The organism is Micromonospora sp. DT62, from assembly GCF_049847285.1.
Lineage (GTDB): Bacteria > Actinomycetota > Actinomycetes > Mycobacteriales > Micromonosporaceae > Micromonospora > Micromonospora reichwaldensis.
Map to the genome: position 1 here is coordinate 56,578 of NZ_JBNCOB010000004.1, position 55,851 is coordinate 112,428.

A 55,851-nucleotide genomic window follows, 5' to 3' on the forward strand; every position below is an offset into this window, starting at 1 on the left:
CGGGTTCATCGGCTCCCACCTCACCGAGCGGCTGGTACGCGCTGGCGCCGAGGTCCGCGCGATGGTCCGTTACACCGGTCGCTCCGACCTCGGCATGCTCGCCGACGTCGACCCGGAGGTGCGTCGGATGGTCGAGGTGGTGCACTCGGACGTCACCGACCCGTTCGCGGTGCGTCGAAGCGTCGAGGGGTGCGACACGGTCTTCCACCTGGCCGCCCTGATCGCCATTCCCTACAGCTACGTCGCCCCGGCGTCCTACGTGGCGACGAACGTCACCGGTACCCTCAACGTGCTGGAGGCGGCACGTGACCTGGCCGTTCGGAGGGTGGTGCACACCTCCACCTCGGAGACCTACGGCACGGCCCGTTACACGCCCATTGACGAGCAGCACCCGCTCCAGCCGCAATCGCCCTACTCGGCGTCGAAGATGGGTGCGGACGCGATGGCCGAGTCGTTCCACCGCTCGTTCGGCCTACCGGTCGCCATCATCCGTCCGTTCAACACCTACGGGCCACGCCAGAGCGCCCGCGCCGTCATCCCCACCGTCACCGCGCAGGTGGTGGCGGGGCGGGACAGGATCGCGCTCGGCGACCTCCGTCCGATCCGGGACCTGACCCACGTCGCGGACACGGTGGCCGGGTTCCTGGCGGTCGGCTCGGCCGACGCCTGTGTCGGGCAGGTGACCAACATCGGCAACGGGCGCGGAATCGCCATCGGCGACCTCGCCCGGCTCATCGCCGAAGTAGCCGGCCGCCCGGACGTCGCCATCGTCGAGGACGCCCAGCGCCTCCGGCCTTCGGACAGCGAGGTGTTCGAGCTGGTCGCCGCCACCGACCGGGCCCGGGAGCGGTGCGGTTGGCGGCCCACGGTCTCCCTGCGCGATGGATTGGCCGACGTCGTCGAGTACGTCCGGGCGCACCTCGGCCGCTTCGACGTGGATCGGTACGCGGTATGAGGGCAGTCATCCTGGCGGGCGGTCGGGGCACCAGGTTGCGCCCCTTCACCACCAGCTTCCCCAAGCCGCTGATGCCGGTCGGCGACATGCCCATCCTCGAGATTCTGCTGCGTCAGTTGAGGTCGCACGGGGTGACCGACGTGACGCTGTTGACCGGCCACCTGGCATACCTGCTGGAGGGCTATTTCGAGGATGGCCGCCGATGGGGCCTGAACATCGACTACGTCCGCGAGGAGCGCCCGCTCGGCACCGCGGGCCCGCTGCGTCAGCTCGCCGGAACGCTCGTTGACGACTTCTTCGTGATGAACGGCGACCTGCTCACCGATCTCGACTTCGCCGGCCTGATGGCGCAGCACCGCAAGGCCGGCGCACCGGTGACGGTGAGCGTCTACGCCCGGCCGGAGAAGATCGAACTTGGCATCCTGCAACTGGACGCCGACGGGGAGGTGGTCGGCTACGACGAGAAGCCGACCCTCAAGCTGGATGTCTCCATGGGTGCCTACGCCATGTCACCCTCGGCGCTGACCGAGATTCCCGAAGGCCCGTACGACATGCCCCAGCTCATTCTCGACCTGCTCGGCGCGGGGCGACGGGTGACCAGCCGGCGGCACGAGGGTTTCTGGCTCGACATCGGCCGGGTTGACGACTACAGCCTCGCGAACAGGATGTTCGCCGAGAACCCCGCCGGTTTCCTGCCCCCGACGTGATCCGAAGCAGGGTGGCCGGGCCGGGCACCGCCGACGCCTAGCGCCCGAGGGAGGCGACCAGCCATTTGCCGATCTCGCTCGCTGCACGGACGGTCTTGACGCCAAGCGCCACGCCCGGCACACGGGGTCGGCGATATTCGTCTATGAGCTGGAACCAGACCGTCAGCCCGGCGAAGCGCTGCCGGCTGATGCTGCCGCCGTGACGGTGGAACCGGACGACCGGATGGGCGAGGTGCTCCAGCCGGATCCCGGTGGCGAGCGCGCGCAGGACGAGCTCGACGTCCACCTTGATGGGGATCTGATCGTCGTAGCCGCCGAGTTTGGCGAGCAGCTCCCGGTCGATCGACATGCCGGAGTGCTTGAACGGCAACCGTGGCCGGGTCATGACCGACCAGAGCATCCGACGCGGCGTCGCGTACGACGGCAACCTGATCGGCCTGGCGACGTCTCCGACGATCTCCTCGTAGTCGGTGTAGATCCAAGAGGCGCCGGTGGTGGCGAGAAAGTCCCTGATCCGGGCCAGGCCGTCCTCGGTCAGCTCGTCGTCGGAGTCGAGCACCGTGATCCACCGACCCCGGGCGATCTTCAACGCGGTGTTCCGCGCGGCGCTGATGCCGGACGGCTTCTGACGTACCAGCCGGATCCGCTCGTCAGCCAACAGGCCCGCTTCGGCCAGGCAGTCCTGGGTCGGCACGCGCGAACCGTCGTCGACCACGACGACCTCGAAGTCGTCGAAACTGCTGGCCAGCACGCTCCGGATGGACTTGACCAGGAGGGCCGGACGGTCTCGGACGGCGATGCAGACGGAGATCGTGGGTGCGACCTCACGCACGGGTTCGAGGAAGGCCACTGTCGGTGCGTCGACGCTCGGCGTGGTCGGGAACCGTGGATGGATCGCCGACCGGGCCTCGCGCCCCCGGTGGACAGTTGCGGAACCCGGCGACGGGCGATCGGTCATGAGGTGCAGAGGCCGCCTGTCGGAGCGCCGCCGGTGCCCGTGCCTCGCACGTCGAACAGCGCCCGCAGGCACCTGCTCGGGTCACCCATGTCGCTCCACCCCCGTGGTACCGCATTCGACGGTCGACGGCGACGTGTCGAAGACCGCCACGTCGACAGCCGCCGACAGCGGTCGATCCGGCGGCAGATGGATTCTAACTGCGGCCTTTGGGCCACACCACCACCTAAAGTGCGACGCCCTGCTACCGCAAAGACCAGTTTGCGCAGGTCATCCTGGTCCGCCCGGGCGCCGGGCACGACGGGCCTGGGCGAGGATCTCGTCCCTCGTCAGAACCTGGGTGTCCGCCTCGCGGCGGGCGAGTCGGGCCTGGGCGAGGATCTCGTCCGTCGACAGGATCCGGGTGTCCGCCTCAGCGCCGTACCGGTCGACCGGATCACGTGACGGCCCGGCCGGCAGGGACGCGGCCGGCCCGGGTCGGCTCGCCGCCCACCACGCCACGCCGACGATCGTCCACAGCAGCGGCGGGAGCAGCGGATCTTCCATCGATGGCGAGAGGAACCCGACGAGGCAGGCGAACACCATCGCCGCGACGCCCCACACCGTCGCCTCGCTCGGAGCCCTGGTAAGTCGCCTGTCCCGCCGAATCCGCGCCACGAGCGGCCAGGTGACCATCGCCAGCCACACCAGGTAGACCGCAAGGCCGAGGAGACCGACCTCCATGACCAGGTGCAGCCAGAACGAATCGACCTGCACGGCGTGAAACCCGTAGCGGTTGAACCCCTCGGGGCCGAACTTCGGATTCTTGTGCCAGTTGGGGTTGGCCTTCTCGGCCACGACGCCACCGAACTGGCCGATACCGAAGCCGAGCACCGGCTGCCGGGGCAGGATCCGTGCGGCCTGCTGGAGGTAGAGCACCCGGATCTCGCGGACCGGCGCGGCTGGTCGGGCAGCCGCCGGGGCCGGGGCGGTCGTGGCGACCGGGCCGGAGGGCCGGGTGGACGGCGCCGGCCTGCCGGGGCCGGCCGGTCGGCTGGAGCCGCTCGGTCGGGGCGAGGTCGACGGCCGTGCCGAGGCGGCGGACGACGCGGTCGGGGCGGGTACGACGGACGGTCGCCCGCCCGCTGACGCCGTGGGCCTCGGCGACGCGCTCGGGGATCCGGTGGAGCGGCCCGGTTCGCTTCCCGCCGGGTTGTGCAGGCCGGAGAAGGCATTGCCGATTCGCCGCTCCCACTCGGCACGGTTGTCCGGCCGTACCGCGATCTGGCCGGCGGTGCAGAGCACCACGATCAGGCAGACGGTGAGAACGCGGCGGGCGCCACGGCGGACGAGCACCGCCACCACCACACCGGCGGCGAGGACGCCGATCAGCGACTCCCGGGACTGGGTCGCCGACATGGCGACGGCCACCACGGTGGCGAGGACCCACCAGAGCGGACGGACGCGGTCGCGCACCGCGACCCAGGCGACGAACCCCAGCAGGGCGAGCCCGAGCAGGTGACCGAGATGGTTGGGGTGCGGTTGGAGTCCCTGCGCCCGGCTCTGGTCGGCCCAGGTGAGATCCGCCCAGCCGAGCGCGCTGTGTGCGGGCCGCCCGGCGACCATCTGTACCAGGGCGAGCGCCACGTTGACACCCACGACGACGGTCACCGGGACGAGCATCCGCCGTACCAGCGTGCGGTCGAGGTCGGCCGCACGCAACGCGTAGAAGACGATGGCTCCCCGGAAGTAGACGAAGAGCGCCTCGCCCATCAGGGTCACCGACGAGTCGTTGACGACGCCGGCGAGCACCATCACCAGACCCAGGACGAGCAGGGCGAGGTCGGCGGCGGTCCGGTATCTCCGCCATTGCCGGTCGAGGACGACCTTGACGACGGTGAGCAGTGCCAGACCGAGGTAGAGGGCGGTCTTCAACTGCTTCGGCCACTGTGCCGCGTTCTCCAGGTTGACCCTGGGATCCTTGCTGGTCGGCCCGCTGAGAACCTGCACCCACGTCTCGAAGAGCACGTGCACCAGGAGAATGCCCACCAGCAGCACCAGCGCGACGGAGAGCAGCCGCGACACCTGCCGGACCGGCACGTCGGCCGAGTTCGAGCGTGCTGCGGGAGGCGCCGACGACATGCTGGCCATCACGCCCTCCTGCGGCGCGTCAGCCCCACCACGAGAACGATCAGGCCGGCGAGCAGTGCCGCACCGAGGCTGGCGAGCAGCACCACCGGCCAGACCGAGCGGCTGGGCCGTACACCCTCGTTCTGCTGCCGTTCGACCGCGTTCTGCCGGTATGCCTGGGCAAGCAGGTTGGCGGGCGCGTTCTGGGCCACCGTCTCGAGTCGGCTGATCGCCGCCGCATGCTCACCGGCGAAGTACGCGTCAAGGCCGCTGCGGTAGAGCTTGTCCTGCTCGCCGAGGGCGTTGCCGGCGCCGGCCTCGCCCAACAGGCCGGCGAGTGTCGACGTCGGCAGCACCACGCGGTTGGCCCGGTCCGGCCGCGCCTGATCCTGGTCGATCATGCCTGCGACACGACCGCTGGGATCCAGGGCGATGCCGCCGTGGGAGGCGGTGCCGATGTCCTCGTTGATCCGGTAGATCGACACCGACCCGCGGCGGCCGGTCCCGGTGACGGTGACCAGTTTGGACTGTGGGCGGTAGGTGGCGGTGCGGAAGTCGGTGTCGGTGGTGGCGAAGCCCAGCACCAGCAGGGACGAGCCCTCCGCGAGGGCAGCCGACGGATTGAGTTCCACGACCGGCAGGTTCTCGCGCGCGAACTTGATCAACGCGGTGTTGCCCGCCTCGGTGGGCAGCGCCCGGACGACCTGGGCCGGAATGGCCGGTTCGGTCGTCAGGTTGCCCTTGGCGTCGTTGAGTTGGCCGTACACCTCGCTGGCCGGCTCGGTACCCACGTCGACACCGGTGAACCGCACCTTGCTCAGGTTGGTCCGGACGTAGTCAGCGACCTCGCCGTCGCCCAGCGTCTTCTCCCGGACGAGCATCCGGGCCACCGCGTCGAGCGCGATCTGACGAGCGTTCTCCTCGCTGGGCTTGACGCAGGAGCTGCTGGTGAGTGCGTGCCCGTTCGGGGTCACCACAAAGGCGCTGCAACGGCGGGTGAACGTGATCGGCGACGTCCGTAGCAGGGCGTTCGTCCGCGCGTTCCGGACGTAGCCGGTGAAGACCGCCTCCACGAACACCAACGACGGCGCCGCGACCGCCAGCGCTCGCTCCTCGGGACTGTACGGTGCGGCCTGTGCCCACGGCTTGAAGCTGGGGTCGACGGCTGCGGCCGTCGGAAAGGTCGTGGAAGCGGACGTGGGGGTGGCCTGCGGCGCCTCTGCCTCACCGTCGGAGAGCACCCAGGCCGTGGCGCCGCCGGCGAGGGCCGCGACCAGGATCAGAGCGGTGGCGAAGATCCAGAATCGGGTACGCCGTTTCGGCGGCTCGGAGGGCTGGATCCGGCGTGCCTGGTCGCCGAAGGGGCTGTGCACCACCGCCCCGGCCGATGACGGAACGGTCTGGGCCGGCGAGTGGGGCCCGGCGGCGGCTGGCTCGGCTGACACGGGTTGCCCCGAGACCGGGACCCCCGAAACCGGGCCGGCCTGCACCGCCCACGGCATGACCGGCGGCCCGGACGTCGGCTGGGGTATGCCTGAGACCGGCTGCGGCGGTGTGGCGCCCGCCTGCGGAACCCCGGAGACGGGCGGTTCGGTCCTGGTGTCGGTGGCGATCGGATGGTATTCCGCGCCGAGCGCGCGCAGCAGTGTCTCCGCACCCGGCCCGGCTTCGGCCGAGTAGGCGACCCAGGGCGCGGTGGCCGAGAAGTCCGCGTACACGTAGGCCTGCGCCCCTGGCTGCATGCTGAGCGAATCCGCGATGGCGGCGAAGGCCTCCCGCCAGCGCGGGTCGGCGGCGACCGCGCTCTCCAGAACGGCGATCGTGGCGAACCGGCCCTGCGAGTCGATGGCGGCCCACGCCTTCCCGACGACCGACCCGCCAAGCATGTGGGTGAACCTGTACGGGCCAACCGGTTGCATGCCAACTCCTCTGCTCAACCGCCGTGCGGATCCTACAGAGCCGACGCTCAGCGATCCGTCCACCGTCACCGGCCGGGCACCCGTCGGGCGGTGACGGCCGCAAGGGGACGGTTGCCACTGAAAGTTTTCATGCATAGAGTCGCGGCATGAATGAGGGAGCTGTCGTGGCGCCCACCGAGCGGGTGCTGGACCTGTTCCGGGGGGTCCGGCTCACCCCCACCCAGCGCCGCATCGCGCACTGCCTCGTGCAGCACGCGCCGGCCGCCGCGTACCTGTCGGCGGCCGAGGTCGCCGAGCTGGCGGGGGTCAGCCAGCCGTCGGTCACCCGGTTCGCGGTCGCGCTCGGCCACGACGGTTACCCCGCCCTGCGCCGCCGGCTGCGCGAGCTGTCCGCCGGCGCCCCGGGCGACGCCACCGACGCCGGCAACGAGCTCCAGCAGGCGGTACGCGCCGAGATCGGCAACCTCGACCGCCTCGCCGGGCAGCTCGCCGACCGGGACCGGATCGCCGAGACCGGGAGGCTGCTGGCCGCCAGCCGCCCCCTGCCGGTGCTGGGCCTGCGCGCCGCCGCCCCGCTGGCCGCCTACTTCGCCTACTTCGCCGCCAAGGTGCACCCCGACGTGCGGGTGCTCGACGACGGCGGCAGCCTGCTCACCGACCGCCTCGAACAGGCCGCCGAGGCCGGGGCGGGCGCCCTGCTCGCCTTCGTCCTGCCCCGCTATCCCCGGGAGACCCTGGACGCGCTGCGCGAGGCGCGGGCCGCCGGCCTCACCGTGGTGGCCATCACCGACTCGCCGGTCAGCCCGGCCACCGAGCACGCCGACGTGGTGCTGCCCGCCGCCGTCGGCGCGCAGCTCGTCTTCGACCTGCACACCGCGCCGATGACCCTGGCCATGGTGCTGCTCCAGGCCATCTGCGACGCCACCCCGACCGACACCCAGCGCCGGCTGGAGGCCTTCGAAGCCTCCGCCGCCCGCCGCCAGTTGTTCCTCGGATGACCCGGAGGAGAGCCGAGATGACCCAGCCCGTCCGCGCCGCACGCGGCACCGAACGCACCGCCCGTGGGTGGCCCCAGGAGGCCGCGCTGCGGATGCTGATGAACAACCTCGACCCGCAGGTGGCCGAGCGCCCCGACGACCTGGTGGTCTACGGCGGCACCGGGAAGGCGGCGCGGGACTGGCCGTCGTACCACGCGCTGGTGCGCACCCTGACCGACCTGCGCGACGACGAGACCATGCTGGTGCAGTCGGGCCGGCCGGTGGGCGTCATGCGTACGCACGAGTGGGCGCCACGGGTGCTGCTGGCCAACTCGAACCTGGTGGGCGACTGGGCCACCTGGCCGGAGTTCCGCCGCCTCGAACAGCTCGGCCTCACCATGTACGGGCAGATGACCGCCGGCTCGTGGATCTACATCGGCACCCAGGGCATCCTCCAGGGCACCTACGAGACGTTCGCCGCGGTCGCCGCGAAGCTCGCCGGCGCCCGTGGCGACGGGCAGGAGCCGAGCGGTGGCACCCTGGCGGGCACGCTGACGCTGACCGCCGGCTGCGGCGGGATGGGCGGGGCGCAGCCCCTCGCGGTCACCATGAACGGCGGCGTCTGCCTGATCGTCGACGTGGACCGGACCCGACTGGACCGCCGGGTGCACGACCGCTACCTCGACGAGGTCGCCGACTCCCTGGACGACGCCGTCGAGCGGGTGCTCGCCGCGAAGCGGGACCGGCGGGCGCTGAGCGTCGGCGTGGTCGGCAACGCGGCCACGGTCTTCCCGGAGCTGCTGCGCCGGGGCGTCGACATCGACGTCGTCACCGACCAGACCAGCGCGCACGACCCGCTGTCGTACGTGCCGGAGGGGGTGGAGCCGGCCGACGCCCGGGACTACGCGGCGGCGAAGCCGGCCGAGTTCACCGACCGGGCTCGGGCGTCGATGGCGAAGCACGTCGAGGCGATGGTCGGTTTCCTCGACGCCGGCGCGGAGGTCTTCGACTACGGCAACTCGATCCGGGGCGAGGCGAAGCTCGGCGGGTTCGAGCGGGCCTTCGACTTCCCCGGCTTCGTGCCCGCGTACATCCGGCCGCTGTTCTGCGAGGGCAAGGGCCCGTTCCGGTGGGCGGCGCTCTCCGGGGACCCGGCTGACATCGCGGCCACCGACCGGGCGATCCTGGAGCTGTTCCCGGAGAACGAGTCCCTCGCGCGGTGGATCCGGATGGCCGGCGAGCGGGTCGCGTTCCAGGGCCTGCCGGCGCGGATCTGCTGGCTCGGCTACGGCGAGCGCGACAAGGCGGGTGTGCGGTTCAACGAGATGGTCGCCTCCGGCGAGCTGTCCGCGCCCGTGGTGATCGGCCGGGACCACCTGGACTGCGGCAGCGTGGCGAGTCCCTACCGGGAGACCGAGGCGATGGCCGACGGCTCCGACGCCGTGGCCGACTGGCCGCTGCTCAACGCGCTGGTCAACACCGCCAGCGGGGCCTCCTGGGTGTCGATCCACCACGGCGGGGGCGTCGGCATCGGCCGGTCCATCCACGCCGGGCAGGTCTGCGTCGCCGACGGCACGGCGCTGGCCGGGCAGAAGATCGAGCGGGTGCTCACCAACGACCCGGCGATGGGCGTCATCCGGCACGTCGACGCCGGCTACGACGCCGCCCGCGAGGTCGCGGAGGCCACCGGCGTGCGGGTGCCGATGGCGGAGGGGGACAACCCGTGAGCGCGAGGAGTGCAGCGCAGCGGAGCCCCGCAGTCGCGAACAACGGAGGTACCGCATGAGCGGCCTCGCCGGCCGGTTCCGGGCGCTGTGGGACGAGATCGCACCGGTCGGGCGCGACGAGGGCAGCGGCGGCTATCTGCGGTACGCGCTGACCGGGCCGGAGCTGCGGCTGCGGGAGTGGTTCCGCGAGCAGGCCGAGCGCCGGGGCATGCCGGTCACCGACGACGGCAACGGCAACCTGTTCGCCCGGTGGGGTGACCCGGAGGCCGGCGACGCGGTGCTGACGGGCAGCCACTTCGACTCGGTGCCGCACGGCGGGGCCTACGACGGGCCGCTCGGCATCGTCAGCGCGTTCCTCGCCGTCGACGAGCTGCGCGCGGCCGGCGTCGCGCCGACCCGACCCGTGGTGGTCGGCGCGTTCGTCGAGGAGGAGGGCGCGCGCTTCGGCGTACCGTGCCTGGGGTCGCGGCTGCTCGCCGGGGAGATCGCGGTGGAGCGCGCGGCCGGGTTGCGCGACGCCGGCGGGGTGAGCTTCGCCGGGGCGCTGGGCGCCCGGCCGGCGGGCGCCCGGCCCGAGCTGCTCGGCGGCTTCGCCGCCTTCGTCGAGCTGCACGTCGAGCAGGGCCGCGCGATGGTGGACGCCGGCGCGCCGGTCGGGGTGGCGAGCGCGATCTGGCCGCACGGCCGCTGGCGCTTCGAGTTCACCGGCGAGGGCAACCACGCCGGTACGACCCGGATGGCCGACCGCCGCGACCCCATGCTGACGTACGCCTTCACGGTGCTGGCGGCCAACAAGGAGGCGCGGCTGCGCGGCGCCCACGCCACCGTCGGCCGGGTGGCGGTGGAGCCGAACGCCACCAACGCGATCCCGTCGAAGGTGACCGGCTGGCTGGACGCGCGGGCCGCCGAGCCGGAGACGCTGACGGGGCTGGTCGACGCGGTACGCGCGAAGGCCGCCGAGCGGGCCCGCCGCGACGGTACGGAGGTGGCGCTGACGGAGGAGTCGGCCACCCCGCTGGTCTCCTTCGACGGCGGCCTGGCCGACCGGCTCGCGACCCTGCTCGACGCGCCGGTGCTGCCGACCGGGGCCGGGCACGACGCCGGGGTGCTCGCCGCGCACCTGCCCACGGCGATGCTCTTCGTGCGCAACCCGACGGGGGTGTCGCACTCGCCGGCGGAGTCGGCCAGCGACGCCGACTGCGCGGCCGGGGTCACCGCCCTGGCCCGGGTGCTGGAGGAGCTGGCGTGCGGCTGACCGCGGCCAGGGAAGTCCGTCGGCGGCCTGTCGAGCTGATGTCGCAGACGATTCGCCTCCGCGGTGATCGACTGATGTCGCAGACGATTCAGCTCGACAGGGGGCACACGACATGACCGGGACCCGCTGGCTGGCCGAGTACGCCTGGCTGCCCGACCACGCCGAGCCGACCGCCGACGTGCTGATCGAGACGACCGACGGGCGGATCACCGGGGTGACCCCGCTGACGGCCGGGAGCACGCCGCCCGCCGGGGTCGAGGTCATGACCGATGCCGAGCGGCTGCCCGGGCTGACCCTGCCCGGGCTCGCCAACGCCCACTCGCACGCGTTCCACCGGGCACTGCGCGGACGCACCCACGGCGGGCGCGGCGACTTCTGGACCTGGCGCGACCGGATGTACGCGGTCGCCGCGCGGCTGGATCCGGACTCGTACCTGGCCCTGGCCCGGGCGGTCTACGCCGAGATGGCGCTGGCCGGCGTCACCTGCGTCGGCGAGTTCCACTACGTGCACCACGACCCGGACGGCACCCCGTACGCCGACCCGAACGCGATGGGTGCGGCGCTGGTCGAGGCCGCCGCGCACGCCGGGATCCGGATCACCCTGCTGGACACCTGCTACCTCACCGCCACCGTCGACGGGGAGCCGCTCGCCGGGCCGCAGCGGCGCTTCGGCGACGGCGACGCGCTGCGCTGGGCGGAGCGGGTCGACGCGTTCCGGCCCGCCGACGAACATGCGCGGGTGGGTGCGGCGATCCACTCGGTGCGGGCGGTGCCGGCCGGGCAGCTCGCCACCGTCGCCGGGTGGGCGGACCGGCGTGGGGCGCCGCTGCACGTGCACCTCTCCGAGCAGCCGGCGGAGAACGACGCCTGCCGGGCCACGCACGGCTGCACCCCGGCCCGGCTGCTCGCCGACCGGGGGGCGCTCGGCCCGAACACGACGGCCGTGCACGCCACCCACCTGACCGGCGGCGACCTCACGCTGCTCGGGGACGCCGGCACGGGCGTCTGCCTCTGCCCGACCACCGAGCGGGACCTGGCCGACGGGATCGGCCCGGCCCGGCGGATGGCCGACGTCGGCCTGCCGCTCAGCCTGGGCAGCGACAGCCACGCCGTGATCGACCTCTTCGAGGAGGCCCGCGCGGTGGAGTTGGACGAGCGGCTGCGCACCCGCCGGCGCGGCCACTTCGCCCCCGCCGAGCTGCGCGACGCGGCCACCGTGGGCGGTCACGCCGCGCTGGGCTGGCGCGACGCCGGGCGGATCGCCGTGGGGGCCCGCGCCGACCTGGTGACCGTACGGCTGGACAGCCCGCGCACGGCCGGCGTACCGCCGGTGGGGGTCTGGTTCGCGGCCGGCGCGGCCGACGTCACGCACGTCGTGGTGGACGGCCGGCCGGTGGTGCGCGACGGCCGGCACCTCACGGTCGACGTGCCGGCCGAACTGACCGCGGCGATCGAGGAGGTGACCTCATGAGCAGTCTGCTGGTCGACGACATCGGCGAGCTGGTGACCAACGAGCCCGGGGGCGAGGGCGGACCGCTGGGCATCCGGCGCGACGTCGCGCTGCTGGTCGAGGACGGGCGGGTGGCCTGGATCGGGCCGTCCCGCGACGCGCCGGCCGCCGACCGACGCCTGGACGCGCAGGGCGCCGCCGTGCTGCCCGGCTTCGTGGACAGCCACGCCCACCTGGTCTTCGCCGGGGACCGGGCCGCCGAGTTCGCCGCCCGGATGGCCGGGCAGCCGTACACCGGTGGCGGCATCCGGACCACGGTCGGCGCCACCCGGGCGGCCAGCGACGACGAGCTGCGGGCCACCGTGCGGCGGCTACACGGCGAGGCGCTGCGGCAGGGCACCACCACCATGGAGATCAAGAGTGGGTACGGCCTCACCGTCGCCGACGAGGCCCGCTCGCTGCGGATCGCCGCCGAGGTCAGCGAGGAGACCACTTTCCTCGGCGCCCACGTGGTCCCCGCCGAGTACGCCGACCGCCCCGACGACTACGTGGGTCTGGTCTGCGGGCCGATGCTGGCCGCCGCCGCGCCGCACGCGCGCTGGATCGACGTCTTCTGCGAGCGGGGCGCGTTCGACGTGGACCACGCCCGCGCCATCCTCGCCTGCGGGCAGGCCGTCGGGCTGGGCGTGCGGGTGCACGCCAACCAGCTCGGCCCCGGGCCGGGCGTCCAGCTCGGCGTGGAGCTGGGCGCCGCCAGCGTCGACCACTGCACCCACCTGACCGACGCCGACGTCGACGCGCTGGCCTCCGCCCGGTTCGACTGCATGTGCGCCGACAGCATGCACACCACCACGGTCGCCACCCTGCTGCCCGGCGCCGAGTTCTCCACCCGCTCGCCCTACCCGGACGCCCGCCGGCTGCTCGACGCCGGCGTCACCGTGGCGCTGGCGACGGACTGCAACCCCGGTTCGTCGTACACGTCGTCGATGCCGTTCTGCGTGGCGCTCGCCGTACGCGAGATGCGGATGACCCCGGCGGAGGCCGTCTGGGCCGCGACCGCCGGCGGCGCGCGGGCGCTGCGCCGCGACGACATCGGGCGGCTCGGCGTGGGGGCGCGGGCCGACCTGATCGTCCTCGACGCCCCGTCCCACCTGCACCTGGCCTACCGGCCGGGGGTGCCACTGATCCGCCAGGTTCTGCGCAACGGAGTGCCGCAATGACCGTGACCATCCTGCCCACCGGGATCTCCCCCGCCGACGTGCTCGCCGTGGCGCGCGGCTCCGCCAAGGTCGTCCTCGACCCGGCCACCGTGGACGCCATGACCACCAGCCGGTCCATCGTCGACGGCATCGAGGCCGCCGGCCGCCCGGTCTACGGCGTCTCCACCGGCTTCGGCGCGCTGGCGAACACCTTCGTCGCGCCCGAACGGCGGGCCGAGCTCCAGCACGCGCTGATCCGCTCGCACGCCGCCGGGGTGGGCGCGCCGATGCCGCGCGAGGTGGTCCGGGCCATGATGCTGCTGCGGGTCCGCTCGCTGGCGCTCGGCCGCTCCGGGGTCCGGCCCCTGCTCGCCGAGGCGCTGATCGACCTGCTCAACCACGACGTGACGCCGTGGGTGCCGGAGCACGGCTCGCTGGGCGCCTCCGGCGACCTGGCCCCGCTGGCGCACTGCGCGCTGGTGCTGCTCGGCGAGGGCTGGGTGCTCGGCCCGGCCGGCGAGCGGCTGCCCGCCGCCGACGCGCTGCGCCGGGCCGGGCTGTCGCCGGTCGGGCTGGCCGCCAAGGAGGGGCTGGCGCTGATCAACGGCACCGACGGCATGCTCGGCATGCTGCTGCTGGCGATCCACGACGCCGCGCACCTGTTCACGATGGCCGACGTCACCGCCGCCCTCGCCATCGAGGCGATGCTCGGCTCGGAGCGGCCGTTCCTGCCGGAGCTGCACGCCATCCGGCCGCACCCCGGGCAGTCGGCCTCGGCGGCGAACATCCACCGGCTGCTCCAGGACTCCCGGGTGATGGACTCGCACCGCGACGACCTCGCGCACGCGGTGCAGGACGCGTACTCGATGCGGTGCGCGCCGCAGGTCGCCGGGGCGGCCCGGGACACGCTGGACTTCGTCCGCACGGTGGCCGGCCGGGAGCTGGTCTCGGTGGTGGACAACCCGGTGGTGCTGCCCGACGGCCGCGTCGAGTCGACCGGCAACTTCCACGGCGCGCCGCTCGGCTTCGCCGCGGACTTCCTGGCCATCGCCGCCGCCGAGGTGGGCGCGATCGCCGAGCGCCGGGTGGACCGGCTGCTCGACGTCACCCGCTCCCGGGAACTGCCGGCGTTCCTCTCCCCCGACGCGGGGGTCAACTCCGGGCTGATGATCGCCCAGTACACGGCGGCCGGGATCGTCGCGGAGAACCGGCGGCTCGCCGCGCCCGCGTCGGTCGACTCGCTGCCCACCAGCGGCATGCAGGAGGACCACGTCTCGATGGGCTGGGCGGCGGCCAAGAAGCTGCGCACCGTGCTGGACAACCTGACCAGCCTGCTCGCCGTCGAGCTGCTCGCCGGGGTACGCGGGCTCCAGCTGCGCGCCCCGCTCACCCCGTCGCCGGCCGGCCGGGCGGCCGTCGCGGCGCTCGGCGGGATCGCCGGGGAGCCCGGGCCGGACGTCTTCCTGGCCCCGCTGATGGAGGCCGCCCGGGCCGTGCTGGCCGGGCCCGAGCTGCGCGCCGCCATCGAGCGCGAGATCGGCCCCCTCGACTGACGGCCACCCCGGGCCGCCGTGGCGCCACGGTGGCCCGGGCGCCCGCGGGTGTCAGCCCGCCAGCACCGCCACCCCGATCAGCACGGGCACGGCGGTCACCGTCGACAGCAGGATCGAGTCGCGCGCCAGGACCGTGCCCCGGCCGTAGCGGATCGCGTAGACGAAGACGTTCTGCGCCGTCGGCAGTGCGGCGGTGACCGTGCAGGCCAGCACGAGGCCGGGCGGCAGCCCCATCGCGAAGCGGGCGACGAGGTAGGCGACGGCGGGCTGGACCACCGTCTTGAGGACGACCGCGAGCCGGACGTCGCGTCCGGTGTCGCCGGAGCCGGGCCGCGGCGCGCCGTGCAGGGAGAGGCCGTACGCGATCAGCGTGGCGGGCACCGCCATCGCGGCGACGAGCTCGATCGGCCGCAGGACCGGCTCCGGCGGCAGCCAGCCGGTCAGGCTGGCCGCGACGCCCAGCGCGCACGCGATGGTGACCGGGTTGGTGAGCGGCTGGAGCACCACCGTGCCGAGGGACGGCCTGCTTCCCGCCGTGGCCGCCTCGAGGAAGGCGAACGCGACGGGCGTCATGACGACCAGTTGGAACATCAGCACGGGCGCGACGAACGAGGCGTCCCCGAGGACGTAGACCGCGACGGGGATGCCGATGTTCGCCGCGTTGACGTACGACGAGGCCAGCGCGCCGATCGTCGCGTCCGCGACGGAGCGACGCCAGCAGAGCCGCGCGACGGCGACGAACACCGACGCCACGGCGGTGGTGCTCACCACCGTGACGACGAGGGCGGACGAGACGACCGCGGGCACGTCCGCCCGGGCCACCGTCTCGAACAGCAGCGCCGGAGTCGCGACGAAGAACGCGACACGGGAGAGGACGGTGGCCGCCTCCGGCCCCAGCACCCCGCTGCGGCCGAGCGCGTAGCCGACGGCGATGACGGCGACGATGACGGCGAACCCCGTCAGCACCCCTCCCACCGGGGCGGGTCCGTCAGCTCGCGGGCGGCAGCACCTTGGCGACCAGCTTGGCCAGCTCGCGCAGCGCCTTGCCCCGGTGGCTGACCGCGTCCTTCTCCTGCGGCGTCAGCTCCGCGTTGGTGCGGTCCTGGCCGTCGCCGAGGAAGATCGGGTCGTAGCCGAACCCGCCGTCGCCGCGCGGCGACCGGAGCAGCCGGCCGCTCTGCCGGCCGTCGACCAGGTGTTCCTTGCCGCCGGGCAGCACCAGGGCCACCGTGCAGACGAAGGACGCGGCCCGGTTCTCGTCGGGCAGGTCCGCGATCTGGTCCAGCACGAGCTGGAGGTTGACCTGGTCGTTGCCGTGCCGGCCGGCCCAGCGGGCGCTGAACACCCCCGGCATGCCGTTGAGGGCCTCGACGGCCAGCCCGGAGTCGTCGGCGATCGTCGGCAGGCCGGTGCGCCGGCAGCCCTCCCGCGCCTTGATCAGCGCGTTCTCGCCGAAGGTCAGGCCGCTCTCGGGCAGCTCCGGGTACTCCTCGACGTCGTCGAGCCCGATCAGGGCGACGCGGTGCGCGCCGAGCGCGCCGTCGAGGATCCGCTGGAGCTCGACGAGCTTCTTGCGGTTACGGGTGGCGAGCAGCACCTTGTTCATCAGAATCCACCTTTGTTCGCGACTGCGGGGCTCGCAGGCTCACTCCTCGCGCTCACGGGAGGGAGAGCGCCTTCCGCTGGGCTTCGGCCAGTTCCACGCAGCCGGCGACGGCCAGGTCGAGCAGGGCGTCGAGCTGCTCGCGGGCGAACACGCCCGCCTCGCCGGTGCCCTGCACCTCGACGAACTCGCCGGTGCCGGTGCAGACCACGTTCATGTCGACCTCGGCGGCGACGTCCTCGGTGTAGTCGAGGTCCAGCCGGGGCTCGCCGTCGATGATCCCGACGCTGATAGCGGCCACCGAGCGGTGCATGACCTTCTCCGGCTTGCCGGCCAGCGACTTGCGCCCGGCCAGCCAGGTCACCGCGTCGTGCAGCGCCACGTACGCGCCGGTGATCGCGGCGGTGCGGGTGCCGCCGTCGGCCTGGAGCACGTCGCAGTCGAGCACGATCGAGTTCTCGCCGAGGGCCTTCAGGTCGATGGACGCCCGCAGGCTGCGCCCGATCAGCCGGGAGATCTCGTGCGTACGCCCACCGACGCGGCCCTTCACGCTCTCCCGGTCGGAGCGGGTGTTGGTGGCCCGCGGCAGCATCGCGTACTCGGCGGTGACCCAGCCCAGCCCCGAGCCCTTGCGCCAGCGGGGCACGCCCTCCGTCACGCTGGCGGTGCAGAGCACCCGGGTGCCGCCGAACTCCACGAGCACCGAGCCCTCCGGATGGGTGCTCCAGCCCCGGGTCAACGTCACAGGTCGAAGTTCGTCGGGTCGCCGCCCGTCAGGTCGCGCCATCCCTGCACCCTATGCGGTGCGGTGGTCGTGCCGTTCCGGGGTGCCCCGGCCCGGGCGGCGGCGCGTCCGCCGCCCGGATCAGTCGCACTCACGGATGCGGACGTTGAGCACGAGCGGTCGGTCCCAGCCGCTCGGCACCTTGTCCAGGCCCGTCGTCGTCACGGTCGCCCGGCAACCGTTCGCCCGCCACGTCCAGGTGCAGGTGGGGCCGCCGTACTGGAAGCCGTGGGTGACGCAACGCGTCACGTCCTCGATCTTGGCGTCCTGCGCTCCGGCGGTGACGAGCCAGTCGTGCACCCGTTCGCCGAGGTCCACCGGGCACCGCCCCTGCGGGCAGGTGAACCGGTACACCTGCGACGACGCGTCGTCGCCCTCGACGAGCCCGTCGGAGGTGAAGCTGTGCGGCCGCCCCCAGTCCGCGAAGATGGCGCGCCGCTCGGCCATGTCCTGCCGGGGTTCCCACCAACCCAGGTAGCCCGCGATGCCGCCACCGGCGCAGAGCCCTGTCGCGAGCAGCCCGGCGAGCACCACGAAGAGCACCCGCAGCCCGGTGGACCGGCGCGGCGGTGCCGAGCCGGACCCGGCCGACGGTAGGCCGCCCGCCGGCGGGTACGCGACGCGTTGTCCGGGCGGCGGGTACGGCCCGGCGGCCGGCGGCGGGTACGGCCCAGCGGCCGGCGGCGGGTACGGCCCAGCGGCCGGCGGCGGGTACGCGACGCGTTGTCCGGGCGGCGGGTACGGCCCGGTAGCCGATGGCGGGTACGGCCCGGCAGCCGATGGCGGGTGCGGCGGCGGGTGGCCTGGCCAGGGGCCGGCCGGGGCCGGCGGGAACGGCGGACCAGGCGGGCCGGACGGGTTCGTGGGAGGAGTTGGCAGGTGGGGCTGCCAGCCGGCCGACCCGGAGGGGGAGTCGCTCACCGGCGAGATCCTAGGCGGACGACCCGGTTTCCGAGGCCCCGTGCGAGGCACGGAGCGGCCGGACGTCGGGTTGCCCGGTCAGATCTCGTAGCTGGCGCCGGGCCGGACCACCTCGAGCGGCCCGTCGAAGGCGGCGCCGGCCGACGCCACGGTGTGCGCCTCGCTGCCCCAGGCGGGCACCAGGTGGGTGAGCAGCAGCCGGCCCACCCCCGCCTTGGTCGCCACCTCGCCGGCTTCCCCGCCGGTGAGGTGCAGGTCCGGCGGGTTCTCCACGCCGTCGAGGTAGCTCGCCTCGCAGAGGAACGTGTCGGCGTCCTGGGCCAGCCGCAGCAGCGCGTCGCAGGGCGCGGTGTCCGAGGAGTAACAGAGCACCCGGCCGCCGTGCTCCAGCCGGACGCCGTACGTCTCGACGGGGTGGTTCACCCGGTCGACGGTGACCGCGAACGGGCCGATCGGGAAGGTGCCGGGTTCGAGGGCGTAGAACTGGTAGACGTCCTCGACCGTGCCGTCCTCCTGCCCGTACGCGGCGGCCAGCCGGTCCGGTGCGCCGGCGGGGGCGTAGACGGGCAGCGACGGGTAGGGGCCGTCCGGGGCGTAGCGGCGGACCACCACGTACGTCACCGCGTCGAGGATGTGGTCGCAGTGCAGGTGGGTGAGGATGATGGCGTCGGGGGCGTGCAGCCCCGCGTAGCGCTGGAGGTTGGACAGCGACCCGGAGCCGAAGTCGATCAGCAGCCGGAAGTTGTCCGCCTCGACGAGGTAGGCCGAGCAGGGGGACTCGGGACCGGGGAAACTGCCCGCGCAGCCCAGGACGGTCAGTCGCATCGAGTCTTCTCACTGTAACTATGCGTAGTTTCCGCGTCGACGGTCCCGCTGTGGATGATCTCTACCGACGCGTACACCACGCAGGGCAGCCTACGCGCGCCCGCGCGACGACAAGAGTCATCCACAGGAAGTTGTCACCAACGTGACACCCGTCCGGGCCGCCCGCCCGGATCCCGTGACGAGACGGCGTCCGACGGTAGCGCTGGGTGAGCGGGCCGGCCACGTCGCGGGGGCCGTGACGGGCGGCCGGGCCACCGACGTGGGTCGGCCGCCCGGCCACGGGACGTCACGCCCAGAGCTGGCCCTCCAGGGCTTCCTCCGCGTCGGCGAGGGTGCCGCCGTACGCCCCGGTGGAGAGGTACTTCCAGCCGCCGTCGCAGACCACGAAGGCCACGTCGGCCCGCTGGCCGGCGCGGACGGCCTCGTGCGCCACCGCGAGGGCGGCGTGCAGGATCGCGCCCGTGGAGAACCCGGCGAAGATGCCCTCCACCTCGACGAGCTGCCGGGTCCGCAGCACCGCGTCGCGGGTGCCGACGGAGAAGCGCCGGGACAGCACCGACGCGTCGTAGAGCTCGGGGACGTAGCCCTCGTCGATGTTGCGCAGCCCGTAGACCAGCTCGCCGTAGCGCGGCTCGGCCGCGACGACCTGGATGCCGTCGACCTTCTCGCGCAGGTAGCGCCCGGTGCCCATCAGCGTCCCGGTGGTGCCGAGGCCCGCCACGAAGTGCGTGATCGTGGGCAGGTCGTGCAGCAGCTCCGGGCCGGTGGTCTCGTAGTGCGCCCGGGCGTTCCCCTCGTTGCCGTACTGGTAGAGCATGACCCAGTCGGGGTGCTCGGCCGAGATCTGCTTGGCGGTGGCGACCGCCTGGTTGGAGCCGCCCGCCGCCGGCGAGAAGATGATCTCCGCGCCGTACATCCGGAGCAGCTGCACCCGCTCGGTCGAGACGTTCTCCGGCATCACGCAGACCAGCCGGTAGCCGCGCAGCTTGGCCACCATCGCCAGCGAGATGCCGGTGTTGCCGCTTGTCGGTTCGAGGATCGTGTCGCCCGGCCGGAGGCGGCCGGACTCCTCGGCCGCCCGGACCATGAACGTGGCCGCCCGGTCCTTGATGCTGCCGGTCGGGTTCCGGTCCTCCAGCTTCGCCCAGAGCCGCACCGGCGGCGCCCCGTCGGGCACCGTCGGGGAGAGCCGGGGCAGCCCGACCAGGGGCGTTCCCCCGCAGGCGTCGAGAAGGCTGTCGTACCGCGCCATGGTGACCGCCGCCCGTCAGCGGGCGGCGGCGGCCGACCGCGCGGCGACCGCGGCGCCGTGCTGGGCGATCGCGGCAGCCGCGGCGAAGCCGAACGCGCCACCGGCGACGGCCGGCAGGATGGTCACGCTGTCGCCGTCGTTGAGCTTGGCGTCCAGCGCGCCGAGGAAACGGACGTCCTCGTCGTTGACGTAGACGTTGACGAAGCGGTGCAGCGCACCGGCGTCGGTGACCAGCCGGGCCTTCAGGCCGGCGTGCCGGGAGTCCAGGTCGGCGAGCAGGTCGCCCAGCGTGTCGCCGGCACCCTCGACGACCTTCGCGCCGCCGGTGTAGCTGCGCAGGATGGTGGGGATGCGAATCTCGATGGTCATGGTGTCGTGCTCCTCGATGATGGTCGGGCGTGCCGAAGGGTGACGGGACGTGGACGGGTGTGACGGCGCTGGATCAGCGGCCGGAACACTCGTAGTCGACCGTCGCCGGGCTCTGCCCGAACATGTAGGACTGCACGGCGTGCGGGTCCACCCCCGCGTCCACGATCCGGACCGGCTCCTCGGTCACCACGCCGTCGACGATCCGGAAGGAGCGGATCTCCTCCGTGTCGGCGTCACGGGTGGAGACCAGCAGGTAGTGCGCGCCGGGCTCACCGGCGAACGAGATGTCCGTGCGGGACGGGTAGGCCTCCGTGGCGGTGTGCGAGTGGTAGATGACGACGGGCTCCTCGTCCCGGTCGTCCATCTCGCGCCACACCCGCAGCTGCTCCATCGAGTCGAACTCGTAGAACGTCATGGAACGGGCCGCGTTGTCCATCGGAATGTGCCGGGTGGGGGTGTCGCTGCCGGCGGGACCGGCGACCACGCCGCACGCCTCGTCGGGGTGGTCCCGCCGGGCGTGGGCGACGATCGCGTCGATGATCGACCGGTCGATGCTCAGCACGTGGTCCAGCCTAACGCGTACCTGCCGCGACGTTGAGGTGGTGCCGGTCACGCCTAGTCGATCAAGGCGTTGAGCAGGGATTCCTGGAGGTAGCCGAGGTACGCGTAGACCGACAGTTGGAACACCCGGCTGGAGGTCGGGTCCTCGGCGACCGCGTCGTCGAGCTCCTCGCCGAGGTCGGTGCCGTCCTTGATCTCCAGCCGGACGCCCATCGCCAGCCGGGCGTCGTTGAGCGCCCGCAGCCACGCCTCGGCCGCCTCCGCGTCGAGACGCACCTCGCCGCCGGCCTCGTCGGGCAGCGACGCGAGGATCGCGCCGGCCTGGTCGATCTTGGCGGTCTTGAGGTCGCCCTCGGTGTAGCGGCGGAACTCGGCCGTGCCGGACGGGTCCTCCGGGTAGACCTCGGGGAAGAGCCGGCCCACCACCGGGTCGGTGTGGTCGAAGCCGTCGGTGAGCAGCCCGACCACCTCGGATGCCACCTTCCGCAGCACCCGCACCTCGTCGACGGCGAAGGTGACGACGTAGCGGTCGCCCTGGCGACGGAACATGCTCACGACCGGTCCACCGTCGCCCACAGCCCGTACGCGTGCAGCTGCGACGCGTCGTGCTCCATCCGCTCCCGGGCGCCGCTGGAGACCACGGCGCGACCCTTGTGGTGCACGTCGAGCATGAGCTGTTCCGCCTTCTCCCGGCTGTAGCCGAAGAGCTTCTGAAAGACCCAGGTCACGTACGTCATGAGGTTGACCGGGTCGTCCCAGACGATCGTCACCCACGGCCGGTCGGACGCCGGCACCTCATCGGTGTCCGGCGTCTCGACAGGTGCAACCTGCGGAGCCGCCATGCCCCCCATCGTGCCACCGGACCCGGCGAACCGAGGAACCGGAACGCCGGCCCGGCGCGGATCGCCGCGTCCTGCCTGGTCAAGGGCGTCGGCGGCAGCGAGCGGCGGCCGCCCGGTGCCGACGCCGCAGGCGACCGGCTCGCCCTCAGGCGAGCAGGATGCCGTGGTCGACAGCATCGGAGAGCACCCCGTCCAGCGAGAGGCGGACCACCTCGAACCGCCGGGCCACCTCCCGGCACAGTTCCAGTTCGACCTCGCGCAACGCGCGCTGGGCCCAGGCGCGGGCGGCGTTGGGGTCGTGGTTGCCGGGGCTGCGCCAGTGCTGCCAGCAGCCGCCCGAGAGGGCCACGGCCACCGGCGGGAGCACCTCCACGCGCGCCACGCCCGGGTAGCTCGCCAGCGTGTCGGTCGCGCCGGTCCCGATCAGCCCCGCCACGCCGCCGGTGCTGGTGACGAGCAGCACGCGGTCCAGCTCGTGCTCGCCCCGGTGCTCCGTCAGGCCCCAGCACACCGGGTCGTGGAGGCGCCGCCGGACGCCCGCCGGCAGCGGCGCGCCGAAGACCCGGCCGGCGGCCTCCTCGACGAGCCCGCGCACCGCCTCGTCGCACTGGGCGGTGGCCAGCAGCGACAGCGCCTCCATCTCGCGGTCGAGCAGCTGCGGCAGGCCGGCGCAGCCGACCCCGAAGACGATCTCCTGCACGACGCGGAGGTGGATGTTCGCCACCTCCAGGGCCAGGTGCTGGCGGATGCGCCGCGAGGAGGACCGGGCCTGCCGGTCGAGCTGCTCCGACCAGCCGCCCGGGTCGGCCACCACCGGCACCCGGCCGTGCGATCCCGGCAGCACCGGCGGTTCGGCGCTCGCCCGTCGCAGCCCCTCGTCGGCGGCCCAGCCGACCAGCGCCCGGCGCAGGTCCGCCCCGTCACCCGCGGCGTCGATCGGGAACCAGCGGGCGTCGGCGAGCCCGGGCACGGCGGCCAGCAGGACCGCCCGGTGCGCCTCGACGGTGACCGCGACCGGGTCCACCGGTGCGGGAGCCGACCCGACGGACGCTCCCGTGCCCTCCGTCGTGGCCGCGCCCTCCGGCACCGGGGCCCAGCCGCCCGCGCCCGGGGTGACCGCGAAGACGACCCCGACGCCGGCACGGGCCAGGTCGGCGAGCAGGTGGAGCTCAACCGCCGTGAAGGCCTGGTCGGCGGCGATCACGAAGAGCACCGCCCCGGCCCGGCCCGCCGCGTCGAGCAGCAGCCGACCGCCGGCCGCCCCGAGGGCACCCGTGTCCGGCGTGTCGACGAGGCTGAAGTGCCGCAGCAGGGGCTCGGGCAGGCTCAGCTCGACCCGGCGCGGCGGGCGCGCGAGCGCCGGCCCGGCGGCCAGCCGGTCGGCACCGTAGGAGTGGGGCTGACGGTAGCCGGGCACGTACGCGGCCCGCGTCGGCACCTGGGAGTGGCGCACCACGAGCCAGCTGCCGGCGGGCACGGCGAGCATGGCGGGATCGAGCTGGAGCAGGCGGGCGAGCACCTCGCGCCGCCCCGCGGCGGCCGGGCCGACGCCGATCACGGCCAGCGGCTCCTCCGGGCGGGGCTCGGTCACCCCCAGCCGGACGGGCAGCCGGTCGCGACGGGGCAGCTCGGCGGCTCCGGCCATGTCGTCGGGCCTGTCGACGGCGGGGAGAGGACCGGGCTTCATCGAAAGCGGCCTCCCGTGGCAGGCGACCGGCAGTGGCCGGCCGCATGGAATCGTCCGGTGACGGCACCCGGATGCCGGAAGAGTACGTGCGGCCGGGCCCCGGAGCCGAACACTTCGAATACTCAGAGGTAACCACGAGACTACTCAACTTCGGTGCGTGACGATGTGCACGCGGACGGATTCCGATCGATATGCTGCCCCGATGAGTCGGTGGGGGTTCGTCGGCCGAACGGATGAGCTCAACCGTCTGCTGTCGGCGGTGACCGGCGCGGAGCGGCGGGGCATCTTCTTCAGCGGCAACGCGGGCATCGGCAAGAGCCGCCTGCTGCGCGAGGGGATGGCGGCCCTCCCCCGCGATGGGTACGCCGTCTGGACGATCGCGGCCAGCGCCACCACGGCCGCGCTCCCCTTCGGCGGTCTCGTCCAGGTGCTCCCGACGGAGCAGCCGCAGGGCCTGTCCCCCGCCGGCATCCTGCGCTGGGCGGTGGACGTGCTGCAGCAGCAGGCGGCCGGCCGCCGGATCGTGCTCGCGGTCGACGACGCGCACCTGCTCGACCCGCCGTCGGCGGCGCTGGTGCACCTGGTGGCCCGCTCCGACAACGCCACGGTCGTCGGCACGTCACGCGACGGCGAGCAGCTCCCGCTGCCGATCCGCGCCCTGTGGACCGACGGCCTGGTCGACCACGTCGAGCTGAGGCCGCTGCCGCCGGCCGAGACCACGCGGCTGCTCTCCGCGATCCTGGAGGGACCGGTCGACGCCACCACCGCCGACCGGCTCGGCCGGCTCTCCGAGGGCAACCCGCTGCTGCTGCGCGAGCTCGTGTTCGCCGCCGACCGCGGGGAACTGACCCGCACGTACGGGATCTGGAAGTGGACCGGCCGGCTGGAGCTGGCGCCCAACCTGACCGACCTGATCGACGTCCGGATCGGCCAGCTCACCTCGGGCGTACGCGGGGTGGTGGAGCTGGTCGCCTTCGGTGAACCGCTCGGCCTGCACCTGCTCAACCAGGCCGCCGACCCGGTCGACGTGGAGACCGCCGAGGAACGCGGGCTGATCGCCGTGGAACACGACGACCGCCGGGCGAACGTGCGGCTGGCCCACCCGCTCTACGGCGAGGTGATGCGCCGCCGCTGCCCCGTCAGCCGGACGCGACGGTTGCAGGCCCGCCTCGCCGAGCTGCTGGAGCTGGTCGGCAAGCGACGCCGCGACGACCTGCTCCGGGTGGCCGTGTGGCGGCTCGACTCGGGCACCGCGCAGGATCCGGCCCTGCTGCTCGACGCGGCCCGGCAGGCGTTCGCCCGCTACGACGTACCACTGGCGACCCGGCTGGCCCGCGCGGCGCTCGACGCGGGCGGCGGCTTCGACGCGGCGGAGCTGCTGGCCACCATCCTGATGTTCGCCGACCGGCCGGACGAGGCGATCGGGGTGCTGGACGCGGTCGCCACCGACATCGAGGACGACCGGCGGCTGAGCCGCTGGCTGACCGTGCGGGGCATGGTCAGCTACTGGGGCCTGAGCCGGGAGTCCACGGTGGAGGAGATCGCCGCCCTCCGGTCGACCCTCGCCGACTCCGCCGACCAGGCCCGGGTGCTCGCCTTCGAGGGCATCATGCGGCTGCACCGGCTGGACACCGGCATCGCGCTGCGGCTCGGGCAGACGGTGCTGGACCGGCCGGCCGCGAGCGTCGCCGCCCGGGAGCTGGCACGCAGCACGATCGCCCACCTCCAGGCCGCGCAGGGGCAGCTGCACCGCAGCGCCACCGCGATCAACCGGGTGCAGGCCGAGGCGGGCCGGTGGCGGGCGGACATGCCGTACCTGCAACTGGCCCTGGAGCTGGCCCGGGGCACCCGGCTGGCGCTCGCGGGCGACCTGGCCGGCATCGACGCGATCGTGGCCGACGAGTTCGCCGACCTGGCCGGGGCCGGCGACTTCCGGCTCGGCACCGGTTACCTGGCCATCCTCCAGGCGTACGCGGCCCGGCTGCGCGGCCAGAGCGACGCGGCGCTGCGGACCAGCCTCGGCGCCTGCGCGGTGCTCGCCACCAGCCGGGTCTACGCGGGACTGGCCCAGGCCGAGCGGGCCCAGGCGGCGGCGCTGCGGGGCGACGCCGCGCAGGCGGCCGAGGCGATGGCGGAGGCCGACCGCACCCACGCCCCAGGCATGATCGTGCTGTACCCGTGGCTGGAGCAGGCCCGGGGCGCGGTGCTCGCCGCCGGTGGCGACGTGTCCGGCGCCGTCAAGCACCTGAGCGGGCTGGCCGACCGGCTGCGCGCCGACGGCTTCGCCGGCCACGAGGTGCACGTGCTGCACGACCTGGTCCGACTGGGCCAGGCGACCGCGCCGCTCGGCCCGACCTGCTCCGACGGCGGCCGGCGCACCGTCGCGCAGCGGCTCGCCGAGCTCTCCGAGCGGGTCGACGGGCTGCTGCCCCCGCTGCTCGCCCGGCACGCCCGGGCCACCGCGGGCGGCTCCGCCGACGAGCTGCTGGCGGTCGCCGACGGCTTCGACGCGCTCGAGCTGACCGTCTACGCGGCGGAGGCCACCGCCACCGCCCTGGACCGGCTGCGCCGGCGGCGCTCCCCGGCGGCGGCCGCGGCCCGGGAACGTCTCGCCGCCCTGCTCGGCCGCTGCGACCTGGTCCGTACCCCGGCGTTGCAGGCCGGCTCCCCGGCGCTGAGCGAACGCGAGTGGCAGGTGGCCCGGCTCGCCGCCGACGGGGTGACCAGCCGGGTCATCGCCCAGCGGCTCTACCTCTCCGCCCGCACCGTGGAGAACCACCTCCAGCGGATCTACGGCAAACTCGGCGTCGCCGGCCGGGCCGAGCTGCGGGCCGCCCTACGGACGATCCCGGGCCACGACGGCAGCGATGACGGGTGAACCCTAGGCTGGGGCGGTGAGCACCCTTCGCCCCGCGCTGCTGACCGACCACTACGAGCTGACCATGGTCAGTGCCGCCCTCCGCGACGGCTCCGCCGACCGCCGCTGCGTCTTCGAGGTGTTCAGCCGCCGGCTGCCCGCCGGTCGTCGCTACGGGGTGGTGGCCGGCACGGGCCGGCTGATCGAGCTGATCCGCGACTTCCGCTTCGACGCCGACGAGGTCGACTTCCTGCGGCGTACCGGGGTGGTCGACGAGCAGGCCGCCGCCTGGCTGCGCGACTACCGCTTCACGGGCGACATCGAGGGCTACGCCGAGGGCGAGCTGTTCTTCCCCAGCTCGCCCATCCTCACCGTCTCCGGCGGCTTCGCCGAGTGCGTGGTGCTGGAGACGCTCATCCTCTCCGTGCTCAACCACGACAGCGCCGTGGCCGCCGCCGCCGCGCGGATGGTCACCGCGGCGCGCGGGCGGACCCTCATCGAGATGGGCTCCCGGCGCGCGCACGAGGAGGCGGCGGTGGCCGCGGCGCGGGCCGCGTACCTGGCCGGTTTCCGGTTCACCTCGAACCTCGCCGCCGGGCTGCGCTACGGCATCCCGACCGCGGGCACGGCCGCGCACGCGTTCACCCTGCTGCACTCCGACGAGCGGACCGCGTTCGCCTCGCAGGTCGCCACGCTGGGCAAGGACACCACGCTGCTGGTCGACACGTACGACATCAGCCAGGGCATCCGCAACGCGATCGCGGTGGCCGGGCCCGACCTGCGGGCGGTGCGGATCGACTCGGGCGACCTGGCGGTGATCGCGCAGCAGTCCCGCGAGCTGCTCGACTCGCTGGGCGCCACCGAAACCAAGATCATCGTCTCCGGTGACCTCGACGAGCACGCCATCGCCTCGCTCGCCGCCGAACCGGTCGACATGTACGGCGCGGGCACCGCCGTGGTCACCGGCTCCGGCGCGCCCACCGCCGGGCTGGTCTACAAGCTCGTCGAGGTCGAGGGCCGCCCGGTGGTCAAGCGCTCCGAGCACAAGGCCACCATCGGCGGCCGGAAGGTGGCCGTACGCCGGCACAAGCCGACCGGCACCGCCACCGAGGAGATCGTCGTGCCGCAGGGCGTGCCCGATCACCGGCCCAACGACCGGCTGCTCCAGCACTCGTTCCTGGCCGGCGGCGAGCCGGTCGACCGGCCGACCCTGGACGAGTCGCGGGAACACCTGCGACAGTGCCTGATCTCCATCCCCTGGGAGGGCCTCAAGCTCTCCGCCGGCGACCCGGCCATCCCGGTCACGGTCGTCCCGGCCGACTGACGAAGGAGCAGCAGGTGAGCAACGCGCTGATCATCGTGGACGTGCAGAACGACTTCTGCGAGGGCGGCTCGCTGGCCGTAGGCGGCGGGGCCGGCGTGGCCGCCGGGATCACCCGGCTCCTCGCCGCCGAGCCGGACCGTTGGGACCACGTCGTCGCGACGAAGGACCACCACGTCGACCCGGGCGCCCACTTCGGCGACCCGCCGGACTTCGTGGAGTGCTGGCCGCGGCACTGCGTGGTGGGCACCCCGGGCGCGGAGTTCCACCCCGACCTGGCCACCGACCGGATCGAGGCGATCTTCCACAAGGGCGAGTACGCGGCCGCGTACTCCGGCTTCGAGGGGCACGCCGAGGGCGGCGAGAGCCTGGCCGACTGGCTGCGCCAGCGTGGCGTGGACCGGGTCGACGTGGTGGGGATCGCCACCGACCACTGCGTACGGGCGACCGCCCTGGACGCCGCCCGGGAGGGCTTCGCCACCACCGTCCTGCTGGACCTCACCGCCGCCGTCGCCCCGCCCACCACGGACGTCGCGCTGCGGGCGATGGACGGCGCCGGGGTGACCCTGCGCGGGGAGCCTGTGATCAGGGCCGCATGAGGCCGTAATTCGTTGGCGGGTGTCGTACCTCCGGCCGAGGATGTCCGGCGGAGGTACGCACCGACATGAACCTGAAGCCTTACCGGGAGGCGCTCGCCCTGCCCGGTCTCCGGTCGTTGCTGCTGGTGTCGGTGCTCGCCCGCGTCCCGCTCACCGCCACCGGGGTGACCCTGACGTTCTACGTCGTGCTCGACCTCGGGCGCGGCTACGGAGCGGCCGGGCTCGTCGGCGCGGCGATCACCGTGGGAGCCGCGATCGGCGGCCCGCTGCTCGGCCGCCTGGTCGACCGGCGCGGCCTGCGGCCGGTGCTCGTGCTGACCGGGATCGCCGAGGCCGTCTTCTGGTCCACCGCGCCGATGCTGCCGTACCCGGTGCTGCTGCCCGCCGCGTTCCTGGCCGGCTCGCTCGCCCTGCCGATCTTCTCGGTGATCCGGCAGTCCATCGCCGCGATGGTGCCGCCGGAGCGGCGCCGCCCCGCGTACGCGCTGGACTCGATGTCGGTGGAGCTGTCGTTCATGGTGGGTCCCGCGCTGGCCGTGGCGGCGGCCACCGCGATCTCCCCGCGCACCACGCTCTATCTGGTGGGCGCCGGCATCGTCGCCGCCGGCGTCGCGTTCTGGGTGCTGAACCCGCCCGTCCGGAGCGGTGGCGAGCCGGCCGGGCCGCAGCCGCGGGTGCCCCGCCGGTCGTGGCTCACCCCGCGCCTGCTCGCCGTGCTGGCGGTCAGCGCCGCCGGCATGCTGGTGCTCGGCGGCACCGACGTGGCGGTGGTCGCCGTGCTGCGGGAGAACGGCGACGTCGGGTGGACGGGCGCTGTCCTCGCCGTCTGGGCGGTCGCGTCGCTGGTCGGCGGATTCGCGTACGGGGCGGTCACCCGATCCTTCCCGCCGCTGGTCCTGATGGCCGCGCTCAGCCTCTGCACCATCCCGGTCGGGCTGGGCGGGGCACACTGGTGGCTGCTCTGCCTGGCGCTGATCCCCGCCGGGGCGCTCTGCGCGCCGACCATCGCGGCCACCTCGGACGCGGTCAGCCGGCTGGTCCCCGCCTCCGTACGCGGCGAGGCGATGGGCCTGCACGGCTCGGCGGTCACGATCGGCATGGCGGTGGGCGCGCCCCTCGCGGGCGCCGTCATCGACGCCTCCGCACCGGCCTGGGGCTTCGCCGTCACCGGGGCGGTCGGGGCGCTGGTGGCGCTGGCCGTGCTCCCGATCGAGCTCCGCCGCCGCACCGCCGCCACCCTCGCGTCCGCCCCCGAACTCGTCCCGACCCCCGCCACCTGAGCCCGGCGCCCCCGGCTCGACGCCCTTGGCTCGACGGTCCTGGCTGAGCGGCCCTGGGCCGGTCCCGGCAGTCCGGCGGGGCACCGGGCAGGCGTACACGATCGGTTGATGCCCAGCCGGTGTCCATGCGCCGTCTGGCCCGGCCACGGGGCGTACCCCTCCGCGCAACGGCGACGGGCGCCGCCCCGGGTGGGGTGGCGCCCGTCGTACGTGGTGCGGAGCGTCAGCGCCGGTCGGCGTCGCTCGCGGTGTCCTCGCGGTAGCTGGCGCCGCCGTCGGACTCGCTGGTCAGCGGCTTGGCGCCGCCCTCCGGCGGGCCGGCCAGGCTCTGGCCGCCGGCCGCCAGCTCGGGGAACTTGAGGTCGAACGCCGGCCGCTCGGAGCGGATCCGCGGCATCCGGTCGAAGTTCCGCAGCGGGGGCGGGGAGCTGGTCGCCCACTCCAGCGAGTTGCCGTGACCCCACGGGTCGTCGACCTCGACCACCGGGCCGGCCTTGTACGACTTCCAGCAGTTCCAGATGAACGGCAGGGTCGAGATGCCGGTGATGAACGCGCCGATGGTGGAGACCATGTTCAGCGTGGTGAAGCCGTCGCCGGGCAGGTAGTCGGCGTACCGGCGCGGCATGCCCTCGTTGCCCAGCCAGTGCTGCACCAGGAACGTGGTGTGGAAGCCGATCATGGTCAGCCAGAAGTGCACCTTGCCCAGCCGCTCGTCGAGCATCCGGCCGAACATCTTCGGGAACCAGAAGTAGATGCCGGCGAAGACGGCGAACACGATCGTGCCGAAGAGCACGTAGTGGAAGTGCGCCACCACGAAGTACGAGTCGTGCAGGTGGAAGTCGATCGGCGGGCTGGCCAGCAGCACGCCGGTGAGACCACCGAAGAGGAAGGTGACCAGGAAGCCGATCGAGAAGAGCATCGGCGTCTCGAAGCTGATCTGGCCGCGCCACATGGTGCCGATCCAGTTGAAGAACTTCATACCGGTCGGCACGGCGATCAGGTAGCTCAGGAAGCTGAAGAACGGCAGCAGCACCTGGCCGGTGGAGAACATGTGGTGCGCCCAGACGCTCATCGACAGGCCGGCGATGGCGATGGTCGCGGCGACCAGGCCCTTGTAGCCGAAGATCGGCTTACGGGAGAAGACCGGGATGATCTCGGAGATGATGCCGAAGAACGGCAGCGCGATGATGTACACCTCGGGGTGGCCGAAGAACCAGAAGAGGTGCTGGTAGAGCATCGGCCCGCCGGTCGCGGGGTCGTAGACGTGGGCGCCCAGGAGCCGGTCGGCGGCGAGCGCCATCAGCGCGGCGGCCAGCAGCGGGAAGACCAGGATCACCAGGAGACCGGTGACCAGGATGTTCCAGGTGAAGATCGGCATCCGGAACATCGTCATGCCGGGCGCGCGCAGGGTCAGGATCGTGGTGATCACGTTGACCGCGCCGAGGATCGAGCCCAGACCCGAGATGACCAGGCCGACGACCCACAGGTTCGCGCCCACGCCGGGCGAGTGCTCGACGGAGCTCAGCGGCGCGTACGCGGTCCAGCCGAAGTCGGCCGCGCCACCCGGGGTGAGGAAGCCGACCATGGTCATCGTGCCGCCGAAGAGGAACAGCCAGTAGGCGAAGCTGTTCAGCCGGGGGAACGCCACGTCGGGCGCGCCGATCTGCAGCGGCACCACGTAGTTCGCGAAGGCGAACACGATCGGCGTCGCGAAGAACAGCAGCATGATCGTGCCGTGCATGGTGAACAGCTGGTTGTACTGCTCGGGCGACAGGAACTGCAGCCCGGGTCGGGCCAGCTCGGCCCGCATGATCAGGGCCATCAGGCCACCGATCATGAAGAACGCGAACGCGGTGACCATGTACATGATCCCGATCTGCTTCGCGTCCGTGGAACGCAGCAGCCGCGCGATGGCCGACCCCTTGACCGGCGCTCGGACCGGCCAGGGCCGGGTCACGACCGGCTTGGGTGCGACGGTGGTCACGAGTGGCCTCCGGTTCTGGGTTGTCCCGCTCGGCACGCGCTGGTTATCTGCGGGCCGTCATCCGCAAGGAGGATAGTCCCCGGCAGGTGGCTACGCCGCGTGGGGTGGTCGGGTAGCCTGCACCGCCCCGGCGCACCGGGCCCTCGGCCGCCGGCCGCTACAGCGGGCCCAGCAGCAGCCGGTAGTGCTCGCCGAAGATCCGGTCGCCGCGCCCGCGCAGCAGCGGGTCGCGCAGCGCCGGCGGCACGTCCCTGGTCCGGTTGCGGTCCCGGGTCCGGTCCCGCACCCATCGCGTACGCGGGCGACGACGACTCTCGTACGCCGCCAGCGCCGCCTCGACGTCGCCTCCGGCCGCGCGGAGGGAGTCGGCGAGCACCACGGCGTCCTCCAACGCCATCGCCGCGCCCTGGGACAGCGTCGGTGCGGTGGCGTGCGCGGCGTCCCCGACGAGCAGCACCCGCCCCCGGGACCAGCAGCCCAGTTCCACCTCCTCGGTGACCGCGACGTGCACCCGGTCCAGCGCCTCCAGCACGGCGGGCACCGGTCCGCCGTAGTCGCCGAAGAGCTCGCGCAGCCGGGCCGTCGGGTCGGCCGGCGCAACGGTGCCGGCCTCGTCGGCGTAGCAGTGCAGCCGTCCGGCGCCGATCGGCACGACCAGGAAGCCGGCGCGCTGGCCGAGCAGGGCGGTCCACTCGGCGACCGGGGGCCCGTCGCGCACCACGCTGCGGTAGACGACCTGGCCGGCGGGCCGGGGCGGACCGCCGAGCGCGGCCAGGGCCCGGATCGAGGAGCGCGGCCCGTCGGCGCCGACGACGAGGTCGTACTCGGCGGCCGTGCCGTCGACGAAGGTGATGCCGACGGAGTGCGGCAGCAGGTCGACGGCGCGCACCTCGGCGCCGTGCCGGACGGCGCCGCCCGCGCCGGTGAGCAGCACCCGGTGCAGTTCCGTCCGGGGCAGCGCCCGGCACTCGCCGACCCCGGACCAGAGCGCGTCGAGGTCCACCTCGCAGAGCGGCGCCCCGGCCGCGTCGAGGAACCGCTGCCGGTGGATGACGTGCCCGAGCGGGCGTACGGGCCCGTCGAGGTCGAGGCGGCACAGCGCCCGGGCCGCGTTGCCGGGTAGGTAGAGACCGGTCTCGGCGTTCTCGCCCGGGGGCAGTCTCTCGGTGACGTCGGGGCGGAAGCCCGCCATCCGCAGCGCCCGGGCCACGGCCAGACCGGCGATGCCCGCGCCGACGACGAGGATGCGCAGGGGAGAGCCACCCATGGTGGTGTACGCCTCCGGAGGGGTTCGGCACGCGTTGGAGGCAAGACACTACTCGGCGCAATCGGCACACACCAGAGTCAATCGTCCCAGGCGAAACACTCCTCGGCGCCCGCCGCGCCTGCTTCGGGGGACCACCTGCCCACCGAGCGACCCGGGCGTGACAAACCTCACTTACCTCTCCAATACCCCAGGCCCGTTGCGCTGTGGTTTCAGAGATGTAAATGTATCGAAGGGTTGTGGGAGCGCTCCCGCGTCCACTGGCCGACTCCGTCCGGCGTTCCGCGCCGAAGCCGAAGGAGCATCATGAAACGTCCACTCCGGGCCCTCGCGGCAGCCGCGCTGCTCGCCGCCGGCTCGATCGTCGCCGTGGCCCTCGGCGGCACCGCCAGCGCCGACACGCAGATCTGCGAGCAGTACGGCTCCACCACCATCCAGGGCCGCTACGTGGTGCAGAACAACCGCTGGGGCACCACCGCCCAGCAGTGCATCAACGTCACCGGCAGCGGCTTCGAGATCACCACCCAGAACGGCAGCAACCCGACCAACGGCGCGCCGACCGCGTACCCGTCAATCTTCCTCGGCTGCCACTACACCAACTGCTCCCCCGGCACCAACCTGCCGATCCAGGTCAGCCAGATCAGCAGCGCCACGAGCAGCATCGCCTACCGGTACGTCAGCAACGCCGTCTACAACGCCTCGTACGACATCTGGCTGGACCCCTCGCCGAAGCGGGACGGGGTGAACCAGATGGAGATCATGATCTGGCTCAACCGGCAGGGGTCGATCCAGCCCATCGGCTCCCCGGTCGGCACCGCCACCATCGACGGGCGCAGCTGGGAGGTGTGGCGGGGCAACAACGGCGGCAACAACGTCATCTCCTACCTGGCGCCGTCGGCGATCAGCAGCGCGAACCTCAACCTGCTGGCGTTCATCAACGACACCCGCAACCGGGGCGCGATCACCAACTCCTGGTACCTGACCAGCATCCAGGCCGGCTTCGAGCCGTGGCAGGGCGGCGCCGGCCTCGCGGTGACCTCGTTCTCGGCGGCGGTCAACGGTGGCGGCAACCCGCCGCCCACGACCGCGCCGCCCACCACGCCCCCGCCGGGCGGCGCCGGGTGCGCGGTGAAGTACACGCCGAACTCGTGGAGCAACGGCTTCACCGCCGACGTGCAGATCACCAACACCGGGTCGAGCCCGATCAACGGCTGGACGCTGGCCTACACCCTGCCCGCCGGGCAGCAGATCACCAGTTCGTGGAACGCCACGGTCAGCCAGAGCGGCTCGGCGGTGACCGCGCGGAACATCAGCTGGAACGGTTCGCTCGCCCCGGGCGGCACGGCCAGCTTCGGCTACCAGGGCACGCTGAGCGGGGCGTACGCGTCACCGACCAGCTTCACCCTCAACGGGACCGCCTGCTCGCGCTCCTGAAACGCCGGACGCGACGTCCGCCGGGCCACCCCGGTGCCTGGCGGACGTCGCGTGTCTCAGGGCCGGCCGGGTCAGACCCGGGTGAGCCGGACGGCGTCGGCGATGACGAGGCCGGCGGCGGAGCTCCACCGGCTGACCGCGACCCGGTTGGCGTCCCCGGCCGGCAGCGTGAACGTGCCGAGGGAGCGCCACTGCCCGCCGGTCGCCGCCTGGTTGACGATGATCGTCCGGTTGCCGGTGGTGGTGGCCACGATGTACGGCGTCGCGGTGTTGTAGCCGGCGACCGCCGGCCACCAGGCGTCGACCCGGTAGTTCGCGGTCGCCGGGACGTTGAACTTGTACCAGGCGGCGTCGCTGGCGGCGACGGGCTGGGCGAAGCGGTAGTCGGTCCCGTAGCGCTGGGCCGAGTACGCCGAGGTGCCCCAGCTGGCGCTGGCGGTGAAGCGACCGGCGGTGGAGTTGTCCACCACGGAACTCCAGGTGTTGCCGCCGCCCGCCATCTTCGCGGCGACGTCGGCGCGCATCGTGTTCAGGTCGATGAAGGACGGGTCGATCTTGCCGCTGGTGCTCGTCTCGCGGTGGCCCCGGGCGTAGCTGGCGTCCCTGCCCAGCCGCTTGAGCACGGCGGCGGTGGCGGCGATCGACGCGTTGTACTGCGCCGCCGTCATCTCCTGGTTCACGCCGTTGTAGTCGATCTCCCAGCCGATCATCAGCGTGTTGCCGTCACCGGAGGGGATCGGCCCGCTGCCCCGGCTGACGCCCGCGTGGTTGCAGCGGCCGGCGGAGATGACGTGGAAGACGCCGTGGTAGTCGACGAGGGCCTGGCAGAGCGGGCCGGGCAGGTCGGACCGGCCGTTGATGCAGACGTTGAGCGCCGGGTGCGGGTTGCTGGCGCTGGAGGTGGCGGCGGTGTGGTGCCAGAGCACACCGATCGGGTCGAACGAGCCGGGACGCATGCGGTTGACCCAGTCGCCGTGCGTGACGACCTGGACGCCCGCTCCCCGCAGGACGTCCACCAGCCAGGGAATCGTGGCCATCAGGACTCCCCGAGCAGGTCGGCGAGGCACTCGGCCTTCGGCGCGGCGAGCGGCGCGGCGCTCGCCGTGGCGGGCTTGGCGGCTACGGCCACCGCGGTGGCCACCAGGGCCGACATGCCCAGCACTCCGCGTCGGGGGAGGCGGGCGGGTCGTGACGCGTTCATGGCGCTCCTTCAGACAAGGGCGGAGGGGTTCCGACTCATCGATGAACTGGTGACGCGCACGGTATATCGTCACGAGCATCTATGTCGATACCCTTCATCGCCCCTATTCAGGCTGAAGGAATTTGGCAACGGCGGACCCCGGACCGGGCCCCGCTCCGGGTGCCGGAAGGGGTTCGTCAGGGGTTGCCGAGGGCGTCGATGTCGCGCATCTCCTCGGCGGTCAGCGAGAAGTGGAAGATGTCGGCGTTCACGCGGATCCGCTCCGGGGTCACCGACTTGGGGATGACCACGATCTCGTGGTCGACGTGCCAGCGGAGCACCACCTGGGCGGGGGAGACGTCGTGCGCGGCGGCGATGCGGGTCAGCACCGGGTGGGCGAGGTCGCTGGTCTTGAACGGGCTGTAACCCTCCAGCACCACTCCCCGGTCCCGGTGCTCCTTGTGTCGCTGCCGGTCGTACAACGAGGGGCTCCACCGGATCTGGTTGACGGCCGGGTTCTCCTCGGTCGCCTGGATCAGCTCGTCGAGCTGGCCGGTGCCGTAGTTGCTCACCCCCACCGCGCGCGCGAGCCCCTCGTCCCGGGCGGCGAGCAGCTCGCGCCAGACGGGGATGTTGTCCGCCGGATTCTCCGGCGGCCAGTGGATCAGCCACAGGTCGACGTGGTCGGTGCCGAGCGCGGTCAGGCTGGCCTCGAGCGTCTCCCGCTCCCGTCCGACCCGGTCCGGCGGCAGCTTGGTGGTGACGAAGACGTCCTCGCGGCGCAGCCCGCTCTCCTGGACCGCCCGGCCGACCTCCTCCTCGTTGCCGTACATCGTGGCGGTGTCGACGTGGCGGTAGCCGGCGTCGAGCGCGGCGAGCACCGCGTCGTACCCGGCCTGGCCGGTGGCCTGCCAGGTGCCGAAGCCGAGCAGGGGCATCCGCACCTCGCCCGGGAGCGCAACGGTGGGCTGGTCCTCGTGGTCCATGCCGCGGTCTACCCGTGATGACCCACGACATGCCCGTGGAACCGGACACCCGGGCGGCCGGCGGGCCGGCGCGGATTGCCGGAGAATGCGGATGTGGCTGACCCGCTGGAGGAGTACCGGCGCAGACGGGACGCGGCGCGCACGCCGGAGCCGGTGCCGAAGCGGCCCCCGGGAAGGAAGCGGCCCGCCGACGGCACGGCCCGGTTCGTCATCCAGCAGCACCACGCCCGGAGCCTGCACTGGGACCTGCGCCTGGAGCACGAGGGGGTGCTGGCCTCCTGGGCGGTGCCGCGCGGGCTGCCCCGCGACACCGGCCGCAACCATCTCGCCGTGCACACCGAGGACCACCCGATGGAATACCTCGACTTCCACGGCGAGATCCCGGCCGGCGAGTACGGCGGCGGACGGATGACCGTCCACGACCGGGGCACGTACCACTGCGAGAAGTGGCGGGACGACGAGGTGATCGTCGTGCTGGACGGCGAGCGCACCTCCGGGCGGTACGTCCTCTTCGCCACCGGCGGCAGGGGCGGGCGGGACTGGATGGTCCGGCGCACCGACCCGCCGCCGGAGGGCTGGACGAGCATGCCGGAGCTGGTCCGCCCGATGCACCCGACCCGGGCGGCGAAGCTGCCGGCGGACGAGCCGGAGTGGGGCTACGAGCTGCGCTGGGACGGGGTGCGCGCCGTCGCGTACGTCTCGGGTGGGCGGCTGCGGCTGCTCGCGGAGGACGACGAGGACGTCTCCGGGACGTACCCCTGGCTGCGGGAGCTGGCCGAGGAGCTGGCGCCCACGGAGGCCGTGCTGGACGGCGTCCTGGTGCGCATCGACCGGGCCGGCCGGGTGCGGCCGGCGCGCGGCGGACGCCGGACCCCCGACGCCCAGTACCTGATCTTCGATCTGCTCTGGATGGAGGGCGTGACCAGCCTCGACCTGCCGTACGCGCAGCGCCGGGAGCTGCTCGACGGCCTGGCGCTGGCCGGTCCGCACTGGCAGACTCCGCCGTGGTTCCCGGGTGCCGGCCGGGAGGCGCTGCGGACCGGGCGGGAGCAGGGGCTGCCCGGGGTGGTGGCGAAGCGCCTGGACTCGGTCTACGAGCCGGGCGGGCGCAGCCGGCGCTGGCTGAGCATCGACGCGAGCCGAGACACGAGCTGAGACGGCGAGGAGCATCGTGTACCTGACGCACCTGGAGTGCCCGCGCTGCGGGCGGGAGCACGACGCCGCCAAGCTGACCAACCTCTGCGACTGCGGATCCCCGCTGCTGGCCCGCTACGACCTGGCGGCGGTGGCGAAGGTGCTCACCCCGGAACGGTTCCCGCTGCGCCCGGCCGACCTGTGGCGCTACCGCGAGCTGCTGCCGGTGGCCGACCCCCGGCACGAGACCACGCTGGGCGAGGGCTGGACGCCGCTGCTGCGCACCCCGACCTACGGCGCGGAGATCGGCATCGCGGACCTGCTGGTCAAGGACGAGGGGCTGACCCCCACCGGCTCGTTCAAGGCGCGCGGCGCGGCGGTGGGCGTCAGCCGGGCGCGCGAGCTGGGCGTGACGCGCATCGCCATGCCCACCAACGGCAACGCGGGCGCGGCCTGGGCCACCTACGCCGCGCGGGCCGGGCTGGGCGCGACCATCGTCATGCCGCTGGACGCGCCGGCCATCTGCCGGCGCGAGTGCGTGGCCGCCGGGGCCGACCTACGCCTGGTCGACGGGCTGATCGGCGACGCCGGGCGGCACGTCGCGGGGCTCATCGCCGGCTCCGGCGGCGCGATCTTCGACGCTGGCACGCTGCGCGAGCCGTACCGGCTCGAGGGCAAGAAGACGATGGGGTACGAGATCGTCGAGCAGCTCGGCTGGCAGGTGCCGGACGTGATCATCTATCCCACCGGCGGCGGGGTCGGCCTGATCGGCATCCACAAGGCGCTGCACGAGCTGCGCGAGCTGGGCTGGATCGAGGACCGGCTGCCCCGCCTGGTCGCGGTGCAGTCGACGGGCTGCGCGCCGATCGTCCGCGCCTTCGCCGCCGGTGAGCAGCGGGCGCGGCCCTGGGCCGACGCGCACACCGTGGCGTTCGGCATCACCGTGCCGGCCCCGCTCGGCGACGAGCTGATCCTCGACGCGCTGCGCGCCAGCGCCGGCACCGCGATCGCCGTGGACGACGCCGAGATCCTGGCCGACCTGCGGGACTTCGCCGCCCGCGAGGGGCTGCTGCTCTGCCCGGAGGGGGCCGCCTGCCTGACCGCCGCCCGGCACCTGCGCGCCGGCGGCTGGATCCGGGCCGGCGAACGCGTGGTGGTGCTCAACACCGGGGCCGGCGTGAAGTACCCGGAGACGGTGGACGTCACCGACGTGCCGGTGCTGCCCGCCTGAGGTGTGCGGAAGGGACCCTCGTCAGTCCGTGGTGGGGTCGGTCAGCCGCCAGGCGGCGCTGACCAGGCCGATGTGCGACAGCGCCTGCGGGGTGTTGCCGAGCTGCGCGCCGGAGCGCGGGTCGATCTGCTCGCTGAACAGGCCGATGTCGTTGGCGTGCCCCAGCAGCCGCTCGAAGAGCGCCTCGGCCCGGCCCTGCTCACCGGCCAGGACCAGGCACTCCACCAACCAGAACGAGCAGGGCAGGAAGCCCGCCGGGTCGGTGTCCCAGCGGCGGAGGAGCCCGTTCCCGGCGCCCAGCCCGCGCTCGACCGCCTCGATGGTCGCGCGCATCCGCGGGTCGGTCGCCGGCAGGAACCCCACCAGCGGCAGCAGCAGCACCGAGGCGTCCAGCTCCGGCGAGCCGAACGCGCCGCCGTACGCGCCGGTCGGCTCGTGCCAGCCGTCGCGCAGCACGGCGGTCCGGATCTCGTCGCGGATCCTCGCCCACCGCCGGGCGTCGGCCCGGTCGCCGAGCCGGGGCGCGAGCCGCACCGCCCGGTCCAGCGCCACCCAGCAGAGCACCTTCGACGTGAGGTAGTGCCGGTCGGTGTCCCGGGTCTCCCAGATGCCCCGGTCGGGCAGGTGCCAGGTGGCGGCAACCTGCTCGGCCAGGCCGAGCACCATCTCGCGCAGTTCCGTGTCGAGCGTCTCCCCCAGGTGGTCGCGCAACCGCCAGACCGCCGAGAGCACCTCGCCCGGCACGTCGAGCTGGCGCTGCCGCCAGGCGTCGTTGCCGACCCGCACCGGCCGGCTGCCGCCGTAGCCGCGCAGGTGGGCGCACTCGTGCTCGGAGACGTCCCGCTCCCCCTCCAGGCCGAAGAGCACGGGCACGGGGTCGGGACCGACCCGGCCGATCGAGCGGGCCGCCCAGGCGAAGAGCCGGGACGCCTCGGACGGGCAGGCGGCCACCCAGAGGGCGCGCAGCGTCATGGCGAAGTCGCGCAGCCACGAGTAGCGGTAGTCGTAGTTGCGGTCGCCGCCGATCCGCTCCGGCAGCGACGTGGTCAGGGCCGCGGCCACCGCGCCGCTGCGGGCGTACGTGAGGCCGGTGAGCACGGTCGCGCTGTGCCGGACCTGCTCCCGGTAGCGGCCGTCGTAGTGGTGCGACTCGCGGTAGGCCTGCCAGGCCCGCACCGTCTCGGTGAGCGCGGCCACCGGCTCCAGCCGGGCCGGCACCGTCCCGTACGCCTGCCCGTACGCCACGTCGAAGCCGACCACCTGCCCGGCGGAGACCTCGAACTCCTGCCGGACCCGGTCCCGGTCGACGCGCGGCAGCACCCCGCCGGTGTGCAGGGCCAGCACCACCGGGCCGGCCGCGGCCAGCACCCCGCCGTCGGGCTGCCCGTGCAGGTACGGGGTGAGCAGGCCGTACTCCGGGCGGGGGCGGAAGTCGAGCGACATCCGCACCCGCCCGGCGAGTCCCTCCACGACCCGTAGCAGCACCGCCGGGGAGTTCATCCCCAACTGGTGGCCACGGGCGCCGAACTCGGCGGCGAGCGCGTCGGTGACCGCGACGCTCCCCTCCGGCGTGTGGTGCACGGTGCGCAGCACCAGCGTGTCGGCCACGTACGCCCGCTCCACCCGGTGCCCGGGAAGCCCGGCGGCGGTGGGCGCCAGCCGGAAGTGCCCGGCCTCCGTGTCGAGAACGCGGCCGAAGACCGACGGGGAGTCGAACCGGTCCGGGCACCACCAGTCGATCGAGCCGTCCCGACCGACCAGGGCGCCCGAACGGCAGTCGGAGAGGAACCCGTAGTCGGAGATCGCCAGTTGGTCCACCCGCTGCGGGTACCCCGTTCCGGCAGCCTCAGGCGGCGGCCCGACGGTCAGGAGGTGGGCGGCTCGTCCTCGCCGGCGGCCTCTGCGGCGTCGGCCTCCTCCTTGGTCCGGTGCACCGCCTGGTCGGCGTGCTCGGGCGGGCCGTAGACCGTGTAGAGCACCAGCGGGTTGGGGCCGGTGTTGACGAAGTTGTGCTTCGTGCCGGCCGGCACCACCACCAGGTCGCCCTGCACGACCTCGCGCTTCTCCCCCGCCACCTGCGCCTCGCCCGTACCGCTGACGAAGGTCAGGATCTGGTCGATGCCCTCGTGGACCTCCTCGCCGATCTCGCCACCCGGCGGAATCGTCATGATCACCAGCTGGGTGTGCTCACCGGTCCACAGCACCCGCCGGAAGTCCGGGCTCTTCTCGGCAACGGTCGCGATCGTGAAATGCTCCATGCCGACGCACATACCCGCTGCGGCCCGACACCACGCCGGGACTCGCAGATGGTGGAATTCGCCACTCCTCGGGGGTTTCGATCCCTGATGGACGGGGATCGAGGGAGTAGCCGGCGCACGGTGGCCGGTCGAGCCAGGTCCCCGCTGGCGTACCGCCGTACGGCTGCGGTGGTGGGAGACGGCCAGAGCGCGGCGACGTTCCGATCCCCCGGGATCCGAACGGCGCCGCGCGCTCGTGTCCGGCTCAGTCGTCGTCCTCGACCGACACCGGCTCCAGCCCCACGCAGCGCAGCTTCAGCTCGAACTCCCCGGACGGGCCGGCGAAGGCGACCTCCACGTCGTCGTCCGGCCCCGGCTCCGCGTCCGAGACCCGGTAGCCCGGCGCGGGCGTCCAGGAGACCAGCCGTACCCCGCCCGGCCCGCACTCGACCACCGCGCTGCCACCCGTCGTGGCGAAGGCCCGGCGTGCTCCCGCCGGGGTCGAGCCCGTCGCTCCCGGCGACGACGGCCCGCCGGTCCCGCCCGCCGCCGGAGCTGACGGTCCGCCGGCCCCGGGGACCGCGGGCCTGGGCGAGGCCAGGGCACGCTCGATCTCCTCCTGGCTGAGCACCCCGCCCGGGGTGCCGGCGATGCTCTCCCCCACCCACCGGATCGCGGCCACCCCGATCAGGGTGGCGAGGGCGGCGGTGGCCAGCCACCCGGCGACGGCGAGGAACGAACGGCGGCGCATGCCCCGAGTCTGACCGATCCGAGGTTGGGACGAGCACCGGACGAGGCTAAGGGAGGGTTAACGTCCGGGCCGGCGCGCCGCGTGACGGCTAGCCTGCCACCTGTGGCCCGCCTGCTGCTCATCGAGGACGACCTGACGATCCGTACGCCGCTGCTGCGGGCACTGCGCGAGCGGGGGCACGCGGTGGCCGCCGCCTCGACGGCGATGACCGGCCTGCGCGACGCGCTGGACGACCGGCCCGACCTGGTGGTGCTCGACCTGGGACTGCCCGATCTGGACGGCCGCGAGCTGCTGCGGATGCTCCGCGCGGTCAGCGCCGTGCCGGTGATCGTCGCCACCGCCCGCGACGACGAGACCGAGATCGTCGGGGTGCTCGACGCCGGGGCGGACGACTACGTGGTGAAGCCGTTCACGGCCGCGCAGCTCGACGCGCGGATCCGGGCGGTGCTCCGGCGCGGGAGCGGGTCCGCCCCGGAGGAGGACCCGGCACTGGTGGTGGGCGGGCTGCGGGTCGACCCGCGGTCGCGGCAGGTCACCCTGGACGGTGCGCCCGTCGAGCTGACCCCGCGCGAGTTCGACCTGCTGCACCACCTCGCGGGCCGGCCCGGCCAGGTGGTCACCAAGCGGGAGCTGCTCGCCGAGGTGTGGCGGGTCCCGTACGGCGGCGCCGACAAGACCGTGGACGTGCACCTGTCCTGGCTGCGGCGCAAGCTCGGGGAGAGCGCGCAGGCGCCCCGCTACCTGCACACCGTGCGGGGCGTCGGGGTCCGGCTCGAAGCGCCGGGGAGCACCGGATGAGGGCCCGGCTGGCGCTGCTGGTCGCCGCGGTCAGCGTGCTCACCCTGGTCGCTTTCCTGGTGCCGCTGGCGCTGCTGGTGCGTACGGTCGCGGCGGACCGGGCCACCCTGCGGGCCACGGCCGAGGCGCAGAGCCTCGTCACCGTCGTCGGCACCGCCGACACCGCGACGATCCGGCTGACCGTCGACCAGCTGGCCACGGAGTCCGCGCGGCCGGTGACGGTGTTCCTGCCCGACGGCACGGTGCTCGGCGCCCCGGCCCCCCGTACCGCCGCCGTGGCGCTGGCGGAGCGGGGGCAGAGCCTCACCGCCGAGTCCGGGCGGGGGCGGGAGGTGGTGATCGCCGTGCAGGGCCGTCCGGACGGCACCGGCGTGATCCGTACGGTGGTCCCGCCCGCCGAGCTGACCGCCGGGGTGACCCGGTCCTGGCTGGTCCTGGCCCTGCTCGGCGTGCTGCTGGTGCTGATCGGGCTGGCCGTCGCCGACCGGCTGGCCCGCACCCTGGTCCGGCCGATCGGTGAGCTCTCGGCGGTGTCGCACCGGCTGGCGAACGCGGAGCTGGCCGCGCGCGTCACGCCCGCCGGGCCGCGCGAGCTGCGCGAGGTGGCCGGCGCCCTCAACCACCTCGCCGGCCGGATCCAGGTGCTGCTGGTGCAGGAGCGGGAGGAGGTCGCGGACCTCTCGCACCGCCTGCGTACGCCGCTGACGGCGCTCCGCCTGGAGGCCGAGGCGCTGCGCGACCCGGAGGACGCCGCCCGGGTGACCGCGGCCGTGGACGGGCTGGAGCGGGCGGTCACGGGCCTGATCCGACAGGCCCGGTGGCGGGTGCCGACGGCCGGGGCGGTCAGCGCCGACGCGGCGGCGGTGGTGGCCGAGCGGGTGGCGTTCTGGTCGGTGCTGGCCGAGGACACCGGGCGGGCCGTGACGCTCGACCTGGCGCCGGGACCGCTGCCGGTGGGCGTACCCGCCGACGAGCTGGCGGCGGCGGTGGACGCCCTGCTCGGCAACGTCTTCGCGCACACCCCGGACGGCACCGCGTTCGCCGTCCGGCTGACGGCGGAGGAGGCGGGCCGGGCGGCGCTGGTCGTGGCGGACGAGGGCCCGGGGATGCCGCCCGGCACGATCGGCCGGGGCGCGAGCACCGCCGGCTCGACCGGCCTGGGCCTGGACATCGCCCGCCGCGCCGCCCAGTCCAGCGGTGGCCGCCTCACCCTGCACGCCGCGCCCTCCGGGGGCGCCGAGGTACGCCTCGAACTGGGCCCGCCCCCGTCCTGACCCGTCCTCCGGCCCGGGCCCGGACAGGCTTAACCCGGCCTTAGCGTTCGGGCAGCGTGGCGCTATCCGGGCGGGCGCGATCCTGGGGACCAGCAACCGAGGAAGGGTGAACGAGATGAAGCGCAAGTCCCTGATGCTGGCGTCGCTCGGAGGCGCGGCCGTGCTCGTCGTGACCGGTGCGACCTTCGGCGTCGCGGCGGCCGACAACGGCGCGGCCCGGGCGACCACCCTGGCCGCCGCCACCACCGCCCCGACGACCCCGGCCACGCCGGGCACCCCGAGCGGCACCGGGAGCAGCGCCCCGGCGACGAGCGGCACCCCGACCACCAGCGGCACCCCGGCGGCGCCCGGCTCCCCGTCGGGCAGTGGTGCGCCGGCCACCGGCGGCGACGCGGTGACCGAGCAGCGGGCCGGCGAGATCGCGCTGGCCCGGGCGGGCGGCGGCAAGATCGTCGAGGTCGAGCGCGAGGACGAGGACGGCCGGGCCGTGTGGAGCGTCGAGATCGTGGCCGGGCAGACCGAGCACGAGATCGACGTCGACCGGGGCGACGGCACGGTGGTCAAGGCCGAGCAGGAGCCGGTCGACGACGATGACGACGACGACCGGGACGACGACGATGACGACGACTCGGACGACGACGATGACGACTCGGACGACGACGGCGACGACGACTGACCCGTCGCCGGTACCGCCGCCGTCCCGCAGCGCGGGGCGGCGGCGTCGTCGTTGCGGGCTGCGCGGCGACGATCTGCGCCGCCGGATGCCGCCCGCCCCGGCAGGCGGTACGGGCCGGTCGGCCCTGTGACCGACACCGATGTCTGGCTACATTGGGGTATGGTGCCCGCCCACGAGGGCCGGGCGGCGGAACCGGTCTACCGCCCCATCCTCGCCAACCGGCGGGGTGAGCTGGAGGCGCTCGGTCATCTCGACGACGTCGTCGCCCCCCTGCTCGCCCCGGTCCTCCAGGTGTCCGTCCTCGACCAGTTCACGCTGGACGTGCTCCGTCGGCTGCCCGACGGGCTGCTCACGGCCGTCGACGTCACCGGCCTGCCCGACGCCCCGGAGGCCGAGCTGGTCCGCTGGGGCGTACCGCTGGTGCCGGTGATCGGGCTCGCGGACAGTGACCGGCGCCTGGTGGCGCACGGTGCCGCGGCCCGGGCCCACGCCCAGCGGGCGGTCGTCCGGCTGCGGGTCGGCCACGATCGCGCCGGCCCGGACGCGGCCACGGCGGCGGCGGAGCGGGTCTGGCGGCTCACCGGCCTGGTGCCGGAGCAGTGCGACCTGCTCCTCGACGCGGGCGACGTGTGCTGCCGGGCCGACGTACGGGTGGCCGAGCCCCGGGTCCGCCGGTTGTGGGAGTGGGCCCGCCGGCACGCCTGGTGCTCCGTGAGCGTGGCGGCGGGCGGGATGCCCCCGGCGGTGTCCGCCCTGCCGACCGACGAACCGGTGCGCGTCGACCGCTGGGACTGGCAGCTCTGGCAGCGGCTGGCCGACCTCGGCGTCGGGTACGGCGACTACGGCGTCGGCTCCGCGGTGCCCGGCGCCGACCAGGCGGGAGACCGGCTGCCCACCGTCCGCTACACCACCGACGGCGCCTGGTGGGTGTACCGCTGGTCGCGGCGGGGCGGGCGCGGCGACGACCGGTTCGCGGACCTGTGCCGCACCGTGGTCTCGGCGCCGCACTGGCCGACCACGGGCGCGGCCTTCTCCTGGGGTGACCACGAGATCCTGCGGCGGGCCCGCCGGGGCGCCGGCGCCGGGTCCGCCAGCAACTGGGCGGCGTGGAGCACCTCGCACCACCTGGCGCACGTGCTGGCCGCGCTGCGGCAGCGGGGGCGGGAGTCCCGGCCGTGGCGATCCGATCAGGCGCCGCCGGAGCGGGGCCGTCCCGCCCGGCCGCACCGCAACGGGGAGACCCGCCGGGCCGGCTGAGCGCCTCCCCGCCGGGCACGGGCGAGGAGGCGACGCCCGGCCGTCACTGCTTCTCGGTGAACCCGAACTGCACGATGCCCTCGTCGTCGACGCTCGCGTCCACCGACGCGTCGCCGAGCAGCTCGGCGGCGTCGGAGTCCAGGAAGATGCGGGCGCCCTGGTTGTCGACCACGTGGTCGCCCTCGATCGGTTCGGCGACCAGTTCGACGGTGAGCGAACCCGCGTCGGTGTCGGCGGCGATCCGCACTCCGCCGTCCTCGGCGACGTCCTGCTGGTTGGCGAGGTCTCGGATGACCAGCACGGCGTTGTCGGTCATGGTGAGCATGGCGGAACTCCTCGTGGATTCTCGGATTCGCGGTGCGGGACCGGGACTCGGCCCGCGGGCGAGCACACGTGGGAGGCGATGGAAGGGCGACACGCACATCGCCGTCGCGCTTCGGGGCAGCTCAGGGCCCCTCCTCGGCCTACGGTGCCCCCTGCCGGGGCATCCGTCAAATAGAGCGGGGTCAGTGTGCGGCACGGGCCGGGGCGAACCGGGCCCGGATCTCGCGTACCGCCGCGCGGCCCGCCCGGTTGGCGCCGATCGTGCTCGCGGAGGGGCCGTACCCGATCAGGTGAATCCGCTCGTCGGCGACCACCCGGGTGCCGTCCATCGTGATACCGCCGCCCGGCGCGCGCAGGCGCAGCGGCGCGAGATGGTCCAGCGCGGCCCGGAAACCGGTGCACCACAGGATCACGTCGGCGGGCACGAACCGCCCGTCGTCCCAGGCCACCCCGTCCGGCGTGATCCGGTCGAAGACGGGTAACCGGTCGAGCACGCCGCGCTCGCGCAGCCGGCGCAGTTCCGGCGTGAGCGGCAGCCCGGTCACCCCGACCACGCTGTCCGGCGGGCGGCCCGCGCGTACCGCCGCGTCGACCAGGGCCACCGCCGCACGGCCACGCTCGGGGGTGAACTCCTCGTCGCGGAAGTCGGGCGGGCGCCGGGTCACCCAGGTGGTGCCGGCGGCCACGGTGGAGACCTCGGCGAGCAACTGGACGGCCGACGTCCCGCCGCCCACCACCACGACCCGCCGGCCGGCGAACTCCGCCGGTCCCCGGTAGTCGGCCGTGTGCAGCTGCCGGCCCCGGAAGCTCGACCGGCCGGGGTAGTGCGGCCAGAACGGTCGGGTCCAGGTGCCGGTGGCGTTGACCAGGGCACGGGTGGTCCAGGGGCCGTGGTCGGTGTGCACGGTGAGCGGGCCGTCGGCCCGGTCGCGCACCTCCCGGACCCGCACGGGCCGCCGCACCGGCAGGTCGAACTCGCGCTCGTACGCGGCGAAGTAGGCGCTGACCACCTCGGCCGCCGGTCGGTCGGGCCCGGCCACCGGGAAGGGCAGGCCGGGCAGGTCGTGGAAGCCGTGCACCCGGTCGAGCCGCAGCGTGGGCCAGCGGTGCCGCCACGCCCCGCCCGGCCCGTCGCCCCCGTCGAGGATCACGAAGCCGTCCCCGGGGGCGAACCCGGCGCGGCCCAGGTGGTGGCCGGCGGAGAGGCCGGCCTGCCCGGCCCCGATCACCAGCACGTCGACGGAGGGCTCGTCCATGCCGGGTACAACACGGGCGGGCCCGCCCGGCTGCCCGCCGGGAGCGTCTCGCCGGTCACAGCCCGCCGGCCCACGGAAAATTTCTTTCCATCGACGCTCTTTTCTGGCAGATACCTGCATGGCAGCATCACCCCATGCATCGTCGTCTCTTCCCCCGGACGCTCGCGCTGGTGGCACTCGTCGCCGCCGCGGCCACGGCGGGCGCGCCCACCGCCACCGCCGAGTCCCCGACCCCCGCGGCGACCCGGCTGAACGCCACCATCGACGCGATCCTCGCCGACAGCCGGCTGGCCGGGGCGCAGGCCTCGGTGGTGGTCAAGGACGCGGCCACCGGAGAGACGGTCTACCACCGCAACGGCGACCGCCGCCTGGTGCCCGCCTCCAACACCAAGCTGCTGACCTCGGCGGCGGCGCTGGAACTGCTCGGGCCGGGCCACCACTTCAGCACCGAGGTGCGGACCAGCGGCGCCCGCCGGGCGGGCCTGGTCTCCGGCAACCTCTACCTGCGCGGCGGCGGCGACCCCACCATGCTCGCCGCCGACTACGACGCGCTGGCCGCGCGGGTCGCCGCCGCGGGCGTCCGGGTGGTCACCGGCGACCTGGTGGCCGACGACACCCGCTACGACAGCACCCGCCTCGGCCCCGACTGGACCTGGGACGACGAGCCGTACTACTACGCCGCTCAGGTCTCCGCCCTGACCGTGGCACCGGACACCGACTACGACGCGGGCACCGTCATCGTCCACGCCGCCCCCGGCGCGACCGCCGGCGCGCGTCCGGTCGTCACCACCACCCCGGCCACCCGGTACCTGAAGATCGACAACCGGGCCGAGACGGTCGCCGGCGGGGAGACCTCGGTCTCCTTCGAACGCGCGCACGGCAGCAACACGGTCGTGGTGACCGGGCAGATCGCGCTCGGCGCCGCGCCGGCGAACGACTGGGTCAGCGTCTGGGAGCCCACCGGCTACGCCGCCGACGTCTTCCGCTCGGCGCTGCGCCGGCACGGCGTACGGGTGCTCGGTCAGACGGTGCTCGGCCAGGCCACCCCGGAGGGCGCGGCCGAGGTGGCGCGGCACCGCTCGATGCCCCTGGCCCAACTGATGGTGCCGTTCCTCAAGCTGTCCAACAACGGGCACGCCGAGGTGCTGACCAAGGAGATCGGCCGGGTGCTCTCCGGCTCCGGCACCTGGTCGGCCGGGCTGACCGCGATCAGCGAGTACGTCGCCGACGCCGGGATGGACACCGGCACGCTGCGCCAGCGCGACGGCTCCGGGCTCTCCCGGCGCAACCTGATTCCCGCCGACGAGTTCGTGGACCTGCTCATCGCCGTGCGCGACGAGCCCTGGTTCGACACCTGGTACGCGGCCCTGCCCGTCGCCGGCGAGGCGGACCGGTTCGTCGGCGGCACGCTGCGCAGCCGGATGCGGGGCACGGCGGCGGCGGGCAACGTGCACGCCAAGACCGGCAGCCTGACCGGCGTCTCCGGCCTCTCCGGCTACGTCACCGACGCCGACGGGCGGGTGCTGGCGTTCTCGATCCTGCTCAACAACTACCTGGCCTCCTCCGTGAAGACGCTGGAGGACCAGATCGCGATCGCCCTGGCCTCGTACACGGGCAGGGGCGTGACCGGCGCGCGGGTCGCGGCCCCGACGGCGCCCGACGCCCCCCGGGTCCCGGAGGGCCTGGAGTGCGCCTGGGTCAAGCCGAACGCCTGCTGACCGGCCGGCGGGGCCCGGTGCGGGGGCCCCGCCGGCACTCAGGCGCCGGGGCGGTGCGGCAGCTCGGCCGCCGGGTCGCCGCGCTCGATCAGCGCGGCGATCTCGGCGGGACGCAGGCCGCGCTGCGCCAGGACCTGGGCACCCCAGCGGTGCAGCCGGCACGGGTGCGGGCTGGCGTCGCTGCGGCAGACCGTCCCGCCGGACCAGATCCTGGGCGCGTGCACCACGACCGCCCGCACGGCGAACTGGGCGTCCTCGACGGTCACGTACGGCGGCAGCGGGATCTCCCGGAGCACCTCCCCGGACGGCTCCCCGGCGCCCCGGGGGGCGGTCGGACGGACGGTGCGGGTGGTGACGCTGCTCATCGGTGGGGCCTCCACAAGGGATGGTCGGAGATGGACAGCAGAAAGTTACGGCAGGCGCGACGCGGCGCGACGGACAAACTGTCCCGCAGGGTGGACACGGATCCGTCCACCGGCACCGGACGGCGGTCCGGGCGGGACCGCCGTCGGGGCGGAGCCGCCGGTCAGCCGGCCGCCCGCGCCCGCAGCCGGGCGGCCGTCCGGCGGGGGTCGTAGTCGGGGGCGACGCCGTCGACGATCAGCGCCGCACCCGGGATGTGCCGGGTGCGCAGCGGCAGGATCTCCTGGTACGCCGGCGAGTCGTACCAGGCCCGGGCCCGGTCCAGGTCGGGGAACTCGATGATGACCACGGTGCCCGGCCAGTCGCCCTCCCTGACCTCCACCTCGGCGCCGTGCACCCGGAACCGGCCGCCGAACGGGTCCAGCGTGGCCTGGATCCGCTCGATGTAGGTGAGGATGTCCTCGTTGGCCGGGGTGTCGTGCAGGTGGGCGAGCGCGAACGCGGGCATGGTGCCTCCCGGGAGCCGGTCCGCCCGGCCGGACGACCGGGGCGGTACGCCGAGTCTCCCGCCGGCGCGTGCCCGGCGTCGATTACCCGTGGGGTAACGACGGCGGCTCGCCCCGCTCAGACGCGGTCGAGCACGACGACGGGGATATCCCGGTCGGTCTTCTCCTGGTACTCGTCGTACGCCGGCCAGATGGCGGCCATCGTGGACCACATGCGCGGCTTCTCCCCCGCCGTCGCGGTACGCGCCCGCGCGGTGAACCGCTCGGCGCCCACCTGCACCTCGACCAGCGGCTCGTCGAGCAGGTTGAGGTACCAGGCCGGGTGCTTCGGGTCGCCGCCCTGCGAGGCGACGACCAGGTAGGCGTCGCCGTCGCGGCCGTAGATCAGCGCGGTGCGCCGCAGCTTCCCGCTGCGCCGGCCCCGGGTGGTCAGCAGCAGCGTGAAGACCCCGGGCTGCCACTCGTGCCCCTCGGCGCCGCCGGTCTCGACGTACCGCCGGATGTGGTCGGCCACCCAGCCCTGCGGGCTGTCCAACACCTGCTCGCCCATCGGCCCTCCCGTTCGCCCTCGCGCACCCGGTCGTCGCGATCACGCTACTCCGGGCAGCGGCCGGTCGCCGGGCGAACGGGGCCGCCCGGGCGCCCGGGTCAGCGCAACGCGACCGCCTGGACGCCGACGTTGCCGCAGTCGTCGCTGAACGCCTGCTCCACCGTCCAGGTCAGCACCAGCCGGCTGCCCTTCGGCGCCTGGAACCGGATGGTGAACTCGGTGGACCGGCTGGTGTGCCGGTCCTCGATCCGCAGGGTCCGGCTCGGACCGCCGACGGAGAGGCGGGCGTCCAGCCGACCCCGGGCCATCCACACCCCGCCGTACAGCCGGACGGTGCGCGCCTGGCCATCGGCGGCCACCGCGAGCGTGAAGCCGCTGCCGGCACCGCACCGGTACACCCCGTGCGGCGAGCCGCTCGCCGACGCCACCGGGCTGCCGTCGCGCCAGCTGAAGCTCTCCTGGTTGTCGTCCCAGCCGCCCCGCCGGCCGGTGCCGCCCTCGTCGCGGATCTCGCCGGAGCCGCCGCGCTTGCGGACCGTCGACGCCGCGCCGCGCAGGCCCCAGTGGACCCAGTCGCGGCGGCCCACCGTGGTCAGGTCGACCTCGCCCGGCGCCTCGGCCATGCTGGCGGCGAGCACCGCCCGCACCGGCGGCGCCGACGTCGGTGGCGGTGGCGTCGGTGGCGTCGGGGACGGGCTCGGCGGACGCTGCCGGGGCCGCAGCCCGGGCGAGACCAGGCCGGCGTCGAGGTCGCGCCCCTCCGGCCCGGGGAAGCCGCTCGGCCGGCCAGCGTCCGCCGGCACGCCACCGGCGGTCTCCCCGCCCGGCTCGGGGTCGCCAGCGGTCAGGTACGACACGAGGGCGACCAGGCAGGCGACCACGGCGATCCCCTCGACAGCCCACCGGCGGCGCTGCCGTGCCCGGGCCAGCCGCCGCAGGCCGGTGCGGGTGTGCCCGGCCTGCGGAAGGAGCGGATGCCGGGTCCCGGGCGGGGCTGCCGGGTCGCCGTACCGCGACGGCCGGATGTGCTGTCGGGTGAGGTCTTCCTCCGCCACCGGCCCTCCACTCCCCACCGGCCCCGGCCGGACGCGGCCGTCCGTCGTGGGCGGCCCGCGCCCGCACCGCCTCGTCCGTCGCGCCGGACGGACGGGCGTGTCCAGTTCGTCACCGGACGGTAGCGGACATCGATCAGGACGGTGGTCTCGGGTCGTGCCGCCGGCCCGCAGGCGATCGGGACGCCCGAGGTCGGCTGCCTCAGCGGATCTCGAAGCCCAGCGCCTGCGCGATCACCATGGCCTGCGTGGCGTCGACGATCGCCCCGGCCCGCTCCACCGCCGTCGGGTCGAGCGCGGTGAGGTCGCTGCCGCGCAGGTCGGCCCCGGTCAGCCGGCAGCGGTGCAGCTGCGCGGCGGAGAGGTCGACGCCGGTCACCGTGGCCCCGGTCAGGTTGGCCCCGGTCAGGTCCGCCTCGCGCATCCGCACGTCGGTGATGCGGACCCCACGCAGGTCGGCGCCGGGCAGCGCGACGAACGACCAGTCGCCGCCGGCGACCGTCAGCGGTCGCAGGTCGCACTGGGCGAAGGTGCTGCCCACGAGCTTGCAGCCGGTGAACTCCGCCTCGAAGAGGTTGCACCGCTGGAAGGTGCAGCGGGTGAAGGCCGAGTCGGTGTGCCGGGAGGCGTTGAAGCGCGTGTTGCCGAAGGTGCAGCCGTCGAAGACCGCGCCCCGGCTCACCGCCTCGGACAGGTCGACGTCGAAGAACGTGCAGCGGACGAAGTGCCGGTCCACCAGCTCCTCGCCGTACCAGTCCTCGTTGCGGAAGGTCTCGTCCTCGGTCAGCTCGGGCATCGGGCCAGGCTATCGAGGGGATGGGACAACGGCGGGCAGCCCCTTCCGGCGGGGCGTACCGGCTAGTAGTTTCGGCGACGTGAGTGTGGCACGCAGCATCGACCCGGACCAGATCGGCTTCGACCCGGCGCGGTTGGCGCGCATCGACGAGCACTTCGGCAGGTACGTCGACGACGGTCGCCTCGCCGGCTGGCAGGTGCTGGTCACCCGCCGCGGCGAGATCGCCCACTCGTCGACGTACGGGCTGCGCGACGCGGAGGCGGGCAGGCCCGTCGAGGCGGACACGCTCTGGCGCATCTACTCGATGACCAAGCCCGTCACCTCCGTCGCCGCGATGATCCTGTGGGAGGAGGGCCGCTTCGAGCTGACCGACGAGATCAGCCGGTGGCTGCCCGAGTTCGCCGACCTGCGGGTCTACTCCAAGGGCTCGGCGCTCAAGCCCTTCACGGTGCCGGCGGTCGAGCCGATCCGGGTGTGGCACCTGCTCACCCACACCGCCGGCCTGACGTACGGCTTCATGCAGACCTCGGTGGTCGACGGCATCTACCGGGCCGCCGGCTACGACCTGTACCCGCCGGCGGACGTCGACCTGGCGACGGCCTGCCAGGCGTTCGGCGAGCTGCCGCTGCTGTTCCAGCCCGGCACCGCGTGGGGCTACTCGGTCGCCACCGACGTGCTCGGCCGGCTCGTGGAGGTGGTCTCCGGGCAGAGCCTGGACGCCTTCTTCGCCGACCGGATCTTCCGCCCGCTGGGCATGACCGACACGCACTGGTGGGCCGAGGGCGACACCGCCGACCGGCTCGCCGCCCTCTACGCGCCCGACCCGCGCACCGGCCGCGCGTTCCGCTACGACAAGCTGGGCGCCCTGGCGTACGAGAAGCCGCTGCTGCTCTCCGGCGGCGGCGGCCTGATCTCCAGCGCCGCCGACTACCACCGGTTCACCCAGATGCTGCTGCGCGGCGGCGAGCTGGACGGGGTCCGCCTGCTGGGGCCGCGCACGGTGCGCTTCATGACCCGCAACCACCTGCCCGGCGGGCAGGACCTGGAGACCCTCTCCGCCGGTGGCTTCGCCGAGACCACCCTTGACGGGATCGGCTTCGGGCTCGGCTTCGCCGTGGTCGACGACCCCGTGCCGAGCCGGGTGCCGAGCAGCCCCGGCGAGTACTACTGGGGCGGCGTGGCGAGCACGGCCTTCTGGGTCGACCCGGCCGAGGAGGTCACGGCCCTGTTCTTCACCCAGCTCATGCCGTCGAGCACCTACCCGATCCGGCCGCAGCTGCGGCAGCTTGTCTACTCCGCCCTGGTCGACTGAGCCGGGTCACCGCTGCCGGCACTCCTCCGTCCCGTCCGGGGACGTCCAGCACTCCGTGCGCACCCCGGCCGCGCCGGTGACCCGGAAGGGGCGTCCCGCGTCGTCGACCGTGACGGTGCCGATGCGTCCCTGCGCAGCCCAGTCCACCTCGACCTTCCAGTCGCAGTCGCAGTTCTCCGTGTAGCCGATGACAAGGAACGTCTCGGCGTCGGACAGGGACACCCGGTACGGGAAGCGGATCTCCCTGCGCTCGTGCTCGGGGACGAACTTCTCACCATCCTCGAACAGGCCGGCCGTGAGCAGCGGAGGGTCCTCGTCCAGGGTCGCGTGGACCCACCGGTAGGCCGTCGGGCCGCCTCCGCCCGGGGCGGCGAACACGCCCCGCAGGGCGGGACGCCGCGCCACCACCCGCACCCGCAGGTCGGTGAGGGTCACCTGGGCCTCGTCGACCCCCTGCACCGTGAAGGAGACGTGCTGCCGGGAGGCCGGCACTGCGGCGGCATCCCTGGCCCACCGCGACCAGTCTTCCGACCAGGCCGGTCGTGCGGGGACGTGCGCCAACGGCGCCTCGACCACCCAGCCGTCCGGCGTGTCGTGGCCGACGCGGACCGCGACCGTGAACGGCAGCGCGTCGGGGTCGGGCGGAGGCGGCGGGGGCGTGACGGGAAGGAGTCCCCAGGCGAGGAGCCAGGCGGTCAGCATCGCCGTGACGACGGCCGCGAGGACCCCGGCGAACCAGCGGCCGGCGGGCGGCCCGGCGGGCGAGAGCCGGCGCACCAGTGCCCGCACCCGATCGGACCGGGCCGGCCTCGGCCCCTCCGACTGCCCCTCCGCCGGACCGGGACGCCCGGGCGGCGCTTCGGGCGGGTCACGTTGCTCCGTCATGGCGCCACCCCCGCCTCCAACGTCACGGTCCGACACCAGTGCACCCCGAAGCGTGCGACGACGCAAGGGGCGGTTGCGCCGCGCGGGATCCACGGTCCGCCAGCGCGCGATGTCGCCGGTCAATAGCCTGGAGACGAGCCACGTCCGCCGGGCCGGACGGGCCTGGCGGGAGGCGGTATGAGCAACATCGTCGTGTTCGGCGCGGGCGGCACCGCGGGGTCGCGGATCACCGCCGAGGCGGTCGGCCGGGGGCACCGGGTCACCGCGGCGGTACGCCGGCCGGAGGCCACCTCGTACCTGCCGCCGGCGGTCACGGTGGTGACCGGGGACGCCACCAGCGAGCGGAGCGTACGGGAACTGGCGCCCGACACGGACGCCATGGTGGTGGCGATCGGCGGCGGCGAACACGCCCTCTGGCTCGACGCGGCGCGCAACCTGGTCGGCGCGCTGCGCGGCATGCCGGCCGCGCCCCGGATCATCCACGTGGGCGGCGGTTCGACCCTGCTCACCCCGAAGGGCACCCGCTACCTCGACGAGCCGGACTTCCCCGAGGAGTACCGCGAGGCGGCGCACGGACAGGCCGACGCCCTCGACTTCTACCGCTCCTCGGCCGACGGGGTGACCTGGACGTACGTCTCGCCGCCGCCGCTGGAGTTCCACCCGGGCGAGCGCACCGGGCACTACCGCACCGGCGGCGACCAGCCGGTGACCGACCACGAGGGCCGCTCGGTGCTCAGCTACGAGGACCTGGCGGTGGCGATCGTGGACGAGATCGAACAGCCGCGCCACAAGAACGCCCGCTTCACCGCCGCGTACTGAGCGGCGCGGGGCGGCCGCAGCGGTGCCCTGGGCGCGGGATCAGTCGGCGAGGCGGGCGGGGAAGCCGCCGGTGGCGATCGGGCCCCAGGCGTCGATGGTGACCCGGATCAGCGACTTGCCCTGGCGGACCATCGCCGCCCGGTACTCGTCCCAGTCCGGGTGCTCGCCCGAGATGCAGCGGAAGTACTCCACCAGCGGCTCCAGCGCCGCCGGCAGGTCCAGCACCTCGGCGGTGCCGTCGAGCTGCACCCACGGGCCGTTCCAGTCGTCGGAGAGCACGCACGCCGACACCCGTGGGTCGCGGCGGATGTTGGCGACCTTGGCCCGCTCGGGATAGGTGGAGATCACCAACCGGCC

At 74.0% G+C, this 55,851-nt stretch carries 53 protein-coding genes (2 of these 53 cut by a window edge); 22 read left to right on the top strand and 31 right to left on the bottom strand.

Going from position 1 to position 55,851, the window contains the following annotated elements:
* Both ACPXCB_RS07745 and ACPXCB_RS07750 read left to right on the top strand, forming a co-directional pair.
* Positions 1-955: the 3' portion of a GDP-mannose 4,6-dehydratase gene (locus ACPXCB_RS07745; protein ID WP_425873510.1), read on the top strand. Its footprint begins 62 nt before the window's first position; the window shows 955 of its 1,017 coding nt (coding positions 63-1,017); its start codon lies off the left edge, out of view; it ends in the stop codon at positions 953-955.
* Positions 952-1,662, top strand: coding sequence for a nucleotidyltransferase family protein (locus tag ACPXCB_RS07750; protein WP_425873512.1), 711 nt, complete (start codon positions 952-954; stop codon positions 1,660-1,662). Before ACPXCB_RS07745 ends, ACPXCB_RS07750 begins: the two co-directional genes overlap by 4 nt.
* A 37-nt stretch (positions 1,663-1,699) precedes the next feature.
* Here the strand turns inward: ACPXCB_RS07750 and ACPXCB_RS07755 are convergent, their stop codons facing one another.
* From ACPXCB_RS07755 to ACPXCB_RS07765, 3 genes are all read right to left on the bottom strand, one after another.
* Entirely contained in the window at positions 1,700-2,494 is a 795-nt protein-coding gene (locus ACPXCB_RS07755) for a glycosyltransferase (RefSeq protein ID WP_425873514.1), read from the bottom strand.
* Between the two features lie 393 nt (positions 2,495-2,887).
* Positions 2,888-4,747: an O-antigen ligase family protein gene (locus ACPXCB_RS07760; protein WP_425873516.1), complete on the bottom strand. Its 1,860-nt coding sequence runs from the start codon at positions 4,745-4,747 to the stop codon at positions 2,888-2,890.
* Positions 4,747-6,714 (bottom strand): trypsin-like peptidase domain-containing protein, encoded by a 1,968-nt coding sequence (locus ACPXCB_RS07765; protein WP_425873518.1) that lies wholly within the window; start codon positions 6,712-6,714, stop codon positions 4,747-4,749. Before ACPXCB_RS07765 ends, ACPXCB_RS07760 begins: the two co-directional genes overlap by 1 nt.
* A 77-nt stretch (positions 6,715-6,791) precedes the next feature.
* On the opposite strand from ACPXCB_RS07765, the gene ACPXCB_RS07770 reads away from it, so the two are divergent.
* The 6 genes from ACPXCB_RS07770 to hutH all read left to right on the top strand — a co-directional run bounded on the left by ACPXCB_RS07770 (position 6,792) and on the right by hutH (position 14,806).
* Positions 6,792-7,643: a MurR/RpiR family transcriptional regulator gene (locus tag ACPXCB_RS07770; protein WP_425873520.1), complete on the top strand. Its 852-nt coding sequence runs from the start codon at positions 6,792-6,794 to the stop codon at positions 7,641-7,643.
* A gap of 17 nt (positions 7,644-7,660) precedes the next feature.
* Positions 7,661-9,349: a urocanate hydratase gene (hutU, locus tag ACPXCB_RS07775; protein ID WP_425873522.1), complete on the top strand. Its 1,689-nt coding sequence runs from the start codon at positions 7,661-7,663 to the stop codon at positions 9,347-9,349.
* A gap of 55 nt (positions 9,350-9,404) precedes the next feature.
* A complete protein-coding gene (locus ACPXCB_RS07780) occupies positions 9,405-10,604 on the top strand; it encodes an allantoate amidohydrolase (protein ID WP_425873524.1) in 1,200 nt (399 codons plus the stop codon).
* Between the two features lie 112 nt (positions 10,605-10,716).
* Positions 10,717-12,075, top strand: a complete 1,359-nt coding sequence (locus ACPXCB_RS07785) for a formimidoylglutamate deiminase (RefSeq protein WP_425873525.1) — start codon at positions 10,717-10,719, stop codon at positions 12,073-12,075.
* Positions 12,072-13,274 carry an imidazolonepropionase gene (hutI, locus tag ACPXCB_RS07790; RefSeq protein ID WP_425873527.1) on the top strand — a complete coding sequence of 401 codons (1,203 nt, stop codon included), beginning with the start codon at positions 12,072-12,074 and terminating at the stop codon, positions 13,272-13,274. Before ACPXCB_RS07785 ends, hutI begins: the two co-directional genes overlap by 4 nt.
* Positions 13,271-14,806 carry a histidine ammonia-lyase gene (gene hutH / locus ACPXCB_RS07795; RefSeq protein ID WP_425873528.1) on the top strand — a complete coding sequence of 512 codons (1,536 nt, stop codon included), beginning with the start codon at positions 13,271-13,273 and terminating at the stop codon, positions 14,804-14,806. The genes hutI and hutH overlap by 4 nt, the downstream gene beginning before the upstream one ends.
* Before the next feature lie 51 nt (positions 14,807-14,857).
* Here the strand turns inward: hutH and ACPXCB_RS07800 are convergent, their stop codons facing one another.
* From ACPXCB_RS07800 to ACPXCB_RS07850, 11 genes are all read right to left on the bottom strand, one after another.
* The gene (locus ACPXCB_RS07800) at positions 14,858-15,772 is read right to left on the bottom strand and encodes an AEC family transporter (protein ID WP_425873530.1); all 915 of its coding nucleotides are present in this window, start codon (positions 15,770-15,772) and stop codon (positions 14,858-14,860) included.
* Positions 15,773-15,794: 22 nt separating this feature from the next.
* A complete protein-coding gene (gene rdgB / locus ACPXCB_RS07805; RefSeq protein WP_425873532.1) occupies positions 15,795-16,412 on the bottom strand; it encodes an RdgB/HAM1 family non-canonical purine NTP pyrophosphatase in 618 nt (205 codons plus the stop codon).
* A 52-nt stretch (positions 16,413-16,464) separates the two neighbouring features.
* Positions 16,465-17,196, bottom strand: coding sequence for a ribonuclease PH (gene rph, locus ACPXCB_RS07810; protein WP_132233860.1), 732 nt, complete (start codon positions 17,194-17,196; stop codon positions 16,465-16,467).
* A gap of 78 nt (positions 17,197-17,274) precedes the next feature.
* Complete coding sequence (locus ACPXCB_RS07815; protein ID WP_425873534.1) at positions 17,275-17,736, bottom strand: hypothetical protein; 462 nt, start codon at positions 17,734-17,736, stop codon at positions 17,275-17,277.
* A gap of 456 nt (positions 17,737-18,192) precedes the next feature.
* Positions 18,193-18,939 (bottom strand): MBL fold metallo-hydrolase, encoded by a 747-nt coding sequence (locus ACPXCB_RS07820; protein ID WP_425873536.1) that lies wholly within the window; start codon positions 18,937-18,939, stop codon positions 18,193-18,195.
* Positions 18,940-19,225: 286 nt separating this feature from the next.
* On the bottom strand, positions 19,226-20,191 hold the full coding sequence (locus tag ACPXCB_RS07825; RefSeq protein WP_151453620.1) for a PLP-dependent cysteine synthase family protein: 966 nt from the start codon (positions 20,189-20,191) through the stop codon (positions 19,226-19,228).
* A 15-nt stretch (positions 20,192-20,206) separates the two neighbouring features.
* A complete protein-coding gene (locus ACPXCB_RS07830; RefSeq protein ID WP_425873538.1) occupies positions 20,207-20,560 on the bottom strand; it encodes a MoaD family protein in 354 nt (117 codons plus the stop codon).
* A 73-nt stretch (positions 20,561-20,633) separates the two neighbouring features.
* Entirely contained in the window at positions 20,634-21,122 is a 489-nt protein-coding gene (locus ACPXCB_RS07835) for a Mov34/MPN/PAD-1 family protein (RefSeq protein ID WP_132233852.1), read from the bottom strand.
* Between the two features lie 53 nt (positions 21,123-21,175).
* Positions 21,176-21,670 (bottom strand): DUF2017 domain-containing protein, encoded by a 495-nt coding sequence (locus ACPXCB_RS07840; RefSeq protein ID WP_192581321.1) that lies wholly within the window; start codon positions 21,668-21,670, stop codon positions 21,176-21,178.
* Positions 21,671-21,672: 2 nt separating this feature from the next.
* The gene (gene clpS, locus ACPXCB_RS07845) at positions 21,673-21,963 is read right to left on the bottom strand and encodes an ATP-dependent Clp protease adapter ClpS (protein ID WP_089001780.1); all 291 of its coding nucleotides are present in this window, start codon (positions 21,961-21,963) and stop codon (positions 21,673-21,675) included.
* Between the two features lie 145 nt (positions 21,964-22,108).
* Entirely contained in the window at positions 22,109-23,650 is a 1,542-nt protein-coding gene (locus ACPXCB_RS07850) for a hypothetical protein (RefSeq protein WP_425873540.1), read from the bottom strand.
* Positions 23,651-23,852: 202 nt separating this feature from the next.
* On the opposite strand from ACPXCB_RS07850, the gene ACPXCB_RS07855 reads away from it, so the two are divergent.
* The 4 genes from ACPXCB_RS07855 to ACPXCB_RS07870 all read left to right on the top strand — a co-directional run bounded on the left by ACPXCB_RS07855 (position 23,853) and on the right by ACPXCB_RS07870 (position 29,707).
* The gene (locus tag ACPXCB_RS07855; protein ID WP_425873542.1) at positions 23,853-26,528 is read left to right on the top strand and encodes a LuxR C-terminal-related transcriptional regulator; all 2,676 of its coding nucleotides are present in this window, start codon (positions 23,853-23,855) and stop codon (positions 26,526-26,528) included.
* Positions 26,529-26,544: 16 nt separating this feature from the next.
* A complete protein-coding gene (locus tag ACPXCB_RS07860; protein WP_425873544.1) occupies positions 26,545-27,831 on the top strand; it encodes a nicotinate phosphoribosyltransferase in 1,287 nt (428 codons plus the stop codon).
* Between the two features lie 14 nt (positions 27,832-27,845).
* A complete protein-coding gene (locus tag ACPXCB_RS07865; RefSeq protein WP_151453616.1) occupies positions 27,846-28,427 on the top strand; it encodes an isochorismatase family protein in 582 nt (193 codons plus the stop codon).
* A 65-nt stretch (positions 28,428-28,492) separates the two neighbouring features.
* On the top strand, positions 28,493-29,707 hold the full coding sequence (locus ACPXCB_RS07870; RefSeq protein ID WP_425873546.1) for an MFS transporter: 1,215 nt from the start codon (positions 28,493-28,495) through the stop codon (positions 29,705-29,707).
* 223 nt (positions 29,708-29,930) lie between these two features.
* Here ACPXCB_RS07870 and ctaD read toward each other — a convergent pair whose 3' ends face one another.
* Together ctaD and ACPXCB_RS07880 are read right to left on the bottom strand one after the other, a co-directional pair.
* A complete protein-coding gene (gene ctaD, locus ACPXCB_RS07875) occupies positions 29,931-31,691 on the bottom strand; it encodes a cytochrome c oxidase subunit I (protein ID WP_425873548.1) in 1,761 nt (586 codons plus the stop codon).
* A 157-nt stretch (positions 31,692-31,848) separates the two neighbouring features.
* Complete coding sequence (locus tag ACPXCB_RS07880) at positions 31,849-32,958, bottom strand: FAD-dependent monooxygenase (RefSeq protein WP_425873550.1); 1,110 nt, start codon at positions 32,956-32,958, stop codon at positions 31,849-31,851.
* A 303-nt stretch (positions 32,959-33,261) separates the two neighbouring features.
* Here ACPXCB_RS07880 and ACPXCB_RS07885 point away from each other — a divergent pair, with 303 nt between their 5' ends.
* Positions 33,262-34,389, top strand: a complete 1,128-nt coding sequence (locus ACPXCB_RS07885) for a GH12 family glycosyl hydrolase domain-containing protein (protein WP_425873551.1) — start codon at positions 33,262-33,264, stop codon at positions 34,387-34,389.
* A 71-nt stretch (positions 34,390-34,460) separates the two neighbouring features.
* On the opposite strand, the gene ACPXCB_RS07890 is transcribed toward ACPXCB_RS07885, so the two are convergent.
* From ACPXCB_RS07890 to ACPXCB_RS07900, 3 genes are all read right to left on the bottom strand, one after another.
* Positions 34,461-35,426, bottom strand: coding sequence for an N-acetylmuramoyl-L-alanine amidase (locus ACPXCB_RS07890; protein WP_425873553.1), 966 nt, complete (start codon positions 35,424-35,426; stop codon positions 34,461-34,463).
* Complete coding sequence (locus ACPXCB_RS07895) at positions 35,426-35,590, bottom strand: hypothetical protein (RefSeq protein WP_165947736.1); 165 nt, start codon at positions 35,588-35,590, stop codon at positions 35,426-35,428. Before ACPXCB_RS07895 ends, ACPXCB_RS07890 begins: the two co-directional genes overlap by 1 nt.
* A 176-nt stretch (positions 35,591-35,766) precedes the next feature.
* Entirely contained in the window at positions 35,767-36,555 is a 789-nt protein-coding gene (locus tag ACPXCB_RS07900) for an aldo/keto reductase (protein WP_393167705.1), read from the bottom strand.
* 93 nt (positions 36,556-36,648) lie between these two features.
* Here ACPXCB_RS07900 and ACPXCB_RS07905 point away from each other — a divergent pair, with 93 nt between their 5' ends.
* Positions 36,649-37,710: a DNA polymerase ligase N-terminal domain-containing protein gene (locus tag ACPXCB_RS07905; protein ID WP_425873555.1), complete on the top strand. Its 1,062-nt coding sequence runs from the start codon at positions 36,649-36,651 to the stop codon at positions 37,708-37,710.
* 16 nt (positions 37,711-37,726) lie between these two features.
* A complete protein-coding gene (locus tag ACPXCB_RS07910; protein WP_425873556.1) occupies positions 37,727-38,920 on the top strand; it encodes a threonine synthase in 1,194 nt (397 codons plus the stop codon).
* A 21-nt stretch (positions 38,921-38,941) separates the two neighbouring features.
* Here the strand turns inward: ACPXCB_RS07910 and ACPXCB_RS07915 are convergent, their stop codons facing one another.
* The 3 genes from ACPXCB_RS07915 to ACPXCB_RS07925 form a co-directional block, all read right to left on the bottom strand.
* The gene (locus ACPXCB_RS07915; protein ID WP_425873558.1) at positions 38,942-40,738 is read right to left on the bottom strand and encodes a glycoside hydrolase family 15 protein; all 1,797 of its coding nucleotides are present in this window, start codon (positions 40,736-40,738) and stop codon (positions 38,942-38,944) included.
* A gap of 47 nt (positions 40,739-40,785) precedes the next feature.
* Complete coding sequence (locus tag ACPXCB_RS07920) at positions 40,786-41,178, bottom strand: cupin domain-containing protein (RefSeq protein WP_132233820.1); 393 nt, start codon at positions 41,176-41,178, stop codon at positions 40,786-40,788.
* Between the two features lie 244 nt (positions 41,179-41,422).
* On the bottom strand, positions 41,423-41,908 hold the full coding sequence (locus ACPXCB_RS07925; protein WP_425873560.1) for a septum formation initiator: 486 nt from the start codon (positions 41,906-41,908) through the stop codon (positions 41,423-41,425).
* A gap of 102 nt (positions 41,909-42,010) precedes the next feature.
* Between ACPXCB_RS07925 and ACPXCB_RS07930 the strand changes: the two genes are divergently transcribed.
* From ACPXCB_RS07930 to ACPXCB_RS07945, 4 genes are all read left to right on the top strand, one after another.
* Positions 42,011-42,706 carry a response regulator transcription factor gene (locus ACPXCB_RS07930; protein ID WP_425873562.1) on the top strand — a complete coding sequence of 232 codons (696 nt, stop codon included), beginning with the start codon at positions 42,011-42,013 and terminating at the stop codon, positions 42,704-42,706.
* On the top strand, positions 42,703-43,980 hold the full coding sequence (locus ACPXCB_RS07935) for an ATP-binding protein (protein ID WP_425873564.1): 1,278 nt from the start codon (positions 42,703-42,705) through the stop codon (positions 43,978-43,980). The genes ACPXCB_RS07930 and ACPXCB_RS07935 overlap by 4 nt, the downstream gene beginning before the upstream one ends.
* Before the next feature lie 115 nt (positions 43,981-44,095).
* Positions 44,096-44,656 carry a PepSY domain-containing protein gene (locus tag ACPXCB_RS07940; RefSeq protein ID WP_425873566.1) on the top strand — a complete coding sequence of 187 codons (561 nt, stop codon included), beginning with the start codon at positions 44,096-44,098 and terminating at the stop codon, positions 44,654-44,656.
* 159 nt (positions 44,657-44,815) lie between these two features.
* Positions 44,816-45,913: a beta family protein gene (locus tag ACPXCB_RS07945; RefSeq protein WP_425873568.1), complete on the top strand. Its 1,098-nt coding sequence runs from the start codon at positions 44,816-44,818 to the stop codon at positions 45,911-45,913.
* Between the two features lie 43 nt (positions 45,914-45,956).
* Here ACPXCB_RS07945 and ACPXCB_RS07950 read toward each other — a convergent pair whose 3' ends face one another.
* A complete protein-coding gene (locus ACPXCB_RS07950; RefSeq protein WP_132233810.1) occupies positions 45,957-46,238 on the bottom strand; it encodes an adhesin in 282 nt (93 codons plus the stop codon).
* Positions 46,239-46,419: 181 nt separating this feature from the next.
* Positions 46,420-47,493, bottom strand: coding sequence for an NAD(P)-binding domain-containing protein (locus ACPXCB_RS07955; protein WP_425873570.1), 1,074 nt, complete (start codon positions 47,491-47,493; stop codon positions 46,420-46,422).
* A gap of 134 nt (positions 47,494-47,627) precedes the next feature.
* Between ACPXCB_RS07955 and dacB the strand changes: the two genes are divergently transcribed.
* Positions 47,628-49,211, top strand: a complete 1,584-nt coding sequence (gene dacB / locus ACPXCB_RS07960; protein ID WP_425873572.1) for a D-alanyl-D-alanine carboxypeptidase/D-alanyl-D-alanine endopeptidase — start codon at positions 47,628-47,630, stop codon at positions 49,209-49,211.
* A gap of 38 nt (positions 49,212-49,249) precedes the next feature.
* Here the strand turns inward: dacB and ACPXCB_RS07965 are convergent, their stop codons facing one another.
* The 5 genes from ACPXCB_RS07965 to ACPXCB_RS07985 all read right to left on the bottom strand — a co-directional run bounded on the left by ACPXCB_RS07965 (position 49,250) and on the right by ACPXCB_RS07985 (position 52,478).
* Positions 49,250-49,576 carry a hypothetical protein gene (locus tag ACPXCB_RS07965; RefSeq protein ID WP_425873574.1) on the bottom strand — a complete coding sequence of 109 codons (327 nt, stop codon included), beginning with the start codon at positions 49,574-49,576 and terminating at the stop codon, positions 49,250-49,252.
* Positions 49,577-49,737: 161 nt separating this feature from the next.
* Positions 49,738-50,082, bottom strand: a complete 345-nt coding sequence (locus ACPXCB_RS07970) for a DUF1330 domain-containing protein (RefSeq protein WP_425873576.1) — start codon at positions 50,080-50,082, stop codon at positions 49,738-49,740.
* A 116-nt stretch (positions 50,083-50,198) separates the two neighbouring features.
* A complete protein-coding gene (locus tag ACPXCB_RS07975) occupies positions 50,199-50,630 on the bottom strand; it encodes a nitroreductase family deazaflavin-dependent oxidoreductase (protein ID WP_425873577.1) in 432 nt (143 codons plus the stop codon).
* Between the two features lie 98 nt (positions 50,631-50,728).
* On the bottom strand, positions 50,729-51,685 hold the full coding sequence (locus tag ACPXCB_RS07980; RefSeq protein WP_425873579.1) for a hypothetical protein: 957 nt from the start codon (positions 51,683-51,685) through the stop codon (positions 50,729-50,731).
* Between the two features lie 199 nt (positions 51,686-51,884).
* Positions 51,885-52,478, bottom strand: coding sequence for a pentapeptide repeat-containing protein (locus tag ACPXCB_RS07985; protein ID WP_425873581.1), 594 nt, complete (start codon positions 52,476-52,478; stop codon positions 51,885-51,887).
* A gap of 79 nt (positions 52,479-52,557) precedes the next feature.
* Here ACPXCB_RS07985 and ACPXCB_RS07990 point away from each other — a divergent pair, with 79 nt between their 5' ends.
* Positions 52,558-53,790, top strand: coding sequence for a serine hydrolase domain-containing protein (locus tag ACPXCB_RS07990; protein ID WP_425873583.1), 1,233 nt, complete (start codon positions 52,558-52,560; stop codon positions 53,788-53,790).
* A 6-nt stretch (positions 53,791-53,796) separates the two neighbouring features.
* Here ACPXCB_RS07990 and ACPXCB_RS07995 read toward each other — a convergent pair whose 3' ends face one another.
* Entirely contained in the window at positions 53,797-54,675 is an 879-nt protein-coding gene (locus ACPXCB_RS07995) for a hypothetical protein (RefSeq protein ID WP_425873585.1), read from the bottom strand.
* Positions 54,676-54,852: 177 nt separating this feature from the next.
* Here ACPXCB_RS07995 and ACPXCB_RS08000 point away from each other — a divergent pair, with 177 nt between their 5' ends.
* Complete coding sequence (locus ACPXCB_RS08000; protein ID WP_425873586.1) at positions 54,853-55,494, top strand: NAD(P)-dependent oxidoreductase; 642 nt, start codon at positions 54,853-54,855, stop codon at positions 55,492-55,494.
* A 39-nt stretch (positions 55,495-55,533) separates the two neighbouring features.
* Here ACPXCB_RS08000 and ACPXCB_RS08005 read toward each other — a convergent pair whose 3' ends face one another.
* Positions 55,534-55,851 carry the 3' portion of a PPOX class F420-dependent oxidoreductase gene (locus tag ACPXCB_RS08005; RefSeq protein WP_425853862.1) on the bottom strand. The gene runs 147 nt beyond the window's last position, so only the last 318 of its 465 coding nucleotides appear in the window; the start codon falls outside the window, past its right edge; it ends in the stop codon at positions 55,534-55,536.

Coding starts and splice junctions, on each gene's coding strand:
- ACPXCB_RS07855 (WP_425873542.1), top strand. CDS start 23,853: ATGAGTCGGTGGGGGTTCGTCGGCCGAACGGATGAGCTCAACCGTCTG.
- hutH (WP_425873528.1), top strand. CDS start 13,271: ATGACCGTGACCATCCTGCCCACCGGGATCTCCCCCGCCGACGTGCTC.
- ACPXCB_RS07785 (WP_425873525.1), top strand. CDS start 10,717: ATGACCGGGACCCGCTGGCTGGCCGAGTACGCCTGGCTGCCCGACCAC.
- ACPXCB_RS07770 (WP_425873520.1), top strand. CDS start 6,792: ATGAATGAGGGAGCTGTCGTGGCGCCCACCGAGCGGGTGCTGGACCTG.
- ACPXCB_RS07820 (WP_425873536.1), bottom strand. CDS start 18,939: ATGCGACTGACCGTCCTGGGCTGCGCGGGCAGTTTCCCCGGTCCCGAG.
- ACPXCB_RS07985 (WP_425873581.1), bottom strand. CDS start 52,478: ATGCCCGAGCTGACCGAGGACGAGACCTTCCGCAACGAGGACTGGTAC.
- ACPXCB_RS07925 (WP_425873560.1), bottom strand. CDS start 41,908: ATGCGCCGCCGTTCGTTCCTCGCCGTCGCCGGGTGGCTGGCCACCGCC.
- rph (WP_132233860.1), bottom strand. CDS start 17,196: ATGGCGCGACCTGACGGGCGGCGACCCGACGAACTTCGACCTGTGACG.
- ACPXCB_RS07870 (WP_425873546.1), top strand. CDS start 28,493: ATGAACCTGAAGCCTTACCGGGAGGCGCTCGCCCTGCCCGGTCTCCGG.
- ACPXCB_RS07935 (WP_425873564.1), top strand. CDS start 42,703: ATGAGGGCCCGGCTGGCGCTGCTGGTCGCCGCGGTCAGCGTGCTCACC.
- ACPXCB_RS07995 (WP_425873585.1), bottom strand. CDS start 54,675: ATGACGGAGCAACGTGACCCGCCCGAAGCGCCGCCCGGGCGTCCCGGT.
- ACPXCB_RS07940 (WP_425873566.1), top strand. CDS start 44,096: ATGAAGCGCAAGTCCCTGATGCTGGCGTCGCTCGGAGGCGCGGCCGTG.
- ACPXCB_RS07760 (WP_425873516.1), bottom strand. CDS start 4,747: ATGGCCAGCATGTCGTCGGCGCCTCCCGCAGCACGCTCGAACTCGGCC.
- ACPXCB_RS07965 (WP_425873574.1), bottom strand. CDS start 49,576: ATGAGCAGCGTCACCACCCGCACCGTCCGTCCGACCGCCCCCCGGGGC.
- ACPXCB_RS07970 (WP_425873576.1), bottom strand. CDS start 50,082: ATGCCCGCGTTCGCGCTCGCCCACCTGCACGACACCCCGGCCAACGAG.
- ACPXCB_RS07950 (WP_132233810.1), bottom strand. CDS start 46,238: ATGCTCACCATGACCGACAACGCCGTGCTGGTCATCCGAGACCTCGCC.
- ACPXCB_RS07825 (WP_151453620.1), bottom strand. CDS start 20,191: ATGGCGCGGTACGACAGCCTTCTCGACGCCTGCGGGGGAACGCCCCTG.
- ACPXCB_RS07955 (WP_425873570.1), bottom strand. CDS start 47,493: ATGGACGAGCCCTCCGTCGACGTGCTGGTGATCGGGGCCGGGCAGGCC.
- ACPXCB_RS07885 (WP_425873551.1), top strand. CDS start 33,262: ATGAAACGTCCACTCCGGGCCCTCGCGGCAGCCGCGCTGCTCGCCGCC.
- ACPXCB_RS07895 (WP_165947736.1), bottom strand. CDS start 35,590: ATGAACGCGTCACGACCCGCCCGCCTCCCCCGACGCGGAGTGCTGGGC.
- rdgB (WP_425873532.1), bottom strand. CDS start 16,412: ATGAACAAGGTGCTGCTCGCCACCCGTAACCGCAAGAAGCTCGTCGAG.
- ACPXCB_RS07945 (WP_425873568.1), top strand. CDS start 44,816: ATGGTGCCCGCCCACGAGGGCCGGGCGGCGGAACCGGTCTACCGCCCC.
- dacB (WP_425873572.1), top strand. CDS start 47,628: ATGCATCGTCGTCTCTTCCCCCGGACGCTCGCGCTGGTGGCACTCGTC.
- ACPXCB_RS07920 (WP_132233820.1), bottom strand. CDS start 41,178: ATGGAGCATTTCACGATCGCGACCGTTGCCGAGAAGAGCCCGGACTTC.
- hutI (WP_425873527.1), top strand. CDS start 12,072: ATGAGCAGTCTGCTGGTCGACGACATCGGCGAGCTGGTGACCAACGAG.
- ACPXCB_RS07780 (WP_425873524.1), top strand. CDS start 9,405: ATGAGCGGCCTCGCCGGCCGGTTCCGGGCGCTGTGGGACGAGATCGCA.
- clpS (WP_089001780.1), bottom strand. CDS start 21,963: ATGGCGGCTCCGCAGGTTGCACCTGTCGAGACGCCGGACACCGATGAG.
- ACPXCB_RS07840 (WP_192581321.1), bottom strand. CDS start 21,670: ATGTTCCGTCGCCAGGGCGACCGCTACGTCGTCACCTTCGCCGTCGAC.
- ACPXCB_RS07850 (WP_425873540.1), bottom strand. CDS start 23,650: ATGAAGCCCGGTCCTCTCCCCGCCGTCGACAGGCCCGACGACATGGCC.
- ACPXCB_RS07830 (WP_425873538.1), bottom strand. CDS start 20,560: ATGACCATCGAGATTCGCATCCCCACCATCCTGCGCAGCTACACCGGC.
- ACPXCB_RS07900 (WP_393167705.1), bottom strand. CDS start 36,555: ATGGACCACGAGGACCAGCCCACCGTTGCGCTCCCGGGCGAGGTGCGG.
- ACPXCB_RS08000 (WP_425873586.1), top strand. CDS start 54,853: ATGAGCAACATCGTCGTGTTCGGCGCGGGCGGCACCGCGGGGTCGCGG.
- ACPXCB_RS07890 (WP_425873553.1), bottom strand. CDS start 35,426: ATGGCCACGATTCCCTGGCTGGTGGACGTCCTGCGGGGAGCGGGCGTC.
- ACPXCB_RS07975 (WP_425873577.1), bottom strand. CDS start 50,630: ATGGGCGAGCAGGTGTTGGACAGCCCGCAGGGCTGGGTGGCCGACCAC.
- ACPXCB_RS07880 (WP_425873550.1), bottom strand. CDS start 32,958: ATGGGTGGCTCTCCCCTGCGCATCCTCGTCGTCGGCGCGGGCATCGCC.
- hutU (WP_425873522.1), top strand. CDS start 7,661: ATGACCCAGCCCGTCCGCGCCGCACGCGGCACCGAACGCACCGCCCGT.
- ACPXCB_RS07750 (WP_425873512.1), top strand. CDS start 952: ATGAGGGCAGTCATCCTGGCGGGCGGTCGGGGCACCAGGTTGCGCCCC.